The organism is Streptomyces sp. NPDC028419 (assembly GCF_055565515.1).
Map to the genome: position 1 here is coordinate 57,046 of NZ_JBVHUE010000020.1, position 49,013 is coordinate 106,058.

At 72.9% G+C, this 49,013-nt stretch carries 43 protein-coding genes, 7 tRNA genes and 1 pseudogene; 34 read left to right on the forward strand and 17 right to left on the reverse strand.

Annotated features, from left to right (window positions below; translation table 11 throughout):
* The first annotated feature begins 663 nt into the window (after positions 1 to 663).
* Both cobA and ACZ4UB_RS23155 read left to right on the forward strand, forming a co-directional pair.
* On the forward strand, positions 664 to 1,884 hold the full coding sequence (gene cobA, locus ACZ4UB_RS23150; RefSeq protein WP_354382590.1) for a uroporphyrinogen-III C-methyltransferase: 1,221 nt from the start codon (positions 664 to 666) through the stop codon (positions 1,882 to 1,884).
* A 108-nt stretch (positions 1,885 to 1,992) separates the two neighbouring features.
* Entirely contained in the window at positions 1,993 to 2,811 is an 819-nt protein-coding gene (locus ACZ4UB_RS23155) for a TrmH family RNA methyltransferase (RefSeq protein WP_354382589.1), read from the forward strand.
* A gap of 48 nt (positions 2,812 to 2,859) precedes the next feature.
* Here ACZ4UB_RS23155 and ACZ4UB_RS23160 read toward each other — a convergent pair whose 3' ends face one another.
* Positions 2,860 to 4,125 (reverse strand): serine/threonine-protein kinase, encoded by a 1,266-nt coding sequence (locus tag ACZ4UB_RS23160; protein WP_468072747.1) that lies wholly within the window; start codon positions 4,123 to 4,125, stop codon positions 2,860 to 2,862.
* 551 nt (positions 4,126 to 4,676) lie between these two features.
* Between ACZ4UB_RS23160 and ACZ4UB_RS23165 the strand changes: the two genes are divergently transcribed.
* A complete protein-coding gene (locus ACZ4UB_RS23165; protein ID WP_354382587.1) occupies positions 4,677 to 4,862 on the forward strand; it encodes a hypothetical protein in 186 nt (61 codons plus the stop codon).
* A 222-nt stretch (positions 4,863 to 5,084) separates the two neighbouring features.
* Here the strand turns inward: ACZ4UB_RS23165 and ACZ4UB_RS23170 are convergent.
* From ACZ4UB_RS23170 to ACZ4UB_RS23190, 5 genes are all read right to left on the reverse strand, one after another.
* Positions 5,085 to 5,159 (reverse strand) — tRNA-Val (locus tag ACZ4UB_RS23170).
* Between the two features lie 42 nt (positions 5,160 to 5,201).
* Positions 5,202 to 5,273, reverse strand: a tRNA-Val gene (locus ACZ4UB_RS23175).
* A gap of 21 nt (positions 5,274 to 5,294) precedes the next feature.
* Positions 5,295 to 5,366 (reverse strand) — tRNA-Val (locus ACZ4UB_RS23180).
* A 1-nt stretch (position 5,367) separates the two neighbouring features.
* Positions 5,368 to 5,441, reverse strand: a tRNA-Cys gene (locus tag ACZ4UB_RS23185).
* 42 nt (positions 5,442 to 5,483) lie between these two features.
* Positions 5,484 to 5,556, reverse strand: a tRNA-Gly gene (locus ACZ4UB_RS23190).
* A 169-nt stretch (positions 5,557 to 5,725) separates the two neighbouring features.
* Here ACZ4UB_RS23190 and ACZ4UB_RS23195 point away from each other — a divergent pair.
* The 3 genes from ACZ4UB_RS23195 (at position 5,726) to ACZ4UB_RS23205 (ending at position 8,628) form a co-directional block, all read left to right on the forward strand.
* Positions 5,726 to 6,796 carry a chorismate-binding protein gene (locus ACZ4UB_RS23195; protein WP_468072749.1) on the forward strand — a complete coding sequence of 357 codons (1,071 nt, stop codon included), beginning with the start codon at positions 5,726 to 5,728 and terminating at the stop codon, positions 6,794 to 6,796.
* Between the two features lie 38 nt (positions 6,797 to 6,834).
* On the forward strand, positions 6,835 to 7,716 hold the full coding sequence (locus ACZ4UB_RS23200; protein ID WP_468072869.1) for an aminotransferase class IV: 882 nt from the start codon (positions 6,835 to 6,837) through the stop codon (positions 7,714 to 7,716).
* Positions 7,717 to 7,800: 84 nt separating this feature from the next.
* Entirely contained in the window at positions 7,801 to 8,628 is an 828-nt protein-coding gene (locus ACZ4UB_RS23205; protein WP_468072751.1) for a GNAT family N-acetyltransferase, read from the forward strand.
* A gap of 19 nt (positions 8,629 to 8,647) precedes the next feature.
* Here the strand turns inward: ACZ4UB_RS23205 and ACZ4UB_RS23210 are convergent, their stop codons facing one another.
* Positions 8,648 to 9,172, reverse strand: coding sequence for a DsbA family protein (locus tag ACZ4UB_RS23210; protein WP_468072753.1), 525 nt, complete (start codon positions 9,170 to 9,172; stop codon positions 8,648 to 8,650).
* A 130-nt stretch (positions 9,173 to 9,302) separates the two neighbouring features.
* Here ACZ4UB_RS23210 and ACZ4UB_RS23215 point away from each other — a divergent pair, with 130 nt between their 5' ends.
* A complete protein-coding gene (locus ACZ4UB_RS23215; RefSeq protein ID WP_468072755.1) occupies positions 9,303 to 9,806 on the forward strand; it encodes a hypothetical protein in 504 nt (167 codons plus the stop codon).
* A 220-nt stretch (positions 9,807 to 10,026) separates the two neighbouring features.
* The gene (locus ACZ4UB_RS23220) at positions 10,027 to 10,158 is read left to right on the forward strand and encodes a hypothetical protein (protein ID WP_467961536.1); all 132 of its coding nucleotides are present in this window, start codon (positions 10,027 to 10,029) and stop codon (positions 10,156 to 10,158) included.
* 30 nt (positions 10,159 to 10,188) lie between these two features.
* On the opposite strand, the pseudogene ACZ4UB_RS23225 reads toward ACZ4UB_RS23220, so the two are convergent.
* Both ACZ4UB_RS23225 and ACZ4UB_RS23230 read right to left on the reverse strand, forming a co-directional pair.
* A pseudogene (locus ACZ4UB_RS23225) lies at positions 10,189 to 10,743 on the reverse strand (CGNR zinc finger domain-containing protein); the annotation flags it as partial.
* A 202-nt stretch (positions 10,744 to 10,945) separates the two neighbouring features.
* Positions 10,946 to 11,359 carry an SsgA family sporulation/cell division regulator gene (locus tag ACZ4UB_RS23230; protein ID WP_030011909.1) on the reverse strand — a complete coding sequence of 138 codons (414 nt, stop codon included), beginning with the start codon at positions 11,357 to 11,359 and terminating at the stop codon, positions 10,946 to 10,948.
* A gap of 188 nt (positions 11,360 to 11,547) precedes the next feature.
* Between ACZ4UB_RS23230 and ACZ4UB_RS23235 the strand changes: the two genes are divergently transcribed.
* On the forward strand, positions 11,548 to 12,033 hold the full coding sequence (locus ACZ4UB_RS23235) for a TIGR02611 family protein (RefSeq protein WP_354382582.1): 486 nt from the start codon (positions 11,548 to 11,550) through the stop codon (positions 12,031 to 12,033).
* 59 nt (positions 12,034 to 12,092) lie between these two features.
* Positions 12,093 to 12,164: transfer RNA gene (locus tag ACZ4UB_RS23240), tRNA-Val, on the forward strand.
* Positions 12,165 to 12,242: 78 nt separating this feature from the next.
* Here the strand turns inward: ACZ4UB_RS23240 and ACZ4UB_RS23245 are convergent.
* On the reverse strand, positions 12,243 to 14,672 hold the full coding sequence (locus tag ACZ4UB_RS23245; RefSeq protein ID WP_468072757.1) for an SCO7613 C-terminal domain-containing membrane protein: 2,430 nt from the start codon (positions 14,670 to 14,672) through the stop codon (positions 12,243 to 12,245).
* A gap of 112 nt (positions 14,673 to 14,784) precedes the next feature.
* Here ACZ4UB_RS23245 and ACZ4UB_RS23250 point away from each other — a divergent pair, with 112 nt between their 5' ends.
* Entirely contained in the window at positions 14,785 to 15,243 is a 459-nt protein-coding gene (locus tag ACZ4UB_RS23250) for an SRPBCC family protein (protein WP_468072759.1), read from the forward strand.
* Between the two features lie 39 nt (positions 15,244 to 15,282).
* A tRNA-Val gene (locus ACZ4UB_RS23255) sits at positions 15,283 to 15,354 on the forward strand.
* A 67-nt stretch (positions 15,355 to 15,421) separates the two neighbouring features.
* Here the strand turns inward: ACZ4UB_RS23255 and ACZ4UB_RS23260 are convergent.
* The gene (locus ACZ4UB_RS23260; protein WP_354382579.1) at positions 15,422 to 16,147 is read right to left on the reverse strand and encodes a 3'-5' exonuclease; all 726 of its coding nucleotides are present in this window, start codon (positions 16,145 to 16,147) and stop codon (positions 15,422 to 15,424) included.
* Positions 16,148 to 16,391: 244 nt separating this feature from the next.
* On the opposite strand from ACZ4UB_RS23260, the gene ACZ4UB_RS23265 reads away from it, so the two are divergent.
* Entirely contained in the window at positions 16,392 to 16,976 is a 585-nt protein-coding gene (locus ACZ4UB_RS23265) for a DUF4365 domain-containing protein (RefSeq protein WP_354382578.1), read from the forward strand.
* A complete protein-coding gene (locus ACZ4UB_RS23270; RefSeq protein WP_468072761.1) occupies positions 16,976 to 18,277 on the forward strand; it encodes a hypothetical protein in 1,302 nt (433 codons plus the stop codon). Before ACZ4UB_RS23265 ends, ACZ4UB_RS23270 begins: the two co-directional genes overlap by 1 nt.
* Before the next feature lie 9 nt (positions 18,278 to 18,286).
* Here the strand turns inward: ACZ4UB_RS23270 and ACZ4UB_RS23275 are convergent, their stop codons facing one another.
* Entirely contained in the window at positions 18,287 to 18,781 is a 495-nt protein-coding gene (locus ACZ4UB_RS23275; RefSeq protein WP_468072763.1) for a GNAT family N-acetyltransferase, read from the reverse strand.
* 128 nt (positions 18,782 to 18,909) lie between these two features.
* On the opposite strand from ACZ4UB_RS23275, the gene thrS reads away from it, so the two are divergent.
* From thrS to ACZ4UB_RS23290, 3 genes are all read left to right on the forward strand, one after another.
* Complete coding sequence (thrS, locus tag ACZ4UB_RS23280; RefSeq protein WP_468072765.1) at positions 18,910 to 20,889, forward strand: threonine--tRNA ligase; 1,980 nt, start codon at positions 18,910 to 18,912, stop codon at positions 20,887 to 20,889.
* A gap of 94 nt (positions 20,890 to 20,983) precedes the next feature.
* Entirely contained in the window at positions 20,984 to 21,544 is a 561-nt protein-coding gene (locus ACZ4UB_RS23285; protein WP_354382574.1) for an HIT family protein, read from the forward strand.
* On the forward strand, positions 21,545 to 21,982 hold the full coding sequence (locus tag ACZ4UB_RS23290; RefSeq protein WP_468072768.1) for a cytidine deaminase family protein: 438 nt from the start codon (positions 21,545 to 21,547) through the stop codon (positions 21,980 to 21,982).
* A gap of 37 nt (positions 21,983 to 22,019) precedes the next feature.
* Here ACZ4UB_RS23290 and helR read toward each other — a convergent pair whose 3' ends face one another.
* The 3 genes from helR to ACZ4UB_RS23305 form a co-directional block, all read right to left on the reverse strand.
* On the reverse strand, positions 22,020 to 24,191 hold the full coding sequence (helR, locus tag ACZ4UB_RS23295) for an RNA polymerase recycling motor ATPase HelR (protein ID WP_468072770.1): 2,172 nt from the start codon (positions 24,189 to 24,191) through the stop codon (positions 22,020 to 22,022).
* 218 nt (positions 24,192 to 24,409) lie between these two features.
* A complete protein-coding gene (locus tag ACZ4UB_RS23300; RefSeq protein ID WP_354382572.1) occupies positions 24,410 to 26,065 on the reverse strand; it encodes a hypothetical protein in 1,656 nt (551 codons plus the stop codon).
* Between the two features lie 191 nt (positions 26,066 to 26,256).
* A complete protein-coding gene (locus tag ACZ4UB_RS23305; RefSeq protein WP_468072772.1) occupies positions 26,257 to 28,488 on the reverse strand; it encodes an elongation factor G-like protein EF-G2 in 2,232 nt (743 codons plus the stop codon).
* A gap of 236 nt (positions 28,489 to 28,724) precedes the next feature.
* Here ACZ4UB_RS23305 and pgsA point away from each other — a divergent pair, with 236 nt between their 5' ends.
* From pgsA to ACZ4UB_RS23380, 15 genes are all read left to right on the forward strand, one after another.
* Positions 28,725 to 29,387, forward strand: a complete 663-nt coding sequence (gene pgsA, locus ACZ4UB_RS23310) for a phosphatidylinositol phosphate synthase (protein ID WP_354382570.1) — start codon at positions 28,725 to 28,727, stop codon at positions 29,385 to 29,387.
* Complete coding sequence (locus tag ACZ4UB_RS23315; RefSeq protein ID WP_468072775.1) at positions 29,387 to 30,325, forward strand: phosphatidylinositol mannoside acyltransferase; 939 nt, start codon at positions 29,387 to 29,389, stop codon at positions 30,323 to 30,325. The genes pgsA and ACZ4UB_RS23315 overlap by 1 nt, the downstream gene beginning before the upstream one ends.
* Positions 30,322 to 31,503 (forward strand): glycosyltransferase family 4 protein, encoded by a 1,182-nt coding sequence (locus tag ACZ4UB_RS23320; protein ID WP_468072777.1) that lies wholly within the window; start codon positions 30,322 to 30,324, stop codon positions 31,501 to 31,503. Before ACZ4UB_RS23315 ends, ACZ4UB_RS23320 begins: the two co-directional genes overlap by 4 nt.
* 100 nt (positions 31,504 to 31,603) lie before the next feature.
* The gene (locus ACZ4UB_RS23325) at positions 31,604 to 32,143 is read left to right on the forward strand and encodes a hypothetical protein (protein ID WP_354382567.1); all 540 of its coding nucleotides are present in this window, start codon (positions 31,604 to 31,606) and stop codon (positions 32,141 to 32,143) included.
* 117 nt (positions 32,144 to 32,260) lie between these two features.
* A complete protein-coding gene (gene pdxS, locus ACZ4UB_RS23330; RefSeq protein WP_354382566.1) occupies positions 32,261 to 33,172 on the forward strand; it encodes a pyridoxal 5'-phosphate synthase lyase subunit PdxS in 912 nt (303 codons plus the stop codon).
* Positions 33,173 to 33,184: 12 nt separating this feature from the next.
* Entirely contained in the window at positions 33,185 to 33,778 is a 594-nt protein-coding gene (gene pdxT, locus ACZ4UB_RS23335) for a pyridoxal 5'-phosphate synthase glutaminase subunit PdxT (protein ID WP_468072779.1), read from the forward strand.
* A 69-nt stretch (positions 33,779 to 33,847) separates the two neighbouring features.
* The gene (locus tag ACZ4UB_RS23340) at positions 33,848 to 34,600 is read left to right on the forward strand and encodes a YebC/PmpR family DNA-binding transcriptional regulator (RefSeq protein ID WP_354382564.1); all 753 of its coding nucleotides are present in this window, start codon (positions 33,848 to 33,850) and stop codon (positions 34,598 to 34,600) included.
* Between the two features lie 136 nt (positions 34,601 to 34,736).
* Positions 34,737 to 35,330, forward strand: a complete 594-nt coding sequence (gene ruvC, locus ACZ4UB_RS23345) for a crossover junction endodeoxyribonuclease RuvC (RefSeq protein ID WP_354382563.1) — start codon at positions 34,737 to 34,739, stop codon at positions 35,328 to 35,330.
* Positions 35,327 to 35,962 carry a Holliday junction branch migration protein RuvA gene (ruvA, locus tag ACZ4UB_RS23350; protein WP_354382562.1) on the forward strand — a complete coding sequence of 212 codons (636 nt, stop codon included), beginning with the start codon at positions 35,327 to 35,329 and terminating at the stop codon, positions 35,960 to 35,962. The genes ruvC and ruvA overlap by 4 nt, the downstream gene beginning before the upstream one ends.
* Before the next feature lie 52 nt (positions 35,963 to 36,014).
* Positions 36,015 to 37,139, forward strand: coding sequence for a Holliday junction branch migration DNA helicase RuvB (ruvB, locus tag ACZ4UB_RS23355; protein ID WP_468072782.1), 1,125 nt, complete (start codon positions 36,015 to 36,017; stop codon positions 37,137 to 37,139).
* Between the two features lie 165 nt (positions 37,140 to 37,304).
* Positions 37,305 to 37,772: a preprotein translocase subunit YajC gene (yajC, locus tag ACZ4UB_RS23360; RefSeq protein WP_468072784.1), complete on the forward strand. Its 468-nt coding sequence runs from the start codon at positions 37,305 to 37,307 to the stop codon at positions 37,770 to 37,772.
* Positions 37,773 to 37,925: 153 nt separating this feature from the next.
* The gene (secD, locus tag ACZ4UB_RS23365; RefSeq protein ID WP_468072786.1) at positions 37,926 to 39,731 is read left to right on the forward strand and encodes a protein translocase subunit SecD; all 1,806 of its coding nucleotides are present in this window, start codon (positions 37,926 to 37,928) and stop codon (positions 39,729 to 39,731) included.
* A 3-nt stretch (positions 39,732 to 39,734) separates the two neighbouring features.
* On the forward strand, positions 39,735 to 40,805 hold the full coding sequence (gene secF, locus ACZ4UB_RS23370; RefSeq protein WP_468072788.1) for a protein translocase subunit SecF: 1,071 nt from the start codon (positions 39,735 to 39,737) through the stop codon (positions 40,803 to 40,805).
* A gap of 23 nt (positions 40,806 to 40,828) precedes the next feature.
* Entirely contained in the window at positions 40,829 to 41,371 is a 543-nt protein-coding gene (locus tag ACZ4UB_RS23375) for an adenine phosphoribosyltransferase (RefSeq protein WP_468072871.1), read from the forward strand.
* Positions 41,372 to 41,947: 576 nt separating this feature from the next.
* Positions 41,948 to 44,389 carry a RelA/SpoT family protein gene (locus ACZ4UB_RS23380; protein WP_354381464.1) on the forward strand — a complete coding sequence of 814 codons (2,442 nt, stop codon included), beginning with the start codon at positions 41,948 to 41,950 and terminating at the stop codon, positions 44,387 to 44,389.
* 119 nt (positions 44,390 to 44,508) lie between these two features.
* On the opposite strand, the gene ACZ4UB_RS23385 is transcribed toward ACZ4UB_RS23380, so the two are convergent.
* Both ACZ4UB_RS23385 and ACZ4UB_RS23390 read right to left on the reverse strand, forming a co-directional pair.
* The gene (locus ACZ4UB_RS23385) at positions 44,509 to 45,738 is read right to left on the reverse strand and encodes a DUF349 domain-containing protein (protein WP_468072790.1); all 1,230 of its coding nucleotides are present in this window, start codon (positions 45,736 to 45,738) and stop codon (positions 44,509 to 44,511) included.
* A 198-nt stretch (positions 45,739 to 45,936) separates the two neighbouring features.
* Positions 45,937 to 46,725 carry a peptidylprolyl isomerase gene (locus ACZ4UB_RS23390; RefSeq protein WP_354381466.1) on the reverse strand — a complete coding sequence of 263 codons (789 nt, stop codon included), beginning with the start codon at positions 46,723 to 46,725 and terminating at the stop codon, positions 45,937 to 45,939.
* Positions 46,726 to 46,863: 138 nt separating this feature from the next.
* On the opposite strand from ACZ4UB_RS23390, the gene ACZ4UB_RS23395 reads away from it, so the two are divergent.
* Together ACZ4UB_RS23395 and hisS are read left to right on the forward strand one after the other, a co-directional pair.
* Entirely contained in the window at positions 46,864 to 47,571 is a 708-nt protein-coding gene (locus ACZ4UB_RS23395; RefSeq protein ID WP_354381467.1) for an MBL fold metallo-hydrolase, read from the forward strand.
* A gap of 8 nt (positions 47,572 to 47,579) precedes the next feature.
* Positions 47,580 to 48,842: a histidine--tRNA ligase gene (gene hisS / locus ACZ4UB_RS23400; RefSeq protein WP_468072793.1), complete on the forward strand. Its 1,263-nt coding sequence runs from the start codon at positions 47,580 to 47,582 to the stop codon at positions 48,840 to 48,842.
* The last annotated feature ends 171 nt before the right edge of the window (positions 48,843 to 49,013 follow it).

Consider the following 49,013-nt stretch of genomic DNA (forward strand, 5'->3'; position numbering starts at 1 on the left):
CCGGCCTGACGTAGGCCCCCATCCACCCTTGCCGGCCTGACGCGGGCCCAATCCAGCCTCGCCGGCGTTTGAGGCGCCCCCGGAGGGCGAACGAGCCGGCACCCGGCCAGGACGGTCGTTGGGCGCGGAGCCCCTCCGTTGCCTCCGGGAGCGCCTCAAACGCCGGCGGGGCTGAATGGGGGCCGCGTCGGCCCGACCAGGCTGGATCGGAGGCCTGGTGTGCAGGCCGGACCGGGTCGGCCGGCGGCTTGGCCGGGCGCGAGTCCGCTGCCCCTCCGGGGGCGCCTCAAACGCCGGCGAGGCTGGATTGGGCCCGCGTCGGACCGACGAGGCTGGATCGGGCCCCTCGAGCCGGCGAGGCTGGATTGGGCCCGCGTCGGACCGACGAGGCTGAACCGTGCCACCTCGGGCCGGCGAGGCTGGATTGGGCCCGCGTCGGACCGACGAGGCTGAACCGTGCCACCTCGGACCGACGAGGCTGGATCGGGCCCTTCGGGCCGGCGCTGCTGAACCGGGTTCCCTCGGGGCGGGGAGGTCGGGCTGTGGGACCTGCCCCCGGGCCGGCAGGCGGTCGGGGCGGGCCGTAACGTTGACCACGCGATTCGCGCCACCGCCGCCGCGAGATCCGCCCGCACCGGAACCCCCCCGCACGAGGAGCCCCGCATGGCCGCACACCCCGCCTACCCCGTAGGCCTCCGTCTGGCGGGCCGCCGCGTCGTCGTCATCGGCGGCGGCCAGGTCGCGCAGCGCCGCCTCCCCGCGCTCGTCGCGGCCGGCGCCGACGTGGTGCTGATCTCCCCCTCGGCCACCCCCTCCGTGGACGTCATGGCCGAGACCGGCGAGATCCGTTGGGAGCGCCGCCGCTACCAGGACGGCGACCTCGCGAACACCTGGTACGCGCTGATCGCCACCCGCGACAGGGCGGCCAACGACGCCGCCTCCGCCGAGGCCGAGCGCGAGCGGGTCTGGTGCGTGCGCGCCGACGACGCCGAAGCGGCCACCGCCTGGACCCCGGCCACCGGCCGCAGCGAGGGCGTCACCGTCGCCGTACTGACCGGCAACGACCCGCGCCGCTCCGCCGCCGTGCGCGACGCGATCGTCGAGGGGCTGCGCGACGGCAGCATCGCCGCTCCGGCGCAGGGCCGCGAGAAGCGCAACCCCGGCGTGGCCCTGGTCGGCGGCGGCCCCGGCGACCCCGACCTCATCACCGTCCGCGGCCGCCGGCTGCTCGCCGAGGCCGACGTGGTCATCGCCGACCGGCTCGGCCCCCGCGGCCTGCTCGACGAACTGGCCCCGCACGTCGAGGTCATCGACGCCGCGAAGATCCCGTACGGCCGCTTCATGGCCCAGGAGGCCATCAACAACGCGCTGATCGAGCACGCGAAGGCCGGCAAGTCGGTGGTCCGGCTCAAGGGCGGGGACCCGTACGTCTTCGGCCGCGGCATGGAGGAGCTCCAGGCGCTCGCCGAGGCGGGCATCCCCTGCACCGTCGTCCCCGGCATCTCCAGCTCGATCTCCGTGCCCGGCGCGGCCGGCATCCCGGTGACGCACCGCGGGGTGGCCCACGAGTTCACGGTCGTGAGCGGCCACGTCGGACCGGACGACCCCCGTTCGCTCGTCGACTGGGCCTCGCTCGCCAAGCTGACCGGCACCCTGGTGATCCTCATGGGCGTCGACAAGATCGGCCTGATCGCCGAGGCGCTGGTCCGCCACGGCCGCTCCGCGGACACCCCGGTCGCCGTGGTCCAGGAGGGCACCACCGCCTCCCAGCGCCGGGTGGACGCCACCCTCGCCACGGTCGGCGAGACCGTCCGGACCCAGGAGGTCCGCCCGCCCGCGGTGATCGTCATCGGCGACGTCGTGAAGGTGGGCCCGGCCGCCTGACCACGGCGCCACCCGCACCCCCGGGCGCCGCGCGCCCGCACCTCGTCTCCGCACGCCCCGCACGACCAAGCCGTTGGCACCACACCCAGGACAAGGCAGTATCACCCTGTGGCTGATCTCATCACCGTCGAAGACCCCGACGACCCGCGCCTGAGCGACTACACGGGCCTGACCGACGTCGAACTGCGCCGACGCCGCGAACCCGCCGAAGGACTCTTCATCGCGGAAGGCGAGAAGGTCATCCGGCGGGCCAAGGACGCCGGGTTCGAGATGCGCTCCATGTTGCTCTCCGCGAAGTGGGTCGACGTCATGCGCGACGTCATCGACGAGCTTCCCGCACCGGTCTACGCCGTCAGCCCCGAGCTGGCCGAGCGGGTCACCGGCTACCACGTGCATCGCGGCGCGCTCGCCTCCATGCAGCGCAAGCCGCTGCCGACCGCCGAGGAACTGCTGGGCGGCGGGCCCGGCGGCCGCCGGATCGCGATCTTCGAGGGGTTCGTCGACCACGCGAACCTCGGCGCGGCCTTCCGCAGCGCCGCGGCCCTCGGCATCAGCGCGATCCTGCTGTCCCCGGACTGCGCGGACCCGCTGTACCGACGGGCCATCAAGGTCTCGATGGGGTCCGTCTTCTCCGTTCCGTACGGCCGGCTCACGGACTGGCCCGCCGACCTCGAACAGGTCCGCGAGGCCGGGTACCGGATCCTCGCCATGACGCCGAGCGAGAAGGCCACCCCGCTGGACCAGGTCCCGGCGGAGCGCTTCGAACAGTCCGCGATCATGCTCGGTTCGGAGGGCCACGGCCTCTCCACCTACGCCCTGCGCGCCGCGGACGAGTGGGTGCGCATCCCCATGTCCGAGGGAATCGACTCGCTGAACGTGGCGGCGGCCTCCGCCGTCGCCTTCTACGCGACCCGCCCCCGGGGCTGACCCCGACGGTCCCCGCGCCATGCCCACCGGGCCGGCGCGGGGGCACGCTCACAGCCGCTGGGCGACCGCGATCCCCACGGCCACGATCAAGGTGACCAGCACGAACACGATCAGTCGCTGTCGCATCAACCGCGGGTCCGGCCGGGAGGGCCGGCGGCCCGTGCCCGTCGTGCGCGGCCCCGGGCGACCACCGCCCGTCCGCCCGGCCGTACGTCCCGCAGTGCGCCCGCCCGTACGGCCGGCCGTGGGCCGGGAGCTCGGGCCGCCTGGCTCGCGGGGGCCCGAGGGGCGCGGCTGCGCCCCTTCGTGGGCGCCGTGCGCGCCGCTCGCCGACGGACCGCCCGGACCTCCCTGACCGCCCTGGGGCCGCAGCGCCGGGGTGCCCGCCGTGCGCCGCTCGGTGTGCTGCTCGGCGTATTCGTCCGCGAGCCGGCCCGTGGGCCGCTCGGCGCCCCGGGCGCGCTGGGCCGGCGGGCGCCCGTCCGTGATCCCCTGGGCCTCCCGCGCCGCGATCTCCTTGAGCCGCATCGACAGCTGGAGCGTGCTGGGCCGGTCCTCCGGGTCCTTGGCCAGGCACGCCTGGACGAGCGGTGCGAGGGCGTCCGGTACGCCGAGCAGGTGCGCCTCCTCGTGCACCACGCGGTAGAGCATCACCTCGGAACTGCCGTGCCCGAAGGGCGAGTCGGCGGTCGCCGCGTAGGCGAGGGTGGCGCCCAGGGCGAAGACGTCGGTGGCGGGCGTGACGGCGGCGCCGCGCACCTGCTCCGGGGCGAGGAAGCCGGGGGAGCCGACGGCCGTGCCCACGTGAGTGAGCGTGCTGGCGCCGGTCGCCCAGGCGATCCCGAAGTCGATGATCCGGGGGCCCTTGGGCGACAGCAGGATGTTCGACGGCTTGAGGTCGCGGTGGACCACTCCCGCCTCGTGGACGGCGACGAGACCCTCGGAGAGCGCGGCGCCGATCGCGGCGATCTGGGCGGCGGTCAGCGGACCCTCTTCGGCCACCTTGTCGTGCAGCGAGGGTCCGGGGACGTACTGCGTGGCGAACCACGGCCGCTCGGCCTCCAGGTCCGCGGCCACCAACCGGGCCGTGCAGCCGCCGCGGATCCGCCGGGCGGCGGACACCTCGCGGGCGAAGCGCGAGCGGAACTCCTGGTCCTCGGCGAGGTCGGGTCGGATCACCTTGAGCGCGACGCGCTGACCGCGCCGGTCCGAGCCGAGGTAGACCACGCCCATGCCACCGGCACCGAGCCGCCGGTGCAGCCTGAACGAACCGACGACACGCGGGTCCTCCCGCCGGAGCCGCATCATCGCCATGTCCACCCCGCTGACCGGTCGTCCTGTTGACGTGGCACAGCTTACGGACCATCCCGGGTGTCCGCTCAGAGGCCGCGCCCTCGCCGGGAGATTCGATCGTCAGTGCTGGGAAGGCCACTTGAGGGAGAATCAGGGGTACGAGCGACAGGGGGCCGGGGTAACGGCCGTTCCCCCAAACGGCCCTCGGTCCAAGGGGATTGGCGCGCCCCCGGCCCGGACGCGTCCGCAACCATCGGGCCGCGCGGGCCCGGCGTACGCGCGGCGCGCGACGGCGTGCGGGCGACGGTGGGCGTGAGGGAAGTCACCACGGGTGACGGCTCCCGCACGGACCCCGACCACGCTCCTGGGGGATGCCCCCTACAACGGGGGAGCGGTCTCCACCCAGGGGAGTACGAGGAGATCGCCGCAGTCATCCTCCTGGAGGCCCGTCATGGATACGAGGGCATGAGGCCAGGGGCGCCCGGCCCGCCTAGTGTTGAAGACAAGCGGCGGGTGGCGCACTCGTCCCCCGAGGTCACTGGCCCGCCGCTGTCAACTACAGGGAGAGGGCCATGGCGGACTTCGCACGGCAGGGACGCAGGGCATTCGCGTTCAACGGCCACGAGTCCGGCACGCGGCACCCGCTGGTCGCCGCGGCGATGGTGCTCCCCCTGGCCGCCGTCCTGGTCTTCCTCTTCGGGGGATGGGACCAGGTGGTGGCGCAAGCGTCGTCCGTGGGCGCGATGCTGGGGCGCTGAGCGGCGCTCCAGGCCCGGGAGAGCGGCCCGGGCCGGACATCGGCCATCAGCCCCGTGGGGACGGGGGTGCGGCGGACGGCAGGAGAAGGGTGCTGCCGGTGCGACGTTCGACGTCGTACCGGCAGCACCCTCTTCCGGTTTCCGGCCCGGGCATCCCACGCATCGCACCACGCGTCCCGCAACGCGAAAGCCCCGACCGAATGAACGGCCGGGGCTTTCCCGTGGTGCGCGATACTGGGATTGAACCAGTGACCTCTTCCGTGTCAGGGAAGCGCTCTCCCGCTGAGCTAATCGCGCGGGCACCGCGGCCGCGAAGCCGCAGGTCGTAACTGTACAGCGTGCGCGATACTGGGATTGAACCAGTGACCTCTTCCGTGTCAGGGAAGCGCTCTCCCGCTGAGCTAATCGCGCGGGTGATCCTTGCGGATCAAGTGGACGATACTGGGATTGAACCAGTGACCTCTTCCGTGTCAGGGAAGCGCTCTCCCGCTGAGCTAATCGTCCTTGGAGGTGGAGACGGGATTTGAACCCGTGTAGACGGCTTTGCAGGCCGTTGCCTCGCCTCTCGGCCACTCCACCATGGAGCTTGAGCAAGGGTTCTCGGGAAGATCCCCCACTTCGAGCGGACGACGAGACTCGAACTCGCGACATCCACCTTGGCAAGGTGGTGCTCTACCAACTGAGCTACGTCCGCAGGTCACCGTGTTCGCTTCCGGGTTTTTCCCCGGCGCTCCCTGGCGACGTGTTGAACTCTAGCGGATTCCCGAGCCAGCTCAAAAACGCGTTTCCGCAGCGTGCTGCCGCCCGATCACCACAGGTCACCCCACCGGCGCCGACCCGTCACCGGTCATAGACTCGCAGCCGTGCACGACCTGGCTCCCATGGCCCGCTTCGGCGGCCTCCTCGCATCAGACCTCCGCGACGTCACGAGCGATCCCGCGGCCCTGGACTCCGCCGGCTTCTGGGCGGTGTCCGCGGACTTCGAGGGGCGCCTGACCTGCGCGCGCTTCGGGGACGTGCGCCCCGACCCCGTTCCCGCGCCCGTCCCCGGTGCCTGGCGCGGCCCCGCCGCCGGCGACTGGACGTCCTCCCTGGACCGGGCCGCGTACGTCGCGGGCGTACGGCGCATCCGCGAGCACATCGCCGCCGGCGAGGTCTACCAGGCCAACCTCTGCCGCGTGATGTCCGCGCCGCTGTCCGACTCCGGTTCCGATTCCGCTTCGGCCGATGTGGACGCGCTCACCGCGCTGCTGGCCCGCGGCAATCCGGCTCCCTTTGCCGGAACGATTCGCCTCCCGGCGCACGGCGTCGAGATCGCCACCGCCTCCCCCGAGCTGTACCTGCGCCGCACCGGCCGCCGGATCGAGTCCGGACCCATCAAGGGCACCGGCCGGACCGCGGCGGACCTGCTGGAGAAGGACCACGCCGAGAACGTGATGATCGTGGACCTGGTCCGCAACGACCTCGGCCGGGTCTGCGCCACCGGGTCCGTCACCGTGCCCGAGCTGTGCGCCGTGGAGGAGCACCCGGGCCTGGTCCACCTCGTCTCCACCGTCAGCGGTGAGCTCGCCGAGGGCGCCGGCTGGCCGGAACTGCTCGCCGCCACCTTCCCGCCCGGCTCCGTCACGGGCGCCCCCAAGTCCTCCGCGCTGCGGATCATCGAGGCCCTGGAGACCGCCCCGCGCGGCCCCTACTGCGGGGGGATCGGCTGGGTCGACGCCGACCGGGGCACCGCCGAGCTGGCCGTCGGCATCCGCACCTTCTGGATCGACCGCGCGGCCGTGGGCGGCCCCCGGCTGTGCTTCGGCACCGGCGCCGGGATCACCTGGGGCTCCGACCCGCACCGCGAGTGGGCGGAGACCGAACTGAAGGCGGCCCGGTTGCTCGCGGTAGCGTCGGGCACCTACCAGCACAGTGGAGGGACCGCTCAGTGACGACGCCGAACCCGACGCCGAACCGGACGCAGCACCCGATGCCCGACGGGGCGCCGCATCCGACGCCCACGACGTCGCCGCCCGCGGCCGGGACCCCGGTCTGGATCGACGGGGCGCTGCGCGCGGCCGGCAGCGCGGCGGTCTCCGTCTTCGACCACGGGCTGACCGTGGGCGACGGCGTCTTCGAGTCGCTCAAGGTCGAGGGCGGACGTCCCTTCGCCCTCACCCGGCACCTCGACCGGCTGACCCGCTCCGCCCGTGGCCTCGGGCTCGGCGACCCCGACCTCGACGAGGTCCGGCGCGCCTGCGCCGCCGTACTGGAGGCGGGCTCCGGAGCCGTCGCGTCCGGACGGTTGCGGATCACCTACACCGCGGGCCCCTCGCCGCTCGGCTCGGACCGCGGCACCTCGGCGCCCACCCTGGTCGTCGCCCTGGCCCCGGCCACCCGTCGCCCCGACACCACCGCGGTGATCACGGTCCCCTGGGTGCGCAACGAGCGCGGCGCCGTCGCCGGCCTGAAGACCACCTCCTACGCGGAGAACGTCGTCGCCCTGGCCGCCGCCCACCGGGCCGGCGCCTCCGAGGCCCTCTTCGCCAACACCCTCGGCCGGCTCTGCGAGGGCACCGGTTCCAACGTCTTCGTCGTCCTCGACGGAGAGCTGCACACCCCGCCACTCGCCTCCGGCTGCCTCGCGGGCATCACCCGTGACCTCGTCGTCGAGTGGACGGGCGCCCACGAGAGCGACCTGCCCCTCGACGTCCTGGAGCGGGCCGAGGAGGTCTTCCTGACCTCTTCGCTGCGCGACGTCCAGGCCGTCCACCGGATCGACGGGCGGGTCCTGACGGCCGCGCCCGGCCCCGTCACGGCGAAGGCCGTACGGATCTTCGACGAGCGGTCCGGGGCCGACCTCGACCCGTGAGCCCGCCGCCGCCCCGGCGCCCGCGGGGCGGTCCGGGGAAAAAGGAGGCTGTCGGGGGCCCGTACGACGGGTAGAAAGACCCTGATGACCACCACCCTGCGGCCGTCCGCGCCGCTCCAGCAGACCCCGACGGGGGCGCGCTCGCGCCCGTACGAGATCCGAGTCAACAGCAGGAGGGTCGGCGCCCTGGTGCTGAGCGCGGCCGAACCGCTCGGGTCCGTCGTCATCGGGACGATAGCCGGCCTCATCGTGGACGAGGGCGACCGCCGGCGCGGTCGGGCCACGGTGGCGGGGCTCGCCGCCGAGGAGATCCTGCGCTCCTGGGGGTGCCGGCGCGTCACGGTGTCCGTCCCGACGGACTCCGGCGGCGGGCTGCGCCTGGCCGAGGCGCTCGGCTACCTGCGGACCGGCCGCACCATGGTCAAGGACCTCGGGTCCGAACCGCCCCCGCTGCCTGCCGGGACCATCGGTCGGCCGATCACGGCCGAGGAGTACGGGCCCTGGTTGGCCGACGCCACCGTGCGGTACGCCGGCGACTGGGAGGCCCGGGGCCTGTCGCCCGAAGCCGCCCACGCCAAGTCGATCGCCGACCACGCGACCCAACTGCCGCAGGGCCCCGACTCCCCGGGCGTGGACATCCTCGTCCTGGAAGCGGCGGGGGAGCGCGCCGGGCACATCTGGGTCGGCCGGCTCGGCGGGACCGCGTACGTCTTCGACGTCGAGGTCGTCGCCGAGCACCGCGGCCGGGGCCACGGCCGCTCCCTCATGCTGCTCGCCGAGGGCGCGGCCCGCGCCGCCGGGCTGACCAGCCTGGGCCTGCACGTCTTCGCGGGCAACACCCCGGCGGAGCGCCTGTACGAGTCGCTCGGCTACCGCTACACCGCGGTCAACCTCGCCAAGGAGCTGCTCTGAACCCGTGCGGGCGGCGCGCCTAGGCGGGGTGCGCGAGGAGGCGGTCGGCGATCTCCTCGATCCGCTCGCGCAGCCCCTCCTGGCTCTTGCCGCCGTCCAGTCGCTCCCCGCCGATGACGTACGTCGGCGTGCCGGTCACGCCGATCGCCTTGCCCTCGGCCTGGTCGGCGTCGACGATCAGGATGTGCCGGCCGTCGATCAGCGCGACCTCGAACTCCTCGACGTCCAGCCCCAGTTCACGGGCGACATCGAGCAGCAGGGCCTCGCCCCGGGTGGCCAGCTCCGCGGTGCGGGCCAGTACGGCCTCCACGTACGGCCAACCCCGCCCCTGGACCACGGCCTCCTCGGCGGCCTGCGCGGCGGCGAAGGCGTGCTTGTGCTTCTCCAGCGGGAAGTGGCGCAGCACGATGTCCAGCCGGTCGCCGTACCGGGCCCGCAGGGCGCGCACGTCGTCGAGGGCGCCGTGGCAGTCGGGACACTGGAGTTCGCACCAGACCTCGAGGGTCACGGGGGAGGGGGAGCCTGCGGGCTGGGAATCGGTCATGCGGACAGTCTCCCAGCCCCCGCTCCCGGCCCCGACCGCGACCTGGGGAGGAGGGGCGACCCGGAGATCTCCCGGAGATCGCCCTCCTTCGACTCCGGCGCATGGCCCCCGCGGCCGTCCCCGGTGCACGATGGAGGGGACGGATCGCCCAGAGCTGGAGGAACCCATGCTGGCCGAGACCATATGCTCCGCGGCGTCCGCGGCGGGCCTGGGCATCGCCGCGCTCACCGCCTACCGCAAGCGCTTCCTGGCGGCGGCGCGGATCACCGCGTACGCGCTGGTCCCGGTGGCCCTGGTGCTGACCGGCCTGGTGAAGTGGGTGTCCGGGATCGCCTTCAACCCGACGGTCTGGGTGGGCTTCGGCCTGCTGGGCCTCGCCTGGCTGCTCTTCACGACCACCCGCGCGGTCGAGCGCCGGCGCCTCGGCCCCGAGGGGGAGAAGCCGGCGAAGGTGGCGAGGGCGGGCCGGCAGGGCCGCTCGACCCGCTCCGAGCGGCAGGCCGCGGTCGCGCCGAACGCCTCCGCGCCCTCGCTCGGCGCCGGCGCGCCCCCGCAGGCCGCACCGCAGCGCGCGGCCGCGCCCACGGAGGACTTCTCCGACATCGAAGCGATCTTGAAGAAGCACGGGATCTGAGGAGCAGAGGCACAAGATCTGACGAACTACCGCATCGTCATTGGCGTGTTGACGGACGAACAGGGGTGCGCTGCGTCATCATCGCCCGGACATGCCCGACACCTCGACGGGCGAGCCGCCGGTTCCGCTTCCGCTTCCGGCCCTCGTCCCCGCTGCCGCGCCCGCGTCCCCTCCGGTCCCCGTGCCTCGGTCCGCCGCGCCCGTAACGCCCGCTCCGCCCGTGCCCGCCGTACCGCCCGAAGAGGCGCGCGGCTGCCTCTTCGCGCTCTCCCAACCGCCGCTGATGATCTTCCTAACGGTGATCGGCACCCTGCTGCTGCTCGCCGCCGTGCACGACCTGTTCCTGCTCTGATCCCTGCCCCGCGGCCGGCTCCACGTGCTCCGTGCCCGCCTCCTTGCGGCGGGCCCGGTACGCCGCCACGTGCAGCCGGTTCCCACAGGTGCGGCTGTCGCAGTAGCGCCGGGAACGGTTGCGCGAGAGGTCGACGAAGGCGCGCCGGCAGTCCGGGGCCTCGCAGCGGCGCAGTCGCTCCTGTTCGCCGGAGACCACGATGAAGGCGAGCGCCATCCCGCCGTCCGCGGCCAGGTGGTCGCCGACCGAGGCGCCCGGGGCGAAGTAGTGCACGTGCCAGTCGTAGCCGTCGTGGTCGGTCAGCCGGGGCGTGGTGCCCGCCGTCGCGACCAGCTCGTTGATCAGTACGGCGGCCGCACGGGAGTTCGGTGCCGCGAAGACCTGCGCGAACTTCGCGCGGACGGCGCGCACGCCGGAGAGGTCGCGGGCGCCCAGCTCGCCGACGTCGCTGATGGCGAACTCGTGTACGAAGGCGCGCAGCGCGCCGATGTCCGCCAGCCCGTCGGGCTGGCCCGCCTCGGCCGCGGTGTTCACCACGGCGACGACGACGTCGAGTGCGCGCCGGGTGTCGTGGGGGATCTGCACGGGTGCTCCCTGGGGGCCTGGCTTGCGGCGGCGCGGAACGAGGCCGCCGCTGGTCGCCGACTTTAGTCGAGTGCTCCCCACGCGCACCGGCGCCGTCCCCGCGGGTGGATCCCGCGGGAACAGCGCCGGCACGTGCGTATGTGGTTGTCCGCCCCGCACCGTCGCCCCGAGTCGGACGGTGTCGAGCGGCGGTAGGCCTGGCTCAGCTTTCGGCCAGGATGTGGGAGAGCTCCTTGTCGAGGTCGAAGTGCCGGTGTTCGGTCCCGGGTGGGACCGCGGCGTCCGTCCGCTTGAGGAACGACTCGAGTGCTCGGGCTGGTGCTTCGAGCAGTGCTTCTCCCTCCGGTGAGCTCAGGGCGATGCATACGACGCCCTGACCGTGGCTGCGGGACGGCCAGACGCGGACGTCGCCGGTACCGGTGGGCCGGTGCAGGCCCTCCGCGAGGAGGTCACGGGCGAATACCCATTCGACCGTCTCCTCGGCGCCGGTGTGGAAGGTGGCGTGCACGGCGTAGGGGTCGGCCGTGTCATACCGCAGGCCCGCGGGTACAGGCAGTGAGGACTCGCTCGACACAACGAGGCGCAGGTGCAGCTCGCAGCTGACCGTGGTGTTCATAAGCGCCAGGGCCTTTCGCTCAGTGTGCGCTCGGGGATTCGCACGTCGGCGAAATCGACATGCCACCTGCGGTGCCGTTGTAAACCCCTCTGACCGTTTTGCGGACCTCTGGGTCCCTCGGACGGCGGATCCAAACGACGATTCACCTGTGCATCCGGCTCGGGTGGAGCTCCGGTAGATTCGGGTCCATGGATACGGGGAGTAACCGCGAGAGCAACGAGTCCGCGTCGAGCGCATCGCCGGAATCGGCAGGATCCACTGCGCCCGACGCAGCGGCGGACGCGGCGGCGGACGCGGCCGGCGAGAAGCACGTGTCGAAGGCGCCCGCCTTCATCCAGGCCCGCCGCAGCCTGCACCTGAGCTGGCAGGTCGGCGTCTTCGTCGTCGGGCTGGCGGTCATCGTCGCGGGCATCGCGATGCTGGTGCTGCCCGGGCCGGGCTGGGTCGCGATCTTCGCGGGCCTGTTCATCTGGGCGACCGAGTTCGCCTGGGCCCAGGTCGTGCTGCGCTGGACCAAGCGCAAGGTGTCCGAGGCCGCCCAGAAGGCCCTCGACCCGAAGGTCCGCCGCCGCAACATCATCCTGACCAGCGTCGGCCTCGTCATCGCGGGCGCGCTGATCGGCTTCTACCTGTGGAAGTACGGGCTCACCCTGCCCTGGCACGTCAAGAAGTAGCGGCCGTCCGCCGATGGTCGGGAGCGCCGCTGACATGCGGTAATGTTTGCGGTGCGTCCGGGCGATTAGCTCAGTGGGAGAGCACTTCGTTCACACCGAAGGGGTCACTGGTTCGAACCCAGTATCGCCCACCCGGACCGAGGGCCCCGGAGACTTCACCGTCTCCGGGGCCCTCGTCGTTTCCCCGGGCCGGCCCCGCGGGCCGGGGCTCAGCCGAGCTTCCCCAGGGCCGACCGCAGCCGCCGCGCGTCCCGCAGCCGCTTCTCGTACGTCGCCCCCACCGCCAGCAGCAGCGCCCCCGCCAGGGCCGGCGGCAGCCAGCGCGGCAGCGCGCCGACCACCTGGAGGACGTACGGCGCCAGCTCGTGCAGCGCCACCAGGCCCAGCGTGAGCCCGCCCAGCACCAGCGGGGCCTGGAGCCTCCACCGCGCCCCGGCCAGCGTCACCACGAGGGCGCCCAGCCCCAGCAGCAGCGGGCGCGTCCAGTGCGGATCGGCCCACACCGCGATCACACCGGGCACCAGGGTCGCCGCGAGGCCCGGGCCGTACGTCGCCCAGGACGGGGCCGCCGGGTCCCGGCGCCGCCGCAGCCACGCCACCACCAGCGCCGGCACCGTCACCGGCAGCGTGTACGCCTCCACCGCGTCCACCCACGTCGCCGCCAGCCGGACCCACGTCGCCGCCAGGAACAGCGCCCCGGCCGCCCAGCCCACCGCGCGCCGGTCCGCCCGCACGGCCGCGGCCGCGCACACCACGCCCGCCAGGCCCAGGACCAGCGCGAGCGAGGGCGCGTGCCCCGCAGCCAGGGCCAGCAGCAGGGCCAGGCCCCCGGCCGCCGCCCCGGCCACCTCCACCGGGATCCGCACCGCGCCGGCCCGGGGACCCGGGGCCGCCGCCGCGGCCGGGACCAACAGGACCAGCAGCGGCCACTGGCGCGCCGGCAGCTCCAGCAGCGCGGCCAGGGCCAGCAGCAGCCCCGTCGCGTACCCGGTCGCCACCACGGCGGCCGCCGCCCGGGAGGCCAGCGGGCCGCGCCCGTACGCCGCCCCCGCGCCGCACAGCGCGCCCAGCGCCGCCCACACCGCGAAGGTCGCCGCGCGCCCGTCCAGAGCCGCCACGGACAGGCTCGCGGCCCCGACCGCCCCGCACGCCCCCGCGGCGATCCGGACCCCGGCGGCGGGCGCCCGAACCAGGCCCAGGGCGACGACCAGCGCGGCCGCCACCGCCGCGAGCTGGGCCGCGAACACCGCCGCCACCGGCAGCGCGAAGGCCACCGGCGCCGCGAAGAGCGCCGTCCACGCGAGCGGCACGGCGACCACCCGCGCCTCCCGGCGCCCCGAGGCCCGCTCCAGCCAGAGCGCCACGGCGGCGGCGATCAGCGCCACGGCCACCGCCTGCCGCCCGCCGCCGCCGAGCTCCGCCCGCGGGCTCGCCGCGGTCCACACCTCGCCCAGCAGCGGAGCGGGCGCCGTCAGCACGGGCAGCGCCGACAGGGAGGCGACCAGCCCGCCGAGCCCGGCCACCACCACCCCGGCTCCCGTGAGCCCGTAGCGCACCGGCCGCGCCAGCGCGCCCACCCGCAGCGCCGCCAGCAGGGGCAGCGACACCAGGACGTAGAACACCGGCGCCCACGCGGAGCCCCGGGGGACCAGCAGCACCTGCGCGGCCAGCGTCCACACCAGGCCGCCGGCCCCGGCGAGCACCGGAGCCAGCTGCTCCTGCCGGATCCGGCCCGCCACGACCACGAAGGCGCCGCCCGCGGCCGCCAGCAGCACCCCGGCGGGCAGCCGGCCGGCCAGCGAGCCCGCGTCGGCGGCCAGGGCCAGCGCGACCCCGACGGCGCCCAGGGCGGCCAGGGCGGCGAGCACCCCGGCCAGGATCCGCACCGCGGGCCAGACCCGGGGCCGCACGGCCGCCGCGGGACCGCCCCACAGGCCGAGCGCCGCGTTGAGCGCCGCCAGCGCCAGCAGGGTCCAGCCGCCCGCCGTCCGGCCGACGTGCAGGGCCAGCGCGAGGCTGGGCAGCGTCCACTGGGCCGCGGCCAGCGCGCACGGGAGCGGCAGCAGCAGCCCGCGCAGGGTCGCCCCGTACCCCGCCCACAGCGCGGCCAGCACGGCGGACGCGCCCGCCACGTACCAGGCGGCCGGGACCCCGCCGAGGGCCACCTCGTGCAGCGCGTACACGTCCAGCACGGTCAGCAGCAGCCCCACCGCCGCCACCGACTCCGCCGTCGAGCGCAGCCCGCGCCGCAGCAGGACCGCCGGCACCGCCAGCGCCGTCCCGGTCAGCACAGCCAGCACCGCCGCGCGCCCGCCGATCCCCAAGGAACCCCAGCTGACCAGGGTGAAGGCGAGCGCGGCCACCGCCAGCAGCACGGCGCCCAGGACCAGCAGCACGTTCTGCGCGCCCGGCGCCGAGGTCTCCCGTGCGCGGCCCCCCGCCGGACCGGGCCTCCCGTGCGGGCCGGGACCCCAGCCCTGAGCGGGGGGCCCGACGGGCGGCGGCGGGGCGACCTGCGCGTTCAGCAGCCGCAGCAGCCAGTCCCGGCGACCGAGCAACTGCAGCCGCCTCGCGTCGAGGTGGGCCAGCTCCCGGTCGATGAGTGCCAGCTCCGAGGCGGGCGTCAGCGGATTCTCCATGCTCCGCAGTGTGGCGCCGCTCACGCCCCCGGACCATGGGCGCGGATACTCAACAGGGTGCTCATTCCCGGACTGAGTACCCGCGCCCGCTCCGGGAGTTCACACTGGTCCCATGGACTGGAGCCACTACCGCTTCCGCAGCGTGTGGGACCTCGACGCCCCGCCCGACCGCGTCTACGCCGTGCTCGCACGCGCCGAGGAGTACCCGCGCTGGTGGCCGCAGGTCCGCGCGGTGGAGCCGCTCGGCCCGCGCACCGGCGTCGGGCACTTCCGCTCCTTCCTGCCCTACGAGATCGAGGTCACCGCCACCGAGCTGCTGAGCGACCCGGCCACCGGGGTGCTGGAGGCGGCCCTGCGCGGTGACCTCGAAGGGTGGGCGCGGTGGACCGTACGGCCGCGCGGGCGCGGCACGCGGGCGGTGTACGAGCAGGAGGTCGAGGTCCGCCGGGTACTGATGCGCCGGCTCGCGGTGCCCGGACGGCCCGCCTTCCGGCTCAACCACGCGCTGATGATGCGGGGCGGACGGCGCGGTCTGGCGGCCCATCTGGCGGCCCGGCGGGACGCGGTTTGAACGCACGGCCCCGGGGCCTGTATTGTTCGATCCGTTCCCGGGCGATTAGCTCAGCGGGAGAGCACTTCGTTCACACCGAAGGGGTCACTGGTTCGATCCCAGTATCGCCCACCGGGACAGGCCGGTCCGTCGCGAGACGGACCGGCCTTCCGCATGTCCGGGCCCGTGCGGGCCCGGCTCACGCGGCGGCGGGCAGCTCCGGGCGCAGCGGCCAGTGCGGATCCACCGGCTCCGGGGTGCCGTTGCGCGCGAACCAGGCCTGGAGCCCGCGCGCCTGTGCCGCGTGCCACACCGCCTGGAGCGTGTGCAGCTCGGACGGGGAGAGCCGCTCCAGCCGCCCGGAGAAGCGCCGGCCCACCGCCCGCACGACCTCCAGCGAGGCCATCGCGTCGGCCGCCGCGTCGTGCGCCGCCTCCAGCTCTATCCCGTAGTGCGCGCACAGGTCCGTCAGCGTGCGGCGGCCCTTGCGGTAGCGGTCCAGGTGCTTGTCCAGCACCCGCGGGTCCAGCACGGTCAGCGGCCGGTCGTCCAGGTAGCGGCTCAGCGGCGACGCCCGGTGCCGGCGCAACTCCCGGTCCAGCAGGGTCAGGTCGAACGGTGCGTTCATCACCACCACCGGCCGGCCCGCGGCCTGTTGCTCCGCGAGGGCCTGCGCGATCTCGTCCACGACCGGCGCCGGCCAGCGCCCGTTGCGCTGGAGGTGGTCGTCGGTCAGTCCGTGCACTTCCGTGGCGCCGGGGGGAACCGGAATCCCCGGATTGACCAGCCACCGGGTGGAACGGGCCCGGCCGCCCGCACACTCCTGCACGACGAGCGCGGCGGACACGATCCGGTCCCGCTCGACGTCCACCCCGGTGGTCTCGGTGTCAAATGCGGCCAGCGGGCCCTCGTACCAGCGCGTCATGGCGAACTCCTCGTCCCCGATCGGCAGATGGACGCCGACGCCCGTGGCGTGCGACCCCTGCCCGAAGCGGTGATACCCGTGCGGTTTGCCGTGTACGCCGTTTGCGGGGGGCCAGGTGCGGAGACAACTTCCTTGGGGGGCCGCACGGGTGAGCGATCGTCACCGCCATGGCACCGCCGTCGCGCCGCGGCCCCCCGGCCACTTCCGCACGACACCCCGCAGAGCCCGAAAGGCATGGGGAGCCATGGCGCTCGCGCATCCCGAACCGGGCGGGGCGCTGCGTGGGCGGACCGGGCCGGAAACGGGGACCGGACCGCTGCGCGGCACACTCGCCACCACCGCCTGCATGGAGACCCTCCAGGTGGGCTACCTGCACGCCGTCGCGGCCGCGGCCGGCTGCTCCCTGTCCCAGCCCTTCCCGGACAACGGCATCGACTGGCACGTCAGCCACGGCTCGCCCGAGCACGTCATCGACGACGAGGTCACCGTCAAGGTCCAGTTGAAGGCCACCTACCAGACCCCGCCGAACCCGCCCGGACCGACCTTCGCCTTCACCCTCGACAACGAGCACCTGGTCAAGCTCGCCCGCACACCGGCCGCGGTGCCCAAGATCCTCGTCGTGATGCTCGTACCGCGGGAGCGCGAGCAGTGGCTCAGCGCCGGGCACGACCGGCTCGACCTGCGGCACTGCTGCTACTGGACCAACCTGGCCGGTCACCCCGTGACCGGGCGGCGCCGGACCACCGTACGGATACCGACCGCGCGGATCTTCGACGACCGGGCGCTGTGCGAGATCATGACCCGGGTCGGGTCGGGAGGGACGCCTTGATGAACTGGCCGAACCTGCAACCGGCGCCGTCGCCGGAGTTCGCGGACCCCGACGCGGTGCGGCCGCCCGACCCGGCGCAGGTGGACCCCGCCGTGCTGGGCGCGCTGCTGCGGCGGCACGGCTGGCTGCGCCGCGGCGGCGCGAGCGGACGCTACGGGCGCTGGACCCCGCCCGGACCCGGCGCGACCAGCCTGCTCGTGCCCGAGGACCGGACCTTCCCCGACTGCGCCGACCTGGTCGAGGAGGCCCTCACCGCCCTCTCGCGCTGCGGGCTGCCGTCGGCGCGCGAGGTGCTCTACGGGCTGAGCGTGCCCAGCGACGAGGTCCGCTGGATCCGCGACATCCCCGAGGGCGAGGGGCTGTACGGGCCCGGGGGCGAGGCCTCCTGGTCGGCGCAGGAACAGCTGCGCACCGCCGCCCGCCAGCTCCTGCTGGCCGGGGCGCTGGCGGACCGGGCCCGGGCCGGCTACCACGGCGCCCGGCACCGGTGGCAGGCCGAACGGGCCCTGGACGGGGTGCTGGTGGGGCCCGCTCCGGGCGGGCGCCGGCTGACCGCCTACGTACCGGTCGACGGGGGCCGGGGACCGGTGACCCGGCTGCACCACGCCCTGCACGCGGCCCGCGAGGCCGTGGACTACCAGCGGGCCACCGGCGGCATGGACGCCTTCGACGCCGCCGTGGAGGCCGGGGCCAGCCGGGAGCTGGCGGACGCGCTGATCGCCCTGGTCCGGGGCTCGGGCGGGGTCCGCATCGCGCTGGCCTGGGCCCCGGCCGCCGGGGTCCCGGCGGGCTGCGCGGCCCGCCCCGAGCCGGTGGAGTTCTCCCCGGGCGACCTGCCCGTGCTGCGCGAGGCCGCGGCCCGCTACACGCGGGAGGAGCCCGCCGTGGCGGTGCGGATCGCGGGGGCCGTGGTCCGGATGCAGCGGTCGGGGCAGGGCGGCGGGGGCACGGTCCGGCTGCGCGTCCTGTCGGGCGCGGAGGTCCCGTACGTCCGGGTCGCGCTCGACGAGGAGGCGTACCGGGTGGCGGGCCACGCCCACCTCGCGGGGCTCCCGGTCCGCCTCAGCGGACGGCTCCAGCGGCGGGGCGGCTTCCGGCGGCTCACGGACGCGGCCGAGGTGACCCCGGTCCGGCTGGACGAGGTCGAGCGCGACCGGCTGATGAAGTCCCTGTACGGGGACTTCCCGGCGGCGGGGGAGCTGCCCTTCGTCGATCCGGAGGGCGATCCGGAGGGCGATCCGGAGGGCGATGCGGAAGGGGCTGGGGAGCGGGATGCGCGGGGCGCGGACCCGGAGGCGTGAGCGCGGGGCTCAGAGCCGGGTGAAGGAGGCCATCACCAGACCGGGGACGGGCGAGAAGTCGGCGCCCCGGGTGAAGCCCGAGCGCTGGTAGAGGGTCATGGCCGGCGTGTTCGCGGCGCCGGTGGTGACCCCGACCGTGCGGCCGGGGGCGACCTCGTCCAGCAGGTGGCGCAGCAGCAGCGAGCCGACGCCACGGCGGAACCAGGCCGGGTCGACGCACAGCCGGTCGATGGAGATCGCCGCTCCCGCGCGCTGCGGCCCCGCCTCCCAGGCCAGGAACCCGGCCACCTCCCCGGCCGGTGACACGGCGCCGAGCCAGTTCAGCGGGCGGGAGCACATGTCCGCCAGGCTCTCGCGCAGCGCGGGTATGCCGTCGAAGCCGATCAGTTCGGCCTCCACCGCATAGGCGGCCCGACCGATCCGGTGCACGGCGGCGGCCGTCGCGTCGTCGGCGAGGTCCAGCGGGCGGACCAGGGGAGCGGGGGGCGGGGTGGTGTGGATCACCCGGCCCACGGTACGTCCGCGCGGTGGCCGGGTGCCACGAAGTAACCGTTTAGCGGCCGGGCCGTCCGGCTCGGTACGATTCAGGCGCGCAGTGTTCGCTCGCGCACCCCCTGAGTCAGGAGAGACCGGTGTCAGACGTCCGTGTGATCATCCAACGCGATTCCGAGCGGGACGAGCGCGTGGTGGCCACGGGCACTACGGCGGCCGACCTCTTCCCCGGTGAACGCACCGTCGTCGCGGCGCGCGTCGCCGGCGAGCTGAAGGACCTCTCGTACGAGGTCAAGGACGGCGAGACCGTCGAGCCGGTGGAGATCTCCTCCGAGGACGGCCTGAACATCCTGCGCCACTCGACCGCGCACGTCATGGCGCAGGCCGTGCAGGAGCTCTTCCCCGAGGCCAAGCTGGGCATCGGCCCGCCGGTCCGGGACGGCTTCTACTACGACTTCGACGTCGCGAAGCCCTTCACCCCCGACGACCTCAAGGCCGTCGAGAAGAAGATGCAGGAGATCCAGAAGCGCGGGCAGCGCTTCGCGCGCCGCGTCGTCACCGACGAGGCGGCCCGCGAGGAGCTGGCGCACGAGCCGTACAAGCTGGAGCTGATCGGGCTCAAGGGTTCGGCGGCGACCTCGGACGACGGCGCGGACGTCGAGGTGGGCGGCGGCGAGCTGACCATCTACGACAACATCGACGCCAAGACCGGCGACCTGTGCTGGTCGGACCTGTGTCGCGGCCCGCACCTGCCGACCACCCGCAACATCCCGGCGTTCAAGCTGATGCGCAACGCGGCCGCCTACTGGCGCGGCAGCGAGAAGAACCCGATGCTCCAGCGCATCTACGGCACCGCGTGGCCGTCGAAGGACGAGCTGAAGGCCCACCTCGACTTCCTCGCCGAGGCCGAGAAGCGGGACCACCGCAAGCTCGGCGTCGAGCTGGACCTCTTCTCCGTCCAGGACGAGATCGGCTCCGGCCTCGCCGTCTTCCACCCGCGCGGCGGCACCATCCGCCGGGTGATGGAGGACTACTCGCGCAAGCGGCACGAGGAAGAGGGCTACGAGTTCGTCTACACCCCGCACGCCACCAAGGGCGCCCTCTTCGAGAAGAGCGGCCACCTGGACTGGTACGCGGACGGCATGTACCCCCCCATGCAGCTCGACGGTGGTACCGACTACTACCTCAAGCCCATGAACTGCCCGATGCACAACCTGATCTTTGATGCGCGCGGCCGGTCCTACCGCGAACTGCCGCTGCGCCTCTTCGAGTTCGGCACCGTGTACCGGTACGAGAAGTCGGGCGTCGTGCACGGCCTGACCCGCTCGCGCGGCTTCACCCAGGACGACGCGCACATCTACTGCACCAAGGAGCAGATGGCGGAGGAGCTGGACCGGACCCTCACCTTCGTCCTGAACCTGCTGCGCGACTACGGTCTGACGGACTTCTACCTGGAGTTGTCGACCAAGGACCCGGAGAAGTTCGTCGGCTCGGACGAGATCTGGGAAGAGGCCACCGAGACCCTGCGCCAGGTCGCCGAGAAGCAGGGCCTCCCGCTGGTCCCGGACCCGGGCGGCGCCGCGTTCTACGGCCCGAAGATCTCGGTCCAGTGCCGTGACGCCATCGGCCGCACCTGGCAGATGTCGACCGTGCAGCTCGACTTCAACCTGCCGGAGCGCTTCAACCTGGAGTACACCGGCCCCGACGGCACCAAGCAGCAGCCGGTCATGATCCACCGCGCGCTGTTCGGCTCCATCGAGCGGTTCTTCGCCGTGCTGCTGGAGCACTACGCGGGTGTCATGCCGCCGTGGCTGGCCCCGGTGCAGGCGGTCGGCATCCCGATCGGCGACGCGCACATCGAGTACCTGCAGGAGTTCGCCGCCGAGGCGAAGAAGAAGGGCCTGCGGGTCGAGGTGGACGCCTCGTCGGACCGGATGCAGAAGAAGATCCGCAACCAGCAGAAGCTCAAGGTCCCGTTCATGATCATCGTCGGCGACGAGGACATGGCGGCGGGCACGGTCTCCTTCCGCTACCGCGACGGTTCGCAGGAGAACGGCGTACCCAAGGCCGACGCCCTGGCGAAGCTGGTCCAGGTCGTCGAGGACCGCGTCCAGGTCTGATCCACGGCCGACGCACGGATGATCCGTACGGGTCGGGGCCCCCGGGAAGTGATCACTTCCCGGGGGCCTTCCTCGTCCGTCGCGGCAAGGTCATATGCTGCATCCCATGACGAGTGAGCCGGAGCAGCAGATCGGTGTCGGCACGCAGGACGCGTTCCAGCGGCTGTGGACGCCCCACCGGATGGCGTACATCCAAGGGGAGAACAAGCCGACCGGCCCGGAGGCCGGGGACGGCTGTCCCTTCTGCGGGATTCCGGAGATGTCCGACGCGGACGGGCTGGTCGTGGCCCGGGGCGAGCACGTCTACGCCGTGCTCAACCTGTACCCGTACAACGGCGGACACCTCATGGTCGTCCCCTACCGGCACGTCGCCGACTACACCGAGCTGGACGGCCCCGAGACCGCCGAACTCGCCGACCTGACCAAGCGGGCCATGGTCGCGCTGCGCAAGGCCTCCGGAGCGCACGGCTTCAACATCGGGATGAACCAGGGCGCCGCCGCCGGCGCCGGCATCGCCGCGCACCTGCACCAGCACATCGTGCCGCGCTGGGGCGGGGACACGAACTTCATGCCGGTGGTCGGCCACACCAAGGTCCTGCCCCAACTCCTCGCCGACACGCGGCAGATGCTCGCCGACTCCTGGCCGGTCGACTAGATGGGGGAGCGGACCCGCGAGGTCGACCACGAGTTGGTCCGGGCCGCGGCGCAGGTCGCGGCCACGCGCTGCCGGGGCGACAACCACACCATGGCCGCCGCGGCCCGCGACCGGGACGGCCGGATCGTCACGGCCGTGAACGCCTACCACTTCACCGGCGGCCCCTGCGCGGAACTCGTCGTCATCGGCGCCGCCGCGGCCCAGGGCGCCCACGACCTGGAAACGATCGTGGCCGTCGGCGACCGGGACCGCGGGATCGTGCCGCCCTGCGGCCGCTGCCGCCAGGTCCTGCTCGACTACTTCCCGACCATCGAGGTCATCGTCACGGTGCAGGGCGCACCGCGCTCCGTCCCCATCGCCGACCTGCTGCCCGCGAGCTACGTCTGGGCGGACCACCAGCTCGACGCCGAGGACGGCGCGCCGCTCGGCGCGAGCTGACCGCACGCCGGCCTCGTGCCGGCACGGCACCGGCGGGCTACCCGCTCGTCAGGACGACGAGCTGCCGGGTCGCGCGGGTCGTCGCGACGTAGCGGTCGACGGCGCCCTCGATGCCCGCGCCGAAGTCGTCCGGATCGACGAGGACGACCAGGTCGAATTCGAGTCCCTTCGACAGCTCCGGCGTCAGTGACCGCACGCGATCCGTCGCCCGGAACCCGGGGGCGCCGATGACGCAGGCGGTCCCCTCGGCGTTCGCCGCGAGCCAGCCGTCGAGGGTCGCGGCCAGCTCCGTGACGGACCCGTGGACGACGGGGAGGCCGCTGCTGCGGACGGAGGTCGGCACGTTGGCGTCCGGGAGCACGGCCCGGATGGCCGGTTCCGCCTCCGCCATCACCTCTCGCGGTGTCCGGTAGTTGACGCTCAGGGACGCCACGGTGATCCGGTCGAGCCCGGCCCGCTCCAGCCGTTCCCGCCACGACCCGGTGAAGCCGTGGCGGGCCTGGGCGCGGTCCCCGACGATCGTGAAGCTGCGGGACGGGCAGCGCAGCAGCAGCATCTGCCACTCGGCGCCGGTCAGCTCCTGGGCCTCGTCCACCACCACGTGCGCGAACGGTCCCAGCAGCGGATCGACTTCGGTGTCGGCGCGGGTGCTCCCGTCGACCAGGGCCTCCCGGAGGTCCTGCCCGTGCAGCATGCCGAGCGCGCCCTCGTCCTCCTCGATCACGGTGTTCTGCAGCAGGCTGTCGATGGCCTCGGCCCGGCGGGCGCGTTCGGCCGCGGCGGCGGCTTCGCCCCGGCGCCTGCGCCCGGCGGCCTCCGGGTCGCCGAGCCGTGCCCGCGCCGCGTCCAGGAACGGCAGGTCGGAGAGGGTCCAGGCGCGGGCGTCCGCGCGCTGGAGCGTGCGTACGTCCTCGGGGGCGAGCCACGGCGCGCACCTGCGCAGGTACGCGGGCACCGACCACAGGTCGCCGACCAGGTCGCCCGCGTCGAGCATCGGCCAGGCGCGCCGCAGGGTCCCGATCAGCTCCTCGTCCTGGATGAGGGAGCGCCGCAGCAGGTGGGGCGCGGCCCCGCTGTCGTCCTTGTCCACGAGGATCGCGAGCAGCTCTTCCAGGATCTGCTCCCGGGCCTCGTTGTGCGCGGTGCCGGGCTCGACCGCGTCGAAGGCGGCCGCCCAGTCGGCGGGGCTCAGCCAGAGGTCGGACCAGGGGGTCGAGACCGTCGTGCCCTCGGTGGGCGGCTCCTCGTACAGGCGGACGGCCGGCTCGATCGCCCCGACCAGGTCCGCGGACGCCTTCAGGCGGGCCACCGCGGGGTCCCGCTCGGCCGCGGCGGTGGCGCCCTCGGGGACGAGGTCGCGCAGGGTGCAGGTGCGTACGCCCTCCTCGCCGAGGCTGGGCAGGACGTCGGCGACGTACGCGAGGTAGGGCTGGTGCGGACCGACGAAGAGCACGCCGCCGCGGCGGTGTCCGAGGCGGGGGTCGGAGTAGAGGAGGTAGGCGGCGCGGTGCAGGGCGACGACGGTCTTGCCCGTGCCCGGGCCGCCGTCGACGACGAGGGCGCCGCGGGAGCCGGCCCGCACGATCGCGTCCTGGTCGGCCTGGATGGTGGCGAGCACGTCGCGCATCCGGTCCGAGCGGCTGCTGCCGAGGCTGGCGATGAAGGCGGACTGGTCGTCCAGCGCGGCGCGGCCTTCGAGCCCGTCGGCGTCGAACACCTCGTCCCAGTAGTCGGTGATCCGGCCGCGGGTCCAGCGGTAGCGGCGGCGGCTCGCCAGCCCCATCGGGTTGCCGTGGGTGGCCGCGAAGAACGGTTCGGCCGCGGGGGAGCGCCAGTCGAGGAGCAGGCGGCGGCCGTGGCTGTCGGTGAGGCCGAGCCGTCCGACGTGGACGGGCTCCGAGCCGTCCGCGGGGACGAAGTGCCCCAGGCACAGGTCGAGGCCGAAGCGGCGCAGGGTGCGCAGGCGCGCGGTCAGGCGGTGGATCTCCGCGTCCCGGTCCATCGCTCCGCGGCCGATCCCGCCGGGCGCCCGGCGCGTGGCCGCGAGTTGGTCGGACAGCTCGGCGATCGTCTGGTCGAGGGTCGCCGAGATGGCGGCGAAGTGGCGTTCGTCGCCGCCGATCAGCGCCGGGTCGGCCTTGGGGCCGAGGTGGTCGGGCAGGTCGAAGGCGCGGGTGGTCGGGGTGGTCGGGGACGGCAGCGGTCGCACGTGGCGGATCTCCAAAGCGGGGCGGCAGGGGGGTGGATGCGCGATTCTGCCCCGGCACCGGGGCCTTGCCGCAAGCCCCCCTGTGCGCTATAAGTTGAGAGTGGCAAGGAGTGGTTTCACCTCCTTGCCTTTTTGTTTTCCCTCCCTGGAACGCCGACCGCCCCGCACCGGCGGGGCCGGTGCGGGGCGGTGCGGGACGGGCGTGGACCGGGGGCGGCTCAGGCGTCGTAGGCGTCGGCCTTGCGGGGCGCGGCGTCCTGGACCATGCCGCTCACGATCATCGAGCGGTTCACGAAGCGGTCGGTGTCGACGCCGTTCTCGTCCAGGACGCGCATGGCGGCCGCGTGGACCGCCCGCAGCACCGGGGTGGCCGTGCGCATCGCGTCGTCGGCCATGAAGCGGTGCCGCCACATCGAACCGGCCCACACGTGCCGGACGCCGAACGGCTCGGGCAGGACCAGCTTGCCGCCCAGGAAGTCGAGCAGCGGCGGGTACCAGGTGAAGGGCGCGCGGACCGCGAGGCGCACCACTTCGGAGGCGTCCACGAGGGCGTGGGTGCGCTCCACGGTCTCCCAGAAGCGGACGGTCTTGGCGACCTCGGTGGTCTTCGGCGCCGACTTGGTGGTGAACAGGCCGTGCACCGGGCCGAGGGAGTGGGCGGTGACGTCGACGCGCAAGGTCTTGTAGAGCACGGTCACGGTCACCATCATCGTGATCACCAACTGACCGTCCCACAGGGGCCATTGGACCCCGAGATAGTGCCGGTTGCCCGCGCCGAACTGCTGCTCGTTGCAGATCCGGGTGATCTCGTGCTGCTTGATGAGGAAGGCGTCGACGTCCGCGCCGGTGGGGCGGGCGACCTCCTTGGCGCCCTCGCCGACCGGGGTGACGATCCAGTGCGTGATGGAGGGCGGCGGGAAGCCGCCCGTGTGCAGCGGACCGCGCTCCAGCATGCGCAGTTGGTCGTGGATCGCGCGGATCACGTCCCAACTGCGGAAGGGGTGGATCTCGGTGCCCTCCGTCTTGGGCGCCAGGTCCTCCGCCAGCTGCCAGCTGCCCCACCGGGTGCCCATGCCCAGGATGCCCTTGGGGCCGGCGTAGAAGACGGAGTTGCTGCGGCCCTCGGCGGTGAGCTTCGCGAGCTGGTGGCGCAGGTCCTCGCGGGAGGTCTCGTCGGGGTTGCCGGGGACGGCCTCGGGGATCTTGGCCCCGACGGAGGCCCCGCCGAGCAGGCCGTCCCACCGGGCGCGCATGTCCTTGGCGGCCGCCTCGGCGATCCGGGAGGCCAACAGCCAGCCCACGGCCGGGGCGATGACCATCGCCCGCAGGTACAGGCCCCAGAATCCGGTGAACGGCAGCCGGAACATCAGCACCGCCACCACGAGCGCGACGCCGACGAGGAGCGCGGTGCCCATCCAGGAGGCGCGCTTGCCCTCGTTCCCGGCGAGGGACTTGCGCAGCTGGAACAGGCCCAGCCACAGCAGGAGTCCGGGCAGGAAGAGCACGCCGCAGACCAGCGTGATCAGCCGGAGCTTCTGGTCGCGCTCCTTGCGCAGGCGCGAGGCGGCGAGGCAGTGCTCGACGACGGTCTGCGGGTCCGCGCCGAAGGACTGGATCAGCGGTTTGCGGCCGGCGCCGAGCATGCGGGCTTCGACGGCCCGGCAGAAGGCCTCGCCGAAGTTGGGCTCGAAGAGGGAGAGCTTCCCCTTCTTCACGGTGGATTCGTAGTGCTCGTTGTTGGCTTTGAGTATCTCGTCCGGCTTGCCGTCGCGGTACGCGGCGGAGGCCAGCGCGTTGGTGGCGGCGGTCTGGCCGCCACCGCCCTGGAGGGGGATCTGCGCCCCCGGCCTGAAGTCGAAACCGTCGTCCGCCACCGCTGCCCCCATCGCTGTGCTGTCGTGCGTGCCCGGTGTCCCGCTGTTCGGTGTCCCGTCACCCGAGGTCCTGCCCCGCCCCGCCGAGCCTGAAAGAGCCTAGCGAGGGTCGTCCCCCGATGGTCATGGGACAGGGAAATACCGCCCTCCGCAAGCGGGTTGGGTGGGCGGTACCCCGGGCGCTATGTCAACTAGTTACCCTTCTCGGCCTGTTCGCGCATCTTGTCCGCGAGGTGGGGCGGCATGGGCTCGTGGCGGGCGTAGCCGCGGCTGAAGCCGCCGGTGCCGTGCGAGACCGAGCGCAGTTCCACGGCGTAGCGGCCGATCTCGATCTCGGGTATCTCGGCGCGCACCACGGAGCGTCCGGGGCCCGCCGGTTCGGTGCCCACGACCCGGCCGCGGCGCCCGGCGAGGTCGCTCATGACGGGGCCCACGTAGGCGTCGGGGACCAGGACGGTGAGTTCGGCGACGGGTTCGAGGAGGTGGATCTCGGCTTCGGCGGCCGCCTCGCGCAGGGCGAGCGCGCCCGCGGTCTGGAAGGCCGCGTCCGAGGAGTCCACGGAGTGCGCCTTGCCGTCGCGCAGGGTGATCCGTACGTCGACGAGCGGGTATCCGGCGGCGACGCCGCGGGCGGCCTGGGCCCGTACTCCCTTCTCGACGGACGGGATGAACTGGCGCGGGACGGCGCCGCCGACCACCTTGTCCACGAACTCGATGCCGCTGCCCGCCGGCAGCGGCTCGACGTCGATCTCGCAAATGGCGAACTGGCCGTGGCCGCCCGACTGTTTGACGTGCCGGCCGCGCCCGGTGGCCTTGGCGCCGAAGGTCTCGCGCAGGCTCACCCGGTGGGGGACGGCGTCGACCCGGACGCCGTAGCGGGTGCGCAGCCGCTCCAGGGCGACCTCCTGGTGGGCCTCGCCCAGGCACCACAGGACGAGCTGGTGGGTGTGCGGGTTCTGCTCCAGGCGCATCGTGGGGTCCTCGGCGACGAGCCGGGCGAGCCCCTGGGAGAGCTTGTCCTCGTCGGCCTTGCTGTGGGCCTCGATGGCGAGGGGGAGCAGGGGGTCGGGCATCGCCCAGGGCTCCATGAGGAGCGGGCGGGCCTTCGCGGAGAGGGTGTCGCCGGTTTCGGCGTGGTTGAGTTTCGCCACGCAGGCGAGGTCGCCCGCGATGCCGTGGGTGAGGGGGCGCTGCTGCTTGCCGAAGGGGGAGGTGAGGGTGCCGACGCGCTCGTCGGCCTCGTGCAGGTCGCGGGGGGCCGCGCCGTCGGCGCCGGGGAAGTGGCCGCAGACGTGCAGGGTCTCCTCGGGGCGCAGGGTGCCGGAGAAGACGCGGACGAGGGAGACCCGGCCGACGTAGGGGTCGGAGGAGGTCTTGACCACCTCGGCGAGCAGCGGGCCGTCGGGGTCGCAGGTGACGGCGGGACGGGGGGCGCCGCCGGGGTCGGTGACGGCGAGGGCCGGACGTTCGAGGGGGGTGGGGAAGCCGCCCGTGATCAGTTCGAGGAGTTCGACCGTGCCGAGGCCCTGGCGGGCGCCCTCGGGGGCGGGCGCGGCCATCAGCACGGGGTGGAAGGTGCCGCGGGCGACGGCGCGCTCCAGGTCGTCGACGAGGGTCCCCAGGTCGATCTCCTCGCCGCCGAGGTAGCGGTCCATGAGGGTCTCGTCCTCGCTCTCGGCGATGATCCCCTCGATCAGGCGGGCCCGGGCGTCGGTGATCAGGGCCAGCTCGGCGGGGTCGGGGTCGCGCTCGACCCGTTCGCCGGAGGTGTAGTCGTACACGCGCCGCGAGAGCAGGCCGAGCAGCCCTGTGACGGGGGCGTGGCCGTCGGGCCCGACGGGGCCGTGGAGCGGCAGGTAGAGGGGGATGACGGCGTCGGGGTCGTCGGGGCCGAAGGTCTCGCCGCAGACGGCGGCCATCCGGTCGTAGTCGGCGCGGGCGGCCTCCAGGTGGGTGACGACGATGGCGCGGGGCATCGCGACGGCCGCGCACTCGTCCCACACCATGCGGGTCGCGCCGGACAGCCCGGCGCCGTCGCCGCCGTCCGCGGCGCCCTCGGCGGCCGAGACGACGAAGAGGGCCGCGTCCGCGGCGCGCAGACCGGCCCTGAGTTCTCCGACGAAGTCGGCGTATCCGGGGGTGTCCAGGATGTTGATCTTAATGTCGCCCCAGGCGACGGGGACGAGCGAGAGCTGGACCGAGCGCTGGCGCCGGTGCTCGATCTCGTCGTAGTCGGAGACGGTCGCGCCGTCCTCGACCCGGCCCGCCCGGCCGACGGCTCCGGCGGTCAGGGCGAGGGCTTCGACCAGGGTGGTCTTTCCGGCTCCACTGTGGCCGACCAGCACCACATTGCGTATCGCGGAGGGGCGGTCGGCCGTCAGTGCCCTGCCGGCGGCCCCGGATTGCTGCGTCTTGTCACCCATGATTCTCGTGCCTCCCGGTGCAACGGTGAGGTGGGATCCTTCGAGCTTTGCACTGGCGTCACACTGCGTCCATACGTCGTACCCGGCCACCCCCGGTCGGGCGCCCGCGTGGCGCGATCCGGGTATTGCCGGAGCCCCACGGTGGGTGCGCGGCGGTGCGGGCCCCGGGCGCTGGCTACGATGGGCCAGCCGGTGGCCGTGGTGGCCGTGCGGCCCAGCGACCCCCTGGGAAGGCCATGCTGAACAAGTACGCGCGTGCATTCTTTACGCGTGTCCTCACACCGTTCGCCGCGTTTCTGCTCCGTCGGGGGGTGAGCCCGGACGCGGTCACCCTGATCGGCACGGCCGGAGTGATGGCCGGAGCGCTGGTCTTCTTCCCGCGGGGAGAGTTCTTCTGGGGCACGATCACGATCACCCTCTTCGTGTTCTCCGACCTGGTCGACGGGAACATGGCGCGACAGGCCGGGGTCTCCAGCCGGTGGGGCGCGTTCCTGGACTCGACGCTGGACCGGGTGGCGGACTCCGCGATCTTCGGTGGCCTGGCGCTCTGGTACGCCGGATCGGGCCACGACAACATGCTGTGCGCCGTGGCCATCTTCTGCCTGGCGAGCGGCCAGGTCGTCTCGTACACCAAGGCCCGGGGCGAGGCGATCGGCCTGCCGGTCGCCGTCAACGGGCTGGTCGAGCGCGCCGAGCGCCTGGTGATCACGCTGGTCGCGGCCGGCGTGTCGGGCCTGGAGACCTTCGGCGTGCCCTCCTGGATCGGCGTGCTGCTGCCCGTCGCGCTCTGGGTGGTCGCGGTCGGCTCGCTGGTGACGCTGATCCAGCGGGTGGTGACCGTGCGCCGCGAGGCGGCGGAGGCCGACGCGGCCGCTGCTGCCGAGGGCGGCGCCGCCTGATGGGCGCGCTGGCGGACCGGCTGACGGACGGGGTCTTCGGGCTCGGTTGGGCCGCGGTCAAGAAGCTGCCGGAACCGACGGCGGCGGCGCTCGGCCGCACGATCGCGGACCGCACCTGGAAGCGCCGCGGCAAGAGCGTGCTGCGGCTGGAGGCGAACCTGGCCCGGGTGGTGCCCGGGGCCGGGCCGGAGCGGCTGCGGGAGCTGTCCCGGGCGGGCATGCGCTCCTACATGCGCTACTGGATGGAATCCTTCCGGCTGCCCGCCATGAACAAGGAACGGTTCGGCAGGGAAGTCGTCATGACCGACGAGCAGGTCCTGCTCGACGGCATGGCCGCCGGCCGCGGCGTGATCATCGCGCTGCCGCACCTGGCCAACTGGGACCTCGCCGGGGCCTGGGTCACCAGTCACCACGGCATCCCCTTCACCACGGTCGCGGAACGCCTCAAGCCGGAGAGCCTGTACGACCGCTTCGTGGCCTACCGCGAGAGCCTCGGCATGGAGGTGCTGCCGCACAGCGGCGGCGCCGCCTTCGCCACCCTCGCCCGCCGGCTGCGCTCCGGCGGGCTGATCTGCCTGGTCGCCGACCGGGACCTGTCCTCCTCCGGCGTCGAGGTGGACTTCTTCGGGTCCACGGCCCGGATGCCCGCCGGTCCGGCGCTGCTCGCCCAGCAGACCGGCGCCCTGCTGGTGCCCGTGACCCTCTGGTACGACGACGCTCCGGTGATGCGGGGCCGCTTCCACCCGCCGGTGTCCGAACCGAAGAGCGGCACCCGGGACGAGAAGACGGCGGCGATGACCCAGGCGGTGGCCGACGCCTTCGCCGCCGGGATCGCCGAGCACCCCGAGGACTGGCACATGCTGCAGCGGCTGTGGCTGGAGGACCTGGAACCCCGGGAGCCGCTGGCGGCCACGGACCGCCGGGAGGGCACCGGATGAAGATCGGCATCGTGTGCCCGTACTCCTGGGACGTCCCCGGCGGCGTCCAGTTCCACATCCGTGACCTGGCGGAACACCTGATCGAGCGCGGTCACCAGGTCTCGGTGCTCGCCCCCGCGGAGGAGGACACCCCGCTGCCGCCGTACGTGGTCTCGGCGGGCCGCGCGGTGCCGGTGCCCTACAACGGCTCGGTGGCCCGGCTGAACTTCGGCTTCATCTCGGCCGCGCGGGTGCGCCGCTGGCTGCACGAGGGCACCTTCGACGTCATCCACATCCACGAGCCGACCTCGCCCTCGCTCGGCCTGCTCGCCTGCTGGGCGGCCCAGGGCCCGATCGTGGCCACCTTCCACACCTCGAACCCGCGCTCGCGCGCCATGATCGCCGCGTACCCGATCCTGCAGCCCGCGCTGGAGAAGATCAGCGCGCGGATCGCGGTGAGCGAGTACGCCCGGCGCACGCTGGTGGAACACCTCGGCGGGGACGCCGTCGTCATCCCCAACGGCGTCGACGTCGACTTCTTCGCCGGCGCCGAGGCGAAGCCCGAGTGGCAGGGCGGCACGCTCGGCTTCATCGGCCGCATCGACGAACCGCGCAAGGGGATGCCGGTGCTGATGGCGGCCTTCCCGAAGATCGTCGAGGCCTGCCCGGACGTGCGGCTGCTGGTCGCCGGCCGCGGTGACGAGGAGGAGGCGGTGGCCTCGCTGCCGCCCGCCCTGCGCGAGCGCGTGGAGTTCCTCGGCATGGTCTCCGACGAGGACAAGGCGCGGCTGCTGCGCAGCGTCGACGTGTACGTCGCCCCCAACACCGGCGGCGAGAGCTTCGGGATCATCCTGGTCGAGGCGCTCTCCGCCGGCGCCCCGGTGCTGGCTTCGGACCTGGACGCCTTCGCCCAGGTCCTGGACAAGGGCGCGGCGGGGGAGCTGTTCGCCAACGAGGACGCCGACGCGCTGGCCGCGGGCGCGATCGCGCTGCTGCGCGATCCCGAGCGGCGGGCCGGGCTGAGCGCCCGGGGCTCCGCCCACGTGCGGCGCTTCGACTGGTCGACGGTCGGGGCGGACGTCCTGGCGGTGTACGAGACGGTCGCGGACGGCGCGGCCTCGGTGGCCACGGACGAACGCGTCGGACTGCGCGCCCGGCTCGGCCTGACCCGCGGCGCCACCCCGTCCTCCTTCTCCTGAGCACGCCCGCCCGGGCGCCCCTCGGGGCGTCCCGCCGGGCGTCCCCGGGTGCGCGCGGGCCGCGCGGGGAGCGGCCCGCGGGGAGGTAAAGTCGCCGCCCGTGATCGAAACCCTCGTATGGATCGCCCTGGCGCTCGGCGCCATCGGGGTCTACCTCAGCTGGACCGCCGGCCGGCTCGACCGCCTGCACTCGCGGATGGACGCCGCCCGGGCCGCGCTCGACGCACAGCTCGTGCGCCGGGCCTCGGTGGTCCTGGAGGTGGCCACCTCCGGCGTACTGGACCCGGCGTCCTCCCTCGTGCTCTACGAGGCCGCGCACGCCGCCCGCCAGGTGGAGGAGGAGCACCGCGAGGTGGCCGAAAGTGAACTGTCCCAGGCCCTGCGCGCGGTCTTCGCGGACGCCGACCAGGTCGAGGAGGTCAAGCGGGCACCCGGCGGCGAGGTCGCCGCGGAGGAGCTGGCGGCCGCCGTGCGCAGGGTTCCGATGGCCCGGCGCTTCCACAACGACGCCGTCCGTGCCGCCCGCGCGCTGCGCCGGCACCGCAAGGTCCGCTGGTTCCGGTTGGCCGGACACGCACCCTTCCCGCTCGCCTTCGAAATGGACGACGAGCCCCCGGCCCACCTCGCCGACCGCCCCTGAGCGGCCCTGGGCCGATCGGGCGGCACAGGCCACCGCCTGTGCATTGGCCCTTGCAGTGGACTGGTCCGGAGGGTTTGCTCAGTGCAGTACCCGTCTTCCTTCGAGTGAGGTCCTCCCGTGAGCACGCTTTCCACCCCTTCGCAGAACCCCGAGATCGGCACCTCTCGCGTCAAGCGCGGCATGGCCGAGCAGCTCAAGGGTGGCGTGATCATGGACGTGGTCAACGCCGAGCAGGCGAAGATCGCCGAGGACGCGGGCGCCGTCGCCGTCATGGCGCTGGAGCGGGTCCCGGCCGACATCCGCAAGGACGGCGGGGTCGCCCGCATGTCCGACCCGAACATGATCGAAGAGATCATCGAGGCCGTCTCCATCCCGGTCATGGCGAAGTCCCGCATCGGCCACTTCGTCGAGGCCCAGGTGCTCCAGTCCCTCGGCGTCGACTACATCGACGAGTCCGAGGTCCTGACCCCGGCCGACGAGGTCAACCACAGCGACAAGTTCGCCTTCACCACCCCCTTCGTCTGTGGCGCCACCAACCTGGGCGAGGCCCTGCGCCGCATCGCCGAGGGCGCGGCCATGATCCGCTCGAAGGGCGAGGCCGGCACCGGCAACGTCGTCGAGGCCGTCCGCCACCTGCGCCAGATCAAGAACGAGATCGCCAAGCTGCGCGGCTTCGACAACAACGAGCTGTACGCCGCCGCCAAGGACCTGCGCGCCCCGTACGAGCTGGTCAAGGAGGTCGCCGAGCTCGGCAAGCTCCCCGTGGTGCTGTTCTCGGCCGGTGGCGTCGCCACCCCCGCCGACGCCGCGCTGATGCGCCAGCTCGGCGCCGAGGGCGTCTTCGTCGGCTCCGGCATCTTCAAGTCGGGCGACCCGGCCAAGCGCGCCGCCGCCATCGTGAAGGCCACCACCTTCTACGACGACCCGAAGATCATCGCGGACGCTTCCCGCAACCTGGGCGAGGCCATGGTCGGCATCAACTGCGACACCCTGCCCGAGGCCGAGCGCTACGCCAACCGCGGCTGGTAAGGCACCCCACCCATGAACAATCCCCCGATCATCGGCGTCCTGGCCCTCCAGGGCGACGTACGGGAGCACCTGATCGCCCTGGCCTCGGCGGACGCCGTGGCCAGGCCGGTCCGGCGCCCCGAGGAGCTCGCCGAGGTCGACGCCCTGGTGATCCCCGGCGGCGAGTCGACGACCATGTCGAAGCTCGCCGTGCTCTTCGGCATGCTGGAGCCGCTGCGCGAGCGCGTGCGGTCCGGGATGCCGGTCTACGGCACCTGCGCGGGCATGATCATGCTCGCCGACAAGCTGCTCGGCGGCCGTGACGACCAGGAGACGCTGGGCGGGATCGACATGATCGTGCGCCGCAACGCCTTCGGCCGTCAGAACGAGTCCTTCGAGGCCTCCATCGACTTCGCCGGCATAGCGGGCGGCCCGGTCGAGGGCGTCTTCATCCGGGCGCCCTGGGTCGAGTCGGTCGGCGCGGCCGCCCAGGTGCTCGCGACGTACGACGGCCACACCGTCGCCGTGCGGCAGGGCAACGTACTGGCCACGTCGTTCCACCCGGAGCTCACGGGAGACCACCGGGTGCACGCCTACTTCGTGGACATGGTGCGCGCGGGGTCCTGATCCGCTCGGGGGAGGAGTCCCGGTAGGATCTGTGGCGAACACCGTTGGTTACGCGAAGGAGACAGGCAGATGTCCGGCCACTCTAAATGGGCTACGACGAAGCACAAGAAGGCCGTGATCGATGCCAAGCGCGGCAAGCTCTTCGCGAAGCTGATCAAGAACATCGAGGTCGCGGCGCGCACCGGTGGCGCTGACCTCGACGGCAACCCGACGCTCTTCGACGCCGTCCAGAAGGCCAAGAAGAGCTCCGTCCCGAACAAGAACATCGACTCCGCGCTCAAGCGCGGTGCCGGTCTCGAAGCGGGCGGCGCCGACTACGAGACGATCATGTACGAAGGCTACGGCCCGAACGGTGTCGCGGTGCTCATCGAGTGCCTCACCGACAACCGCAACCGTGCCGCTTCGGACGTGCGCGTCGCGATGACCCGCAACGGCGGCTCCATGGCCGACCCGGGTTCGGTCTCCTACCTGTTCAACCGCAAGGGCGTCGTCCTGCTGCCCAAGGGCGAGCTGAGCGAGGACGACGTCCTCGACGCGGTCCTCGACGCGGGCGCCGAAGAGGTCAACGACCTCGGCGAGCAGTTCGAGATCATCAGCGAGGCCACCGACCTGGTCGCGGTCCGTACCGCCCTCCAGAGCGCCGGCATCGACTACGACTCGGCCGACTCGAACTTCCTGCCGACCATGCAGGTCGAGCTGGACGAGGACGGCGCGCGCAAGATCTTCAAGCTGATCGACGCGCTGGAGGACAGCGACGACGTGCAGAACGTCTTCGCCAACTTCGACGTCAGCGACGAGGTCATGGAGAAGGTCGACGCCTGATCGGCGCCGATCACCACCACGCACGACGGGCCGTCGGGGACTCCCCGACGGCCCGTCGGCGTTCGCGCGCCCGGCGCGCGCCCGATGTCGGCGGCGCCCGATAGCCTGCACGAACGGACGGACGAAGGAGGGGCCAGTGCGCGTGCTCGGGGTGGACCCCGGCCTGACCCGGTGCGGCGTGGGCGTGGTCGAGGGGGTCGCGGGCCGACCGCTGACCATGCGCGGCGTGGGCGTCGTACGGACCCCGCCGGACGCGGACATCGGCCACCGGCTCGTCGCGATCGAGGTCGGACTCGAAGCCTGGCTCGACGAGCACCGGCCCGACGTGGTCGCCGTCGAGCGCGTCTTCAGCCAGCACAACGTCAGCACCGTCATGGGCACCGCGCAGGCCAGCGCCGTGGCCATGCTGTGCGCCGCCCGCCGCGGACTGCCGGTGGTCCTGCACACGCCCAGCGAGGTCAAGGCCGCCGTCACCGGCAGCGGCCGCGCCGACAAGGCGCAGGTCGGGGCGATGGTGACCCGGCTGCTACGGCTCGACGCGCCGCCCAAGCCCGCGGACGCGGCCGACGCCCTCGCCCTCGCCATCTGCCACATCTGGCGCGCCCCCGCGCAGAACCGGCTCCAGCAGGCCGTGGCCCTGCACGCGGCGACGCGCGCCTCGAACGCCACCGCCGGCAACGCCCAGTCCGTTCCGTCCGCTCAGAGAGCCTTGAAAGGCCGTAACCGATGATCGCCTTCGTCAGCGGCGCCGTCGCCGCGCTCGCCCCCACCACGGCCGTCATCGAGGTCGGCGGCGTGGGCATGGCGGTGCACTGCACGCCGCACACCATCGCCGGACTGCGGCTGGGCCAGGAGGCCAAGCTCGCCACCTCCCTGGTCGTCCGGGAGGACTCGCTCACCCTGTACGGCTTCGCGGACGACGACGAACGCCAGGTCTTCGAGCTGCTCCAGACCGCGAGCGGGGTCGGTCCGCGCCTCGCCCAGGCCATGCTCGGCGTGCACAGCCCGGACGCGCTGCGCCTCGCGGTCTCCACCGGGGACGAGAAGTCCCTGACGGCAGTGCCCGGCATCGGCAAGAAGGGCGCCCAGAAGCTGCTCCTGGAGCTGAAGGACAAGCTCGGCCAGCCGCTGGGCACGGGCGCCCTGGTCGGGGCGCAACGGGCCGCCGCGGCCGCCGGCCCGGCTCCCTGGACGGAGCAGCTCCAAGCCGCCCTGATCGGTCTCGGCTACGCCGCCCGCGAGGCGGACGAGGCGGTCTCCGCGGTCACCCCGCAGGCCGAGGCCGCCCTGGCCGCCGGCGGCCCGGCCCCCGTGCCGCAGCTGCTGCGCGCCGCCCTGCAGACCCTGAACCGCGCCCGCTGAGCACCCGTACGCGCCGCGCGAACCGCACAGACCCAGAAGGCAGACTGACACCGTGAACCCGTACGACGAGAGCGATCCCTACCAGGACGGCGCGTACGCGGCGGACGCCGGAGCGGCGGGCGCCGTCCCCGACGAGGCGGACCGGCTCGTCGCGGCCGCCGCCGACGGCGAGGACAGCGCGGTCGAGGCGGCCCTGCGCCCCAAGGACCTGGAGGAGTTCGTCGGCCAGGAGAAGGTGCGCCAGCAGCTCGACCTGGTCCTCAAGGCGGCCCGCCAGCGCGGCGCCACCGCCGACCACGTCCTGCTCTCCGGCGCCCCCGGCCTCGGCAAGACCACGCTCTCGATGATCATCGCGGCCGAGATGGGCGCCCCGATCCGGATCACCTCCGGCCCCGCCATCCAGCACGCGGGCGACCTCGCCGCGATCCTCTCCTCCCTCCAGGAGGGCGAGGTCCTCTTCCTCGACGAGATCCACCGGATGTCGCGGCCCGCCGAGGAAATGCTCTACATGGCCATGGAGGACTTCCGCGTCGACGTGATCGTCGGCAAGGGGCCGGGCGCCACCGCGATCCCGCTGGAGCTGCCCCCCTTCACCCTCGTCGGAGCGACCACCCGGGCCGGCCTGCTGCCGCCGCCGCTGCGCGACCGCTTCGGATTCACCGGGCACATGGAGTTCTACGCCCCCGAGGAGCTGGAACGGGTCATCCACCGCTCCGCCCGGCTGCTGGACGTGGAGATCGACACCGCGGGCGCCGCCGAGATCGCGGGCCGCTCCCGGGGCACCCCGCGCATCGCGAACCGGCTGCTGCGCCGGGTCCGCGACTACGCGCAGGTCCGGGCGGACGGGGTGATCAACCGCGAGGTGTCCGCCACCGCGCTCAAGGTGTACGAGGTGGACGAGCGCGGATTGGACCGGCTGGACCGGGCCGTGCTGGAGGCCCTGCTCAAGCTGTTCGGCGGCGGTCCGGTGGGCCTGTCGACCCTCGCCGTCGCGGTGGGGGAGGAGCGGGAGACCGTCGAGGAGGTCGCCGAGCCGTTCCTGGTGCGGGAGGGACTGCTGGCGCGGACGCCCAGGGGACGGGTCGCGACGCCCGCCGCATGGGCTCACCTGGGGCTCGTCCCGCCGGCCCGGCCCGGGACCGGATCGCCCGGGCAAGGTGGCTTGTTCGGGTCCTGACGGCGCGGAGGTTCGCCGGGTCAGGAACTGCGGTGCCATGCTGGGCGTTGTTCCATCGGTGTGGACTCGCCTAGACTCCGCCGATGCTGGCCGTAACGGCCGGCATGCCCACCCCCCGTAGAAAAAGGCCGCTTCCCGTGCGGTCGTGCGAAGGATCTTCGTCCCGTGAACAGTAGCCTCTTGACCTTCCTCCCGTTCGTCGTGCTCATCGGGGCGATGTTCCTGATGACGCGTTCCGCCAAGAAGAAGCAGCAGGCGGCGGTCTCCATGCGCGACCAGATGGGCCCCGGCACCGGCGTGCGCACCATCGGCGGCATGTACGCCACGGTGAAGGAGATCGGCGACGACACCGTCACCCTCGAGGTGGCCCCCGGCGTCCACGCGATCTACGCGAAGAACGCCATCGGCGCCGTTCTGGAGGACGAGGAGTACAACCGCATCGTCCACGGCACCGGTGATGATCTGAACATCGACACGCCGATCGTCCCGGACGACGCCTCTTCGCTGCTCAAGGACGAGCCCGCCGACGCCGACAAGGCGGAAGCCCCCAAGCTCGACCTGGGCAAGAAGGACGAGCCCGCGGCCGACGAGCCCAAGGACGGCAAGACCGACGGCGAGGCCGGCGCCAAGTAGCGCTCGGCGGGGGACCGCACGGCGCCTGATCGGAGGCCGCGGCGGTCCCCTTCAGTGACCCGATTCTGCGGGGGGCAGGGGTCCCCACACACATTTCGTGGCCGTTTGCGCGCTGACCCGGCGCGGGGCGGTTGGACAGGGAGATACGACAAGGTGGCAGCACCGAAGAAGGGCCGGCGGCCCACGGGGGCTCAGGGGAGGCCGGGGCGCGCCCTGGCCATCATCCTGATCGCGATGGTGGCGCTCACCGCGGGGATGTTCCTGACCCATCAGACGACTCCCCGGCTTGGCATCGACCTCGCGGGCGGTACGAGCATCACGCTCAAGGCCAAGAGCGAGCCCGGCAAGCCGGACGCGATCAACGAGACCAACATGAACACGGCGGTCGGCATCATCGAGCGCCGCGTCAACGGTCTCGGTGTGTCGGAGGCCGAGGTCCAGACCCAGGGCCGCGACCACATCATCGTGAACATCCCCAAGGGTGCGAACGAGAAGCAGGCGCGCGACCAGGTCGGTACGACGGCGCAGCTGTACTTCCGCCCCGTCCTCGCCTTCGCGGACGGCAAGCCGATCGCCCCCCAGCCCACTCCGTCCACGGGCGCCTCCGGCAGCCCGTCCCCCTCGGCGAGCACCTCCGGTGCCCCGAAGGGCGATGGTGGCAAGAGCCAGTCGCCCAGCCCGTCGTCCAGCGCCACTTCCCAGGGCCGTGCCGTACCCGAGGCCCTGATGGCCACCGGCAGCCCCTCTCCCTCGCCCTCCGCGAGCGAGTCGAAGAAGGCAGACGACGCCAAGGCCCCCACCCCGACCCCCTCGGGCGCCGACGCGGCCGTCGCGGACCTGCAGGCGAAGTTCATCGCCCTGGACTGCACCGACGAGAAGCAGCGCGCGGCCGTCGCCCAGGGCGTCAAGCCCGGTGACGCGACGCTCGCCTGCGGCAAGCGCGGCGACACCTGGGGCAAGTGGCTGCTCGGCCCGGCCGGTGTCGACGGCAAGGACGTCAAGGACGCGAAGGGTGTCATCGACACCCAGCGCGGTCAGTGGATCGTCACCATGCAGTTCACGGACAAGGGTTCCGACAAGTTCGCCAAGATCACCGGCGAGCTGGCGACCAAGCAGTCCCCGCAGAACCAGTTCGCGATCGTCCTCGACAACGAGGTCGTCTCGGACCCGTACGTCAGCCAGGCCCTGACCGGCGGCAGCGCCGAGATCTCCGGTGGCTTCACCCAGCAGACCGCGCAGGACCTGGGCAACATGCTCTCGTACGGCGCCCTGCCGCTGTCCTTCCAGGAGGACAACGTCACCACCGTCACCGCCGCGCTCGGTGGCGAGCAGCTGAAGGCCGGTCTCATCGCCGGCGCCATCGGCCTCGCCCTCGTCGTGATCTACCTGCTGGCCTACTACCGGGGCCTGGCGTTCATCGCGATCATCAGCCTCGTGGTGTCCGGCATCCTCACCTACGAGATCATGTCGCTGCTCGGGAAGGCCATCGGCTTCGCGCTGAACCTGCCCGCCGTCTGCGGTGCGATCGTCGCGATCGGCATCACCGCGGACTCGTTCATCGTCTACTTCGAACGCATCCGCGACGAGATCCGCGAGGGCCGCACCCTGCGTCCGGCCGTCGAGCGGGCCTGGCCGCGCGCCCGTCGCACCATCCTGGTCTCCGACTTCGTGTCGTTCCTGGCGGCCGCGGTGCTCTTCATCGTCACCGTCGGCAAGGTGCAGGGCTTCGCCTTCACCCTGGGTCTGACCACCCTGCTCGACGTGGTCGTGGTGTTCCTCTTCACCAAGCCGGTCATGACCCTGCTGGCCCGCACGAAGTTCTTCTCCAGCGGCCACCCGTGGTCCGGGCTGGACCCGAAGCGACTGGGTGCCAAGCCCCCGCTGCGCCGCTCCCGGCGCACCGGTGCCGGTACGGACGCCGCCGCTGTCTCCGCCCCCGTCGACGCAAAGGAGGCGTGAGACATGTCGAAGCTGGGCGATCTCGGCGCCAAGCTGTACCGCGGTGAGGTCGGATACGACTTCGTCGGCAAGCGTTTTCTCTGGTACGGCGTTTCCATCCTGATCACCATCACGGCGATCGTGGCCCTGGCCGTACAAGGCCTCAACATGGGCATCGAGTTCAAGGGCGGTGCCGTCTTCACCACCCCGAAGACGTCCGCCTCGATCGCCAAGGCCACGGAGTCCGCCAAGTCGGCCTCCGGCCACGAGGCGATCGTCCAGAAGCTGGGCACCGGCGGCCTGCGCATCCAGATCTCCGACCTGGACCCGTCCGCCGCCATCGAGGTGAAGAAGAAGCTCGCCACCGACCTCAAGGTCAACGCGGCGGACATCAACTCGGACCAGGTCGGCGCGAGCTGGGGCGAGCAGATCGCCAACAAGGCCTGGACCGGCCTCGGCGTCTTCATGATCCTCGTGGTGATCTACCTCGCGATCGCCTTCGAGTGGCGGATGGCCGTCGCCGCGCTCATCGCACTGATCCACGACCTCACCATCACCGTCGGCGTGTACGCGCTCGTCGGCTTCGAGGTCACCCCGGGCACCGTGATCGGTCTGCTGACCATTCTCGGTTACTCCCTCTACGACACCGTCGTCGTCTTCGACGGTCTCAAGGAGGGGTCGAAGGACATCACCAAGCAGACCCGCTGGACCTTCAGCGAGGTCGCCAACCGCAGCATCAACGGCACCCTGGTCCGCTCGATCAACACCACCGTCGTGGCGCTGCTCCCGGTCGCGGCGCTGCTGTTCATCGGCGGCGGCTTCCTCGGCGCGGGCATGCTCAACGACATCTCGCTGTCGCTGTTCGTCGGCCTCGCCGCCGGTGCGTACTCCTCGATCTTCATCGCGACTCCGCTGGTCGTCGACCTCAAGGAGCGCGAGCCGGCGATGAAGGCGCTCAAGAAGCGGGTGCTCGCCAAGCGGGCCGCCGCCGAGGCCAAGGGGGAGTCGGCGGACGACGCCTCCCCGGAGGCGGGTGACGACAGCGGTGTCGTGGCCCAGGGCCGTGGCGGTCGGGCTTCGGGGCGGCGCCGGTGAGCGCGGTCGGCGTGCCCGTGGAGCTGCCCGAAGGGGTGCGCGAGCTGCTGCTCAGCCGCATCAAGGACGTACCGGACTACCCGAAGCCGGGCGTGCTGTTCAAGGACATCACCCCGCTGCTGGCGGACCCGGCGGCGTTCTCCGCGCTGACGGACGTGCTGGCGGGGCTGTGCGAAGCCCGTGGCGCGACGAAGATCGTCGGGCTGGAGGCGCGCGGGTTCATCCTGGCGGCGCCGGCCGCGGTCCGGTCGGGGATCGGCTTCATCCCGGTCCGCAAGGCCGGCAAGCTGCCGGGGGCGACCCTGGCGCAGTCGTACGAGCTGGAGTACGGCACCGCGGAGATCGAGGTCCACGCGGAGGACCTGGCGCCGGGTGACCGGGTCATGGTCATCGACGACGTGCTGGCCACCGGTGGTACGGCCGAGGCTTCGCTGGAGCTGATCCGGCGGGCCGGGGCCGAGGTGGCCGGGGTCGCGGTGCTGATGGAACTGTCGTTCCTGCCGGGGAGGGCTCGGCTGGAGTCGGCCCTCGGCGGGGCGCCGCTGGATGCGCTGATCGTCGTCTGACGTCGCGCTGCGCGCACCGGAGCGGCGGGTCCCCACGCGGGGGCCCGCCGCTCCGCCGTTACGGCCCCGGCGCCCCTGCCTCCGGCGGCGCCTCACGCGAGCGGCCCTCACCGGCCGGCGATCCGCCGCGCGCGCCCACCGGCGCCTCCGGCGGCGCCTCAAACGCCGGCGGGGCTGGATGGGGCGGGGCTGGGTGTTCCGCGGGGCTGGAGGTGGTGGCGCCTCAAACGCCGGCGGGGCTGGATGGGGCGGGGCTGGGTGTTCTGCGAGGCCGGATGGGGTGGCGCCTCAAACGCCGGCGGGGCTGCATGGGGCGGGGCTGGGTGTTCCGCGGGGCTGGATGTGCGGGGCTGGGGGGTGGGGGGTTTCAGCCTCGCCGGCGTTTGAGGCGCCGCCGGAGGCGGAGGGGACGGGACTCGGGCGGCGGGTGAGATTCAGCCTCGCTGGCGATTGAGGCGTCGCCGGAGGCGGGGGTGCGGGGTCCGGAGGGTGGGCGGGGCGGACGAGGGGGCGCGAGCCTCGCTACCATGGGTTATCCGGACCTGACCGGGCCCCGGATCCGCATGAGGAGCGCTCTTGCCAGACGAGGTCCAGCCACTCTCCGCCGCGCAGCCCGACCCGCAGGGCGAGCCCGCGCAGCCCGCGGCGGCCGCCACGCCCCCGCCGGCCCCGGCCCCCGCACCCGCCCCGGCGCGCCCCGCGCCCGCGAAGTCCGCCGGGTCCTCCAACCGGGTGCGCGCCCGTCTCGCCCGGCTGGGCGTGCAGCGTTCCAACCCGTACAACCCGGTCCTGGAACCCCTGCTGCGCATAGTCCGCAGCAACGACCCGAAGATCGAGACGGCGACACTGCGCCAGATCGAGCAGGCGTACCAGGTCGCCGAGCGCTGGCACCGCGGCCAGAAGCGCAAGAGCGGCGACCCGTACATCACCCACCCGCTCGCGGTGACGACCATCCTCGCCGAGCTGGGCATGGACCCCGCCACCCTGATGGCCGGTCTCCTCCACGACACCGTGGAGGACACCGAGTACGGCCTGGAACAGCTCAGACGCGACTTCGGCGACGCCGTGGCGCTCCTCGTGGACGGCGTCACCAAGCTCGACCGGGTCAAGTTCGGCGAAGCGGCCCAGGCCGAGACCGTCCGCAAGATGGTCGTGGCCATGGCCAAGGACCCGCGCGTCCTGGTCATCAAGCTCGCCGACCGCCTGCACAACATGCGCACCATGCGGTACCTCAAGCGGGAGAAGCAGGAGAAGAAGGCCCGCGAGACGCTGGAGATCTACGCTCCGCTGGCCCACCGCCTGGGCATGAACACCATCAAGTGGGAGCTGGAGGACCTCGCCTTCGCGATCCTCTACCCCAAGATGTACGACGAGATCGTCCGCCTCGTCGCCGAGCGCGCGCCCAAGCGGGACGAGTACCTCACCATCGTCACCGACGAGGTGCAGAGCGACCTGCGCGCCGCCCGGATCAAGGCCACCGTCACCGGCCGGCCCAAGCACTACTACAGCGTCTACCAGAAGATGATCGTCCGCGGGCGCGACTTCGCGGAGATCTACGACCTGGTCGGCATCCGGGTGCTGGTCGACACCGTCCGGGACTGTTACGCCGCCCTCGGCACCGTGCACGCGCGATGGAATCCGGTCCCCGGCCGGTTCAAGGACTACATCGCGATGCCCAAGTTCAACATGTACCAGTCGCTGCACACGACGGTCATCGGCCCCAGCGGCAAGCCCGTCGAGCTGCAGATCCGCACCTTCGACATGCACCGCCGCGCCGAGTACGGCATCGCCGCGCACTGGAAGTACAAGCAGCAGACGGTCGCCGGCGCCTCCAAGGTCCGCACCGACGTCCCGCAGGCCGCCAAGGGCACCGCGGGCCAGGACACCGTCAACGACATGGCCTGGCTGCGCCAGTTGCTCGACTGGCAGAAGGAGACCGAGGACCCGGGCGAGTTCCTCGACTCGCTGCGCTTCGACCTCTCGCGCAACGAGGTCTTCGTCTTCACGCCCAAGGGCGACGTCATCGCCCTGCCCGCGGGCGCCACCTCGGTGGACTTCGCGTACGCCGTCCACACCGAGGTCGGCCACCGGACCATAGGGGCCCGGGTCAACGGGCGGCTGGTCCCGCTCGAATCCACCCTCGACAACGGCGACCTGATCGAGGTCTTCACCTCCAAGGCCGAGGGAGCGGGCCCGTCCCGCGACTGGTTGGGCTTCGTCAAGTCCCCGCGAGCCCGCAACAAGATCCGCGCCTGGTTCTCCAAGGAACGCCGCGACGAGGCCATCGAGCAGGGCAAGGACGCCATCGCGCGGGCCATGCGCAAGCAGAACCTGCCGATCCAGCGGATCCTCACCGGCGACTCGCTCGTCACCCTCGCCCACGAGATGCGCTACCCCGACATCTCCTCGCTCTACGCGGCGATCGGCGAGGGCCACGTGGCCGCGCAGGGCGTCGTGCAGAAGCTGGTCCAGGCCCTCGGCGGCGAGGACGCGGCGAACGAGGACATCGAGGAGAGCGTCCCGCCCTCGCGCACCCGCGGCAAGCGCCGCAACAACGCCGACCCGGGCGTGGTGGTCAAGGGCGTCGACGACGTCTGGGTGAAGCTCGCCCGCTGCTGCACGCCGGTGCCCGGCGACCCGATCATCGGTTTCGTCACGCGCGGCAGCGGCGTATCGGTTCACCGGGCCGACTGCGTCAACGTCGACTCGCTCTCGCAGCAGCCCGAGCGGATCCTCGCGGTCGAATGGGCCCCGACCCAGTCGTCCGTCTTCCTGGTCGCCATCCAGGTCGAGGCGCTGGACCGGTCCCGACTGCTGTCGGACGTCACCCGGGTCCTCTCGGACCAGCACGTCAACATCCTGTCGGCGGCCGTCCAGACCTCCCGCGACCGCGTCGCCACCTCGCGCTTCACCTTCGAGATGGGGGACCCGAAGCACCTGGGCCACGTCCTGAAGGCCGTGCGCGGTGTGGAGGGGGTCTACGACGTCTACCGCGTGACCTCGGCGCGCAGGCCGTAGGACGGTAGGGCGTACGGCCCGCGGTCGCGGGCCGTACGCCCTCGGAAACGACACCGGGGCCCGGTGGCGGGAAGTACTCCCACCACCGGGCCCCGGTGTCGTTTCCGAGGACCGGCGAATCAGCCGCCGAACTCCTCCAGGCCCTTGAGCGCCTGGTCCAGCAGCGCCTGACGGCCCTCCAGCTCACGCGCCAGCTTGTCGGCCTTCGCGTTGTTGCCCGAGGCGCGCGCCGCGTCGACCTGGCCGCGGAGCTTGTCCACGGCCGACTGGAGCTGACCGGTCAGACCCGCGGCGCGCGCACGCGCCTCCGGGTTCGTCCGGCGCCACTCGTTCTCCTCGGTCTCCTGCAGGGCGCGCTCGACCGTGTGCATCCGGCCCTCGACCTTGGGCCGCGCGTCACGCGGTACGTGGCCGATGGCCTCCCAGCGCTCGTTCAGGGAACGGAAGGCGGCCCGCGCCGCCTTCAGGTCCGTGATCGGCAGGAGCTTCTCGGCCTCGTCGGCCAGCTCCTCCTTGAGCTTCAGGTTCTCGTCCTGCTCGGCGTCGCGCTCCGCGAAGACCTCGCTGCGCGCCGCGAAGAAGACGTCCTGCGCCCCGCGGAAACGGTTCCACAGGTCGTCCTCGGACTCGCGCTGCGCCCGCCCGACGGCCTTCCAGTCCGCCATCAGCTCGCGGTAGCGGGCGGCCGTCGTACCCCAGTCGGTCGACTTCGACAGCGCCTCGGCCTCGGCGACCAGCTTCTCCTTGGCCTTGCGCGCGTCCTCGCGCTGCGCGTCCAGGGACGCGAAGTGCGCCTTGCGACGCTTGGAGAAGGCGGAGCGGGCGTGCGAGAAGCGGTGCCACAGCTCGTCGTCCGACTTGCGGTCGAGGCGCGGCAGCGCCTTCCAGGTGTCCACGAGCGCCCGCAGCCGCTCCCCGGCACTGCGCCACTGGTCGCTCTGCGCCAGTTCCTCGGCCTCGGCGACGAGCTTGTCCTTGGCGAGGCGGGCCTCGTCGGTCTGCTTCGCCTTCTGGACCTTGCGCTCCTCGCGACGCGAGTCCACGGTCGCGACCAGCTTGTCGAGGCGCACCCGCAGCGCGGCGAGGTCGCCCACCGCGTGGTGCTCGTCGATCTGCTTGCGCAGGTGGTCGATCGCCGTCGTCGCGTCCTTGGAGGACAGATCGGTGGTCCGCACCCGCCGCTCGAGCAGGCCGATCTCGACCACCAGGCCCTCGTACTTGCGCTCGAAGTAGGCCAGGGCCTCCTCAGGGGTGCCCGCCTGCCAGGAGCCGACGACCTGTTCGCCATCGGCAGTACGCACGTACACGGTGCCCGTCTCGTCGACGCGGCCCCACGGGTCGCTGCTCACAGCGCCTCCTCCACATGATGCCTGCGGGGGCGTCCACCCCCTGGCATCGTCCACAGTTTCCTAGGGCGGGCAGCGCCCGCCCCGCACAACGCCAACATAGGCGACCGCCGCCCCGGCTGTCCGCATCCAGCACGACGCAATCTCGCCGGTCGCGACGGTCCGTTCAGGCTGGGCCGAAAGGGACGCCCTGGTCCCGCACTAGTTCTTGGTGACGGCGGCCTTCTCGATGGTCACCGGCTTCTTCGGCGCGGGAGCCTTGTCGCCCTCGGCGATGCCTTCCTTGGCCACGTCCTGGACGATCTTCAGACCGCCGGCGTCCATCGTCCCGAAGGGGGTGTAGCTGGGCGGCAGCGGGCTGTCCTTGTAGACCAGGAAGAACTGGCTGCCACCGGAGCCGGGCTGGCCGGTGTTGGCCATCGCGACCGTGCCGGCCGGGTAGACGACCTTGCCGTCCGCGCCCGGCTTGCCGAGCGCGTCGAGGTTCTCGTCGGCGATCGTGTAGCCGGGGCCGCCCATGCCGGTGCCCTCGGGGTCGCCGCACTGGAGGACGAAGATCCCCTCGGTGGTCAGGCGGTGGCACTTGGTGGTGTCGAAGAAGCCCTTGTCCGCGAGCGACTTGAACGAGTTCACGGTCTGCGGGGTCTTCGCCGCGTCCATGTCGATCTTGATCTCGCCCTCGTTGGTCTTGAGGGAGAAGGTGTACTTCGCCTTGGCGTCGATCGCCATGGCCGGCGACGGGGACGTCTTCGGGCTGGGCGCGGCCGAGGGCGAGGCCGCCGGGTCCGCGGCCGAGTCCTTCGTGTCCTTCTTCCCGTCGAACACGCCGCCGACGGTCAGACCGACCAGCACCGCGATCACCACGGCCGCGGCCGCGCCGATCACCGCGGTCCGTCTGCGGGCCTTCTGCCGGGCCTTGGCCCTGCGCTCCTGCTGACGCTCGAACTTCTCCCTGGCGAGCTGGCGCCGCCGCTGATCGCTCGTGACCACCGGGTCTGTCTCCTCGTTGCAGTGGGACTGTGGGCTGTAGGAACCGCTGAGGCCGTACCGTATATGGGTTCGCTGTGTGATGAGCGTCGCCGGTAGGCTCTGATCTGCACCTACCCCACCTGACGATTGAGGACGAACGTGCTGATTGCCGGGTTCCCCGCCGGGGCCTGGGGGACCAATTGCTATGTGGTCGCCCCCGCCGCGGGTGAGGAGTGCGTCATCATCGACCCGGGCCACCAGGCCGCCCAGGGTGTCGAGGAGACGCTGAAGAAGCATCGGCTCAAGCCCGTCGCGGTCGTCCTCACCCACGGCCACATCGACCACGTGGCCTCGGTGGTCCCCGTGTGCGGAGCGCACGACGTCCCCGCCTGGATCCACCCGAGCGACCGCTACATGATGAGCGACCCGGAGAAGGCCCTCGGCCGCTCCATCGGGATGCCGCTCATGGGCGAGCTGACCGTCGGCGAGCCGGACGACGTCCGCGAGCTGACCGACGGCGCCAAGCTGGCCCTGGCCGGTCTGGAGTTCACCGTCGCGCACGCGCCGGGGCATACGAAGGGGTCGGTGACCTTCCAGGTCCCCGAAGCGGCCGACGTCCCGTCGGTGTTCTTCTCGGGCGACCTGCTCTTCGCCGGCTCCATCGGGCGCACGGACCTGCCCGGCGGCTCTCACGCGCAGATGCTCGCCTCGCTGGCCCGCGTGTGCCTGCCGCTCGACGATTCGACCGTGGTGCTGTCCGGCCACGGTCCCCAGACCAGCATCGGCCGTGAGCGCGCGACCAACCCCTACCTGAGGGAAGTCGCCGCCGGCCACGGAGCGGGACCCGCTCCACGACGAGGAATGTGACGAGTTTCGTGAGTACTTTTCAGGCCCCCAAGGGCACGTACGACCTGCTTCCCCCCCGCTCCGCCAGCTTCCTGGCGGTGCGCGAGGCGATCGCCGCGCCGCTGAAGAACTCGGGCTACGGGTACGTCGAGACCCCCGGCTTCGAGAACGTCGAGCTCTTCTCGCGCGGCGTCGGCGAGTCCACCGACATCGTCAGCAAGGAGATGTACACCCTCACGACGAAGGGCGGCGACGAGCTCGCCCTGCGCCCCGAGGGCACCGCCTCCGTGCTGCGCGCGGCGCTCCAGGGCAACCTGCACAAGCTCGGCGGCCTGCCCGTCAAGCTCTGGTACTCCGGCTCGTACTACCGCTACGAGCGGGCCCAGAAGGGCCGCTACCGTCACTTCTCGCAGGTCGGCGCCGAGGCGATCGGCGCCGAGGACCCGGCGCTGGACGCCGAGCTGATCATCCTCGCCGACCAGGCGTACCGCTCGCTGGGGCTGCGCGACTTCCGGATCCTGCTGAACTCGCTGGGCGACAAGGAGTGCCGTCCCGTCTACCGCGAGGCGCTGCAGTCCTTCCTGCGCGGGCTGGACCTGGACGCCGAGACGGTGCGCCGGGCCGAGATCAACCCGCTGCGCGTCCTGGACGACAAGCGGGCCGACGTACAGGCCCAGCTCGTCGGGGCGCCGGTGCTGCGCGACTACCTGTGCGACGCGTGCAAGGCGTATCACGAGGAGGTGCGGGCGCTGGTGACGGCGGCCGGCGTGGTCTTCGAGGACGACGAGAAGCTGGTGCGCGGGCTCGACTACTACACGCGGACCACCTTCGAGTTCGTCCACGACGGTCTGGGCTCCCAGTCCGCGGTGGGCGGCGGCGGCCGCTACGACGGCCTCTCCGAGATGATCGGCGGCCCCGCGCTGCCGTCCGTGGGCTGGGCCCTCGGCGTGGACCGTACGGTGCTGGCGCTGGAGGCGGAGGGCATCGAGCTGGACATCCCCGCGAGCACGTCGGTCTTCGCGGTCGCGCTCGGCGAGGAGGCGCGGCGCGCCCTCTTCGCCACCGTGACCGAGCTGCGCCGGGCCGGGATCGCCGCGGACTTCTCCTTCGGGGGCAAGGGCCTCAAGGGCGCGATGAAGGACGCCAACCGCTCCGGGGCCCGCTTCACCGTGGTCGCGGGCGACCGGGACCTCGCCGAGGGCGTCGTCCAGCTCAAGGACATGGAGTCCGGCGAGCAGACCCCGGTCGCGCTGGCCGACGTGGTCGAAACCGTCCGCGCCAAGCTGGCCTGACCGGGGCCCGACCCGGGGCACACATGAGGAACCGGGGGGGGGGGGGGGGGGGGGGGGGGGGGGGGGGGGGGGGGGGGGGGGGGGGGGGGGGGGGGGGGGGGGGGGGGGGGGGGGGGGTGGGGGGGGCGGGGGGAGGGGGCGGGGGGGGGGGGGGGGGGGGGGGGGGGGGAA

Coding starts and splice junctions, on each gene's coding strand:
- secF (WP_468072788.1), top strand. CDS start 39,735: ATGTCGAAGCTGGGCGATCTCGGCGCCAAGCTGTACCGCGGTGAGGTC.
- ACZ4UB_RS23285 (WP_354382574.1), top strand. CDS start 20,984: ATGCTGCATCCCATGACGAGTGAGCCGGAGCAGCAGATCGGTGTCGGC.
- ACZ4UB_RS23200 (WP_468072869.1), top strand. CDS start 6,835: ATGCCCGACGGGGCGCCGCATCCGACGCCCACGACGTCGCCGCCCGCG.
- ACZ4UB_RS23250 (WP_468072759.1), top strand. CDS start 14,785: ATGGACTGGAGCCACTACCGCTTCCGCAGCGTGTGGGACCTCGACGCC.
- ruvA (WP_354382562.1), top strand. CDS start 35,327: ATGATCGCCTTCGTCAGCGGCGCCGTCGCCGCGCTCGCCCCCACCACG.
- ACZ4UB_RS23260 (WP_354382579.1), bottom strand. CDS start 16,147: ATGACGCGCTGGTACGAGGGCCCGCTGGCCGCATTTGACACCGAGACC.
- ACZ4UB_RS23235 (WP_354382582.1), top strand. CDS start 11,548: ATGGATACGGGGAGTAACCGCGAGAGCAACGAGTCCGCGTCGAGCGCA.
- ACZ4UB_RS23210 (WP_468072753.1), bottom strand. CDS start 9,172: ATGACCGATTCCCAGCCCGCAGGCTCCCCCTCCCCCGTGACCCTCGAG.
- ACZ4UB_RS23160 (WP_468072747.1), bottom strand. CDS start 4,125: ATGGCGATGATGCGGCTCCGGCGGGAGGACCCGCGTGTCGTCGGTTCG.
- ACZ4UB_RS23270 (WP_468072761.1), top strand. CDS start 16,976: ATGAACTGGCCGAACCTGCAACCGGCGCCGTCGCCGGAGTTCGCGGAC.
- ACZ4UB_RS23340 (WP_354382564.1), top strand. CDS start 33,848: ATGTCCGGCCACTCTAAATGGGCTACGACGAAGCACAAGAAGGCCGTG.
- ACZ4UB_RS23320 (WP_468072777.1), top strand. CDS start 30,322: ATGAAGATCGGCATCGTGTGCCCGTACTCCTGGGACGTCCCCGGCGGC.
- ACZ4UB_RS23245 (WP_468072757.1), bottom strand. CDS start 14,672: ATGGAGAATCCGCTGACGCCCGCCTCGGAGCTGGCACTCATCGACCGG.
- pdxT (WP_468072779.1), top strand. CDS start 33,185: ATGAACAATCCCCCGATCATCGGCGTCCTGGCCCTCCAGGGCGACGTA.
- ACZ4UB_RS23165 (WP_354382587.1), top strand. CDS start 4,677: ATGGCGGACTTCGCACGGCAGGGACGCAGGGCATTCGCGTTCAACGGC.
- ACZ4UB_RS23290 (WP_468072768.1), top strand. CDS start 21,545: ATGGGGGAGCGGACCCGCGAGGTCGACCACGAGTTGGTCCGGGCCGCG.
- ACZ4UB_RS23205 (WP_468072751.1), top strand. CDS start 7,801: ATGACCACCACCCTGCGGCCGTCCGCGCCGCTCCAGCAGACCCCGACG.
- ACZ4UB_RS23230 (WP_030011909.1), bottom strand. CDS start 11,359: ATGAACACCACGGTCAGCTGCGAGCTGCACCTGCGCCTCGTTGTGTCG.
- ACZ4UB_RS23315 (WP_468072775.1), top strand. CDS start 29,387: ATGGGCGCGCTGGCGGACCGGCTGACGGACGGGGTCTTCGGGCTCGGT.
- pgsA (WP_354382570.1), top strand. CDS start 28,725: ATGCTGAACAAGTACGCGCGTGCATTCTTTACGCGTGTCCTCACACCG.
- cobA (WP_354382590.1), top strand. CDS start 664: ATGGCCGCACACCCCGCCTACCCCGTAGGCCTCCGTCTGGCGGGCCGC.
- ACZ4UB_RS23265 (WP_354382578.1), top strand. CDS start 16,392: ATGGCGCTCGCGCATCCCGAACCGGGCGGGGCGCTGCGTGGGCGGACC.
- ACZ4UB_RS23305 (WP_468072772.1), bottom strand. CDS start 28,488: ATGGGTGACAAGACGCAGCAATCCGGGGCCGCCGGCAGGGCACTGACG.
- ACZ4UB_RS23215 (WP_468072755.1), top strand. CDS start 9,303: ATGGAGGGGACGGATCGCCCAGAGCTGGAGGAACCCATGCTGGCCGAG.